A 57,671-nucleotide genomic window follows, 5' to 3' on the forward strand; every position below is an offset into this window, starting at 1 on the left:
ATTAATTGCACCTGGCCCAATATTATTTACTCGAATACCTTTTGGCGCATATTCTAACGCTAGCGTTTCTGTCATCAGTTTAATGCCACCCTTACTTGCTGCATAGTGCACAAATAGTGGCCACGGAATTTTCTCATGAACACTAGACATATTAATGACAGACCCTTTAATATCATGTTCTACAAAATATTTAATCGCTTCACGACTTCCTAAAAAAGCACCTGTTAAATTTGTATTAATTACCCTATTCCAATCTTCAAGCGGCATTTCATGCGACGGTACCGCGTTTTCTATCCCTGCATTATTAATCATAACGTCAAGCGTACCAAACTCTTTCACAGCAGATTGAATGAGATTCACAACATCTGATTCGACGGTTACATCACCTTTTACAGCAATCGCTTCGCCGCCTACCTTTTTAATTTCTTCTAACACATCATTCGCTTCTGATTCTCGTGAGCGATAATTAATAACCACTTTCGCTTTTTCCTTAGCAAACCTCACTCCCATCGCTCTTCCGAGACCAGTTGCTGATCCTGTAATAACGACAACTTTCCCTGCTAAATCACTATACATTTCCATACCTCCTTTAACTTTTGGCTATACCTAACATAATTCCGGCTGCGATAATAAAAACGATACCGACAACGATACCCGTTAATTGACGTTTCGTTTTCTTTTCACCTAATATAAGGATCCCACCAAGCGTGGAAATAATAATTCCCATTTGCGATAGCGAGAAACTTGTTGCGACTCCAACACGCGGCTGTGAAATGAATAAAAACATATTTCCAGCTGCCCAAATTAATCCTGGAATAATATTGCGAATTGCATATTTATTAAATGGATGATGTTTAAAGGTAAGCAAAATCCCACCTAACACCATACCAACTGCTTGTGGCAACAAAGCCGACCAGCCATCTACGTTAAATAACCTAATTACTACTACGTAAACTAAATAACCGACTGTTGAAATTAATAAAATTACGATACCTCTTTTAAAGTTTGCTGCTTGCTCTGCATTCTTTTCTTCTTCACTTTGAAGCGATGTTAAAATAACACCGATAATAATACAAACGAGCGCTAAAATCCCAAGGACGACCGATATTGTCGTGGACCATTCATGAAATACGATAACGCCAAATAAAGTCGTCGCGACTAATTGAAGTCCTGTTGAAATTGGCATCGTCCTCGAAACACCCATTAAATCAATACTTTTCAATTGATTTGCCTGACCAAGCGCCCAAAATAAACCTGACACAACTCCAACTCCGATAACGGTAGGTGTTAATACTGGCTTCATAAAAATATAAACAACAATTGAGAAAATAAGTGCTCCAAACGTTGTTCCGAGCGTTTGACTATACGGGCCCCCGCCCAGTTTTACGTTAAATAGCACAATACTTCCCCAAAATATAGCTGGTAAAATCGCTAAAAATATATCCATCACTCATTACCTTTCTTTACTAAATGCCATAGATTATCACTCTAAGTCGTTAGAGTGAGCTTTTATTTTTTCTTTTTCCCGTTCACAAACTTTTTCTGCAATAACGTCAGAAACATTCTTTTCTCGCTCCACTTTCTTTATCTTTACGTGATCTAAATGATCTTCCAAAGTAAGCGTAACTTTATCGTTCGGCGGATTATGCGCTCCTTGAAATGTAAGAAATTGTAGCTTCACTTCGTATCTAGGAACAAATTCATCTTTCTTGCCGAGACGCTTTATATCTATAACTGAAGCACATTCATATTGATCTTCTGTCACTTGTCTAATAACTGAATAGTACCTATTTGATAATGCACTCTCTAAAAGCTGTTCTCTTGATTCTTTCGCGAAAGAATCGCTTGGAGAAGAGAAAAAGGCCACACATAGCATTGTGATAACTACACATATTTTTTTCATAGTTCCCTCCTTGTTCTATAGATTAGTGTTCTCAAAACTGCCATAAAAAAACGACTTTCCCTATGTAGGAAAGTCGTTTTAATAAATCCAATATTAACCACCACTCACTGGTGGAATTAGTGCAACAACATCACCAGATTGGACCCTGTCATCTTCATTTGCGTATTCTTCATTAATCGCAACCATAATTGGCTCTGAAACTGGTACATTATATTCGTTCGCAACAACATCTTTTAACTGTGCAACCGTAATATTTTCTTTCTCTATTTGTAATTCACTTGTCCCGGCTTCTTCTTGCAAGTGCGCAAATAACAATACTCTAATCATACTTATAGCTCCTTCCCAGGCTCTCCCGCCGGATATGGTGTTTTTTCTAATTGATCACCAATCCATGAGTCACCATCTTCCCAAAACTCCTTTTTCCAAATCGGAACAATTTGTTTTATGCGTTCCATAATATATTCGTTCGCTTCATAAGCCGCTTTACGGTGTGGTGTTGAAACAGCAACAACAACCGCTATATCAGAAATTTGCAACGTACCGATGCGATGTGTAATCGCAACATATGTACCTGGCCATTTCTCTTTCACTTCCAAGCCAATTTTCTCTAGCATCTTTTCTGCCATCGTCTTATAAGCAACATACTCTAAGTATAATGTACGACGCCCTTTCGTAAACTCTCTAACCGTTCCAATAAATGTTGTAACAGCACCGCATTCACGTCGAATTACTTTCTTCGTTACTTCTTCAATTGAGATTTCTGTATCAATTACTTCATAATATGTATTTATCATTTCGCACTCCTAACCGTTTGTAAAAACCAGTCTATGTACAACTCTTCTTCTGTTATATGAAATACTTTATATTCTTCTCGTATATTTGCCGGAACATCATACCACGTAATAACCGCCACTATATTTTCTACTTTATGTAAAAGCTCAATGTCTTCCGCAGAACGAAGTAACACTACTTTCGAGTAATTCTCTTTTTTATAGCCTTCTATTAAAATTGTATCCACTTCAAAAAACTCATATAAGCGAATAATTTCTTGCAAGGACCATTTCTTTCTTAGTGAAGAAAGTGAAAGCAATCCAGCACCTTCTACACTACTTACGACAGCACCAGCTTTACGGTGTCTTTCGCTATCTTTTTGCGCTACTTCTGGAAAGCCTCCGTGCCCGTGATGTTTAATTGTAGCAACTTTCATTTTTCGTTCAGCTAATGCATGCACCACTTTCTCAACAAGTGTTGTTTTCCCGCTATTTTGATATCCTACTATTTGTAAGATTGAAGGGGCTTTGCCCATGGCCAATCACATCCCTCAGAGTGCTCTAACAATAATACGGATACTTTCATTCCGGTCTCAAATCCTCTCGTTCCTCCAGGTAACACGATAAAAGCATTCGCATCTGCAAGTGAAGATACCGCACTCGATTTATCTAAACCAACTGGCATCGCTTGTAACGCCCCGTCCACAATTGTTACGTTCGCTCTTACGAAACGAGTAAATGGATTTGGCTTTGGAAAATCTTTTTGTAAAATAGCATCCGCTCTATATACGTGAGGTTCCTTCGCATACAAATACGTTTTTATAATTGGATGCACAAATAATTCAAAGCCTACATAACAAGCAGACGGATTTCCTGATAAACCAAAGAGTAACTTTCCATCAACTTCAGCTACTGTCGTTACACTTCCGGGCCTCATGGCTATCTTATTAAAGAGTACATTTGCCTGTAACCTTTCATAAATAGCTGGTAAGTAGTCATAATCTCCTACTGATACACCGCCTGTTGTAATTAAAATGTCGACCTCATCCACCGCTGATTGAACAGCTGTAAAACATGCATCTAACTCATCCGCGAGTTGACCATAATAACGAACTTTCCCGCCAGCTTTCATAATTTGAGCTGCGATCATATACGAGTTACTATTTCTAATTTTCCCCGGTTCTAACGGTTCATGTACTTCTAATAATTCACTTCCTGTCGTTACAATACCGACAACAGGCTGTTTTACAACTTTCACAGTGCTATATCCAAACGTTGCTAATAAGGCGGCAACACCTGGATTAATGGCAACGCCTTTCTGAACGAGAACTTGATTTTGTTTTATATCTTCTCCTTTAAACGACACATTGTCACCGTTATTAAAAGGGCGTTTTAACTTCATATATGTTTTCCCGTTCTTCTCAAACCCTTCTGTCAGCTCTAGCATTACGACTGCATTGCAATCTTTTGGAATAGCTGCTCCTGTCATAATACGAACCACCTGAAAAGATCCTACTTCTTCTGTAAAAACAGAACCCGCCCCGATTTCTCCTATTACTTCAAATTCAACTGGATTCTCTTGAGTTGCTTCTTTCGTATCTTCTGCTCGAATGGCGAAACCATCGTAAGGGGAACGATCAAAATGAGGAACGTCATGATCTGAGACAACATCTTCCCCGAGAATTCTCCCGTAACTTTCCGTAATAGAAATTTCTTCTACTTCACCATGCTTTGCATATTTCATTACCCGTTCTACTGCCTCAGCAACTTGAATTGGAATTCGTTTTTCTACCATCGTTTCTCACCTCATATTTGCAATTTTTTTTATCTCGATTAAACTTTATATATTCAATAGAAATTACTTCAAGGAGGAATTCCATGTCTTCATTTACACACTTTAATGACCAAGGACGCGCGAAGATGGTTGATATAAGTGACAAAAAAGCAACCGTTCGAACAGCAATTGCGTGCTCTAGCATTGTCGTTACGAAAGAAATTTACGATAAAATCTCTCACAATGAAATTGGGAAAGGTGACGTATTAGCAGTTGCGCAAATCGCAGGCATTATGGCTGCGAAACGAACTTCTGATATTATCCCAATGTGCCATCCTTTACTATTAAAAGGTGTTGACGTTTCTTTCGATTGGAAACAATCAGAAGAACAATATCGTTTACTCATTGAAGTAAAAGTTAAAACAGAAGGTAGCACCGGTGTTGAAATGGAAGCTTTAACAGCTGCTTCGGCTACCGCTCTTACTGTGTATGATATGTGTAAAGCTGTCGATAAAGGTATGATTATCGGCGAAACGTACTTACTTGAAAAAACAGGCGGAAAAAGTGGAGATTATACGAGAAATTCATAATCCTTTCTCCGTTGAACCTAAAGGATTCCCTTTAGGTTCAACCTATATATCTTGCATATAAACTTTTCGCTACATTTATATCATTCGTCCCATGAATGAAAGCTCTGCCATCTGTAAATAAAACAAAACGATATTCTTCTACCGGAAACGACAATAAATAAGGTGTCGCCTTTATCTCTACGCTTCTTTGTAAGCGCTTTTTAATTTCTTCCAAATTAAAATTCTTCCGCACACCTGGACGAATTTGCACTGTATTTCGCCCACATAACACTTCTGTTTTCGTTTGTGCTTCAAATGTTAAACTCGGATATGTACGTAACCTTCCGCAAGATAAACAAGTATCTTTTTTCTGCCTATTCACTTTAAATGCCATCTGTTGATTATTCCAAAGATCAAATGATAACATCGTTTCACGAAGCGCTCCGTAGTCTTCTACTAATATTTTCAGCGCTTCCGTAGTTTGATGCGCAACTACTAATTGTACTGCCGGTTGTATAATACCAGCTGTGTCACATGTTGCTCCGCTCGCCGGATGCTCCATTAAACAGCGAAAACACGGTGTTTTCCCTGGTAAAATTGTATACGTTACTCCGTAGCTTCCAACGCATCCACCATATATCCACGGAATATTATACTTTTGTGAAATATCATTAATGAGAAGACGCGTTTCAAAATTATCTGTCGCATCTAATATTAAATCTACATCATTCACTAATTCTTCCATTTCTTGCACCGTTACATCCGTCACAACAGGAGTTATTTCCACCTCAGAATTAATCGCTCTTAAATGCTCTGCTGCCGCTACCGCCTTCGGTTTATACTGCTTTGCATCTTCTTCTGTATATAGTTGTTGTCTTTGTAAATTACTCCATTCTACATAATCACGATCAGCAATCGTTACTTTTCCAACACCCGCTCTAACAATCGCTTCTGCATTTGCCGCACCGAGAGCACCAGCACCAATAATAAGCACATGCTTCTCTCTTATTTTTCTCTGTCCTTCTTCTCCAATACCAGAAAATAATATTTGTCTTGAATATCGCTCCTGCATGCGATACCCCCCTTTCTTATCCTCCTATATAAGACATTTCGATTTTCGGACGATTTTTTGCACTTTCTTCTGTTCGTTCATCCGAATACCTATCTTTTCTATTCATCCATACATCTTGTATAACACTTAATAACTCCTCATCCGAAAGATTTCCTCTAAGAAGTTCTCTTACATCCAAACCATCTGTCGCAAATAAGCACGTATAAAACTTTCCATCTGCCGAAATTCTCGCCCTCGTACAAGAGACACAAAATGACTCAGAAACAGATGTAATAAAACCAACTTCAACATTTGTTCCAACGTACCGATATCGCTTCGCAACTTCACCAAAGTAATGCGCTTCAGCTGGCTCAAGCGGATACACCTTATGAATCATCTCAATCAATTCTCGTTTTGTAACGACTTGATCAAAATTCCACCCATTTGTACTACCAACATCCATAAACTCAATAAACCGAAGCGTGATTCCTTGCTCTTTAAAATACGCAGCCATCGGTAGTACTTGATGATCGTTCATCCCTTTTTTCACAACCATATTTACCTTTACTTCCAAGCCCGCCTCTTTAGCTGCTATAATCCCCTTAATTACCGGTTTCGTATTAATATTTCGACCATTAATATTCTTAAATATGTCATCATCTATCGCATCTAAACTAACATTCACTCTATGTAATCCAGCTTCTTTTAATGCCCTCGCTTGTTTCGTTAAATGAATAGCATTTGTCGTTAACCCTATATCTATTAGCCCATCAATTTTCACAAGACGTGCAATAAGTTTTGTTAAATCTTTACGAAGCAGTGGCTCACCGCCAGTAAGTCTAATTTTCCGTACACCGATGCTAACAAATAATTTTGCCAAACGCTCAATTTCATCAAAAGTTAGTAAAAACTCGTCTTTCAAAAAAGCATATTCTGGCCCAAATATTTCCGCTGGCATACAATATGTACATCTAAAATTGCAACGATCAATGACAGATATACGTAAATCTTGAAGTGGGCGTCCAAAAAAATCTTTAACCATCTCCTGCATCGCCACCCTCCCTTTCTGCCAAATTTCTTTCTTTTCATTCTATTATAATATATTTTCGAACTGCGATGTTTTTGCTCAAGTGAATAAAGTGAAACTTTAAATAATTAGAGGGGATTCACTCCCCCTGGTTAACGAGGTTTACTTACAAATACAAAGATAAAAAAACCTTGAAACATAAAAGCTTCAAGGTTCTCTGCTTATTAACTTAATCTAATAATAGTCAGGGTAGCCCCTGGCGTTGCTGTAGATAATGTAGCTATTGCAACTACTCCAAATAACTGTAAGCTAACAGCAGCTCCAGCAGGCAAGTTAGCAATTATTGTTGCACTAAATGAACCAGTAGCAACTGTCGGAGCATTTATCGTTCCCGCAAGCGGACTGCCATTTACAGTTATACGAGAACTTACAAGTAATCCTGCCGTTAGATTAATTGTATAAGCTATATAATAATTCCCTGCATTCGCAACTGTAAATACAGTATTTCCTCCACTAACAGTAATTCCTGGACCAATATTTTGATTGTTCGGTAATGGTACATTCGTACCACCTAATAAAACGGAAATAGCGGTTCCTGATGTATTATTCGCAAATGCATACGTTGCAGTTGTACTAACTCCAGTCGCCCCGGTCGCTCCAGTGGCTCCAGCTCCGGTTGGACCTGTATCTCCAGTTGGGCCTTGTGAACCGGTTGCTCCTGTAGCCCCCGTTGGACCTTGGATTCCTTGCGGGCCTTGAATTCCTTGTGGGCCTTGAATTCCTTGGAGACCTGTCGCTCCGGTTGCTCCTGTAGCTCCCGTTGGACCTTGAATTCCTTGTGGGCCTTGGATTCCTTGTGGACCTTGAATTCCTTGTGGCCCTGTCGCTCCGGTTGCTCCTGTAGCTCCCGTTGGACCTTGAATTCCTTGCGGGCCTTGGATTCCTTGTGGACCTTGAATTCCTTGTGGACCTGTCGCTCCGGTTGCTCCTGTAGCTCCCGTTGGACCTTGAATTCCTTGCGGGCCTTGGATTCCTTGTGGGCCTTGGGGGCCGGTCGGTCCTATATCACCTTGCGGACCTTGGATTCCTTGGGGGCCTTGTGCCCCGGTTGCCCCTGTCGCTCCTTGGATTCCTTGAGGACCTTGTGGACCTTGAATTCCTTGGGGGCCGGTTGGACCTATGTCGCCTTGTGGGCCTTGAATTCCTTGGGGACCTTGTGCTCCGGTTGCCCCCGTTACTCCTTGGATTCCTTGTGGACCTTGAATACCCTGTGGACCGGTTGGACCTATCTCTCCTTGAACACCTTGGATTCCTTGCGGGCCCTGTAAACCCGTCACTCCGGTTGCTCCCGTTGCTCCTGTCGCTCCTGTCACTCCAGTTGAGCCTGTCGCCCCGGTATCTCCTGTTACTCCTGTCGCACCTGTTGCTCCTGTCGGGCCAGGTGGTCCACCTGATGGACCTGTCACTCCTGCCGGACCTGATGGCCCCGTTGGGCCGGTCGGTCCTGCTGGTCCTCCTGACGGGCCAGTCACCCCTGTTGGACCGGTTACTCCTGTTGGACCGGTAGTTCCTTCTCCCGTCGCTCCGGTTGCCCCCGTATCTCCTGTTGCTCCCGTCGGACCTTGTATCCCTTGAATCCCTTGTGGGCCTTGCACTCCTTGTGCACCTGTTGCTCCTTGAATCCCTTGTATTCCTTGCACTCCTTGTGCGCCCATCGGACCGGTTGGACCAATCGCCCCTTGTATACCTTGCACTCCTTGGGGGCCCTCTGGACCCGTTGCTCCTATTTCCCCTTGTATCCCTTGAATTCCAGTTGCTCCTTGTGCTCCAGTTGCTCCCGTTATCCCTTGCACACCTTGTATTCCCTGTATTCCTTGTGGACCTTGTGGGCCTGTTGCTCCTACCGGTCCTTGAATGCCTTGTATCCCCTGAGGACCCTCTGGACCCGTTGCTCCAACTGGCCCTTGAACACCTTGTATTCCTTGCGGGCCCTGAAGTCCCTCTGGGCCTTCTGGACCTGTTGGACCTATCTCTCCTTGTATCCCTTGGATTCCAGTTGGACCTTGTGGCCCAGTCGGACCTATGTCACCTTGCGGACCTTGGATTCCCTGTGGACCTTGTGCTCCTGTTCCCCCTGTCGCTCCTTGGATTCCTTGAGAACCTTGTGGGCCTTGAATTCCTTGTGGGCCGGTTGGACCTATGTCGCCTTGTGGGCCTTGAATCCCTTGCGGACCTTGATCTCCAGTAGCCCCCGTTACTCCTTGAATTCCTTGGGGACCTTGAACACCTTGGGGACCGGTCGGACCTATCTCTCCCTGCACACCTTGGATTCCTTGCGGACCTTGCAAACCCGTCACTCCGGTTGCTCCCGTTTCTCCTGTCGCTCCTGTCACTCCAGTTGAGCCTGTCGCCCCAGTATCTCCTGTTACTCCTGTCGCCCCGGTTGCTCCTGTCGGGCCAGGTGGTCCACCAGATGGACCTGTTACTCCCGCCGGACCTGATGGCCCCGTTGGGCCGGTCGGTCCTGCTGGTCCTCCAGATGGGCCTGTTACCCCTGTTGGACCGGTTACTCCTGTTGGACCTGTAGTACCTTCCCCTGTCGCCCCAGTTGCTCCCGTATCTCCTGTTGCCCCCGTCGGACCTTGGATTCCTTGAATTCCCTGTGGACCTTGCACTCCTTGTGCGCCCGTCGCTCCTTGAATTCCTTGTACTCCTTGCACACCTTGGGGACCCATCGGACCTGTTGGACCAATCTCCCCTTGAGCACCTTGCACTCCTTGGGGACCCTCTGGACCCGTTGCTCCTATTTCCCCTTGTATCCCTTGAATTCCAGTTGCTCCTTGTACTCCAGTTGCTCCCGTTATCCCTTGCACACCTTGTATTCCCTGAATTCCTTGTGGACCTTGTGGGCCTGTTGCTCCTACCGATCCTTGAATACCTTGTATCCCCTGAGGACCCTCTGGACCCGTTGCTCCCACTGGCCCTGGCACACCTTGTATTCCTTGCGGGCCCTGAAGTCCCTCTGGGCCTTCTGGACCTGTTGGTCCTATATCACCCATCGGACCTTGTATTCCTTGAACTCCCTGTGGGCCTGTTGCTCCTGATGGCCCTGGTACTCCTTGTATTCCTTGTGGACCTTGATCTCCTGTTGCTCCTGTGGCCCCTTGAGGCCCTATAGCCCCCTGTATACCTTGTGGACCTTGATCCCCTGTTGCTCCCGTTGCCCCTTGAATACCTTGAACTCCTTGTATTCCTTGTTCACCAGTTACTCCCGTCGGACCAGGAATACCTTGAATACCCTGCGGACCTTCTGGACCTGTTGGACCAATTGGCCCTTGAATCCCTTGGATTCCTTGCAAGCCCTGTGCTCCCGTGCTTCCAGTCGGACCTGTACTTCCCGTTGCTCCTGTTATCCCTGTACTTCCTGTAGCTCCAGTATTCCCAGTTGCTCCAGTCGCACCTGTACTTCCACTCGGTCCACCGCCCGGACCTGTTGCACCAGTCGGCCCCGTCGGACCAGGAGGTCCTCCAGATGGTCCAGTTATCCCAGTTGGACCTGTTATTCCAGTCGGGCCTGTTATCCCCTGACCAGTTGCTCCGGTTGCACCTGTATTTCCACTCGGTCCTTGTGTTCCTTGTATCCCTTGTGCTCCTTGTATTCCTTGTGGACCAGTTACACCCGGTAACCCTTGGACGCCTTGAATTCCTTGAGGTCCCTCAGGTCCCGTCGCTCCAATTGGCCCCTGTAATCCCTGTATCCCTTGTATACCTTGTGCCCCAGTCGCTCCCGTTGGACCAATCGGACCTTGTAACCCTTGCACCCCTTGAGGTCCTGTCGCTCCAGTTTCTCCTTGTGGTCCTCTCAATCCTTGTGGGCCCTGCTGTCCTTCTGGTCCAGTTGCACCTATTGGCCCAACTGATCCTTGTATCCCTTGCACACCTTGAGGTCCTGTCGGGCCCATCTCCCCCATCGGACCTTGTAATCCTCTTGGTCCTTGAGGTCCTGTTGGGCCTTGTGGACCGGTTGGACCAGTAATCCCTATACCTGTAAACCCAGTTGGAACAGGGGGGAAAGTAGGCCCAATAAGTTCGGGTGGAATTCTAAAATTAGAGCTTAACGAATTTTGCTTCCGATTATTATCACGATTCTTCACACTTTCACCGCCTACAAACCGTCTTTTTCATAATAAATAAGCCTCTTCTTAATCTATTTACAAAAATAATTTCCAAGACTATTTTTATTTTAAATAATAAAAACTCCCTTAATTTCTTAAGGGAGTCCTGCAATTGAATCCATATTATCTGTATTAGGGACAGCTTGCGCTATACTCGATGTATTTACATTTTGCCCCATATTTGCTCCTGTTACAGTACCAGCAGGAGTGCCCCTTGTATACGTCGTCGTCACCGAATCTCCCGGCTGTAAACAAAGCTTCGTCTCCGTCCCTATTACTGTAACAACATCAATCCAAGTACACCCCATTGAACCACTATATGATTTCGAAGCAGTAAATGAAGTGTCGCTCAAATTATCACCGGTAAATATATTTCCAGTGTTATTCACAATAACAAACTCTTTTATATGAGCAGGCATAATTACACTCTACCTTTCCTCTATGAACCTAACGTACGTGTACTCGTTGCCAAAGGCGGAAGAAATACTGATGTTCTAATGACCGCTTCTGGCTGCCTTTTTCCATTTAAAAAAATAGCCGCACTCGATCCTCCAGCACCTGCATATACTTTTGCTACAGCTAAAGGTGAGAGATCATAACAGTCACCGACATTAACAGCTCCTGTATTATTAATAATTTTTACTTTACGCAAATTAATCCCCATTTACCCCTCCTCCTTTTCTATACTGTATGCAAAAGAAAAAAACTTGAAACAGACTCGTTTCAAGTTTTTTACAATTAACTATTTCGTTTCACCTTCATATTGAAGCATACCGCCAACCATGTTCACTGTTTTAAACCCTTGTTCATTTAAATAATGACATACATTTTCACTGCGCATTCCTGAACGACAAATAAAGATATATTCATTCTCTTTATTAAAGAAATCTACTTTATGTGGGATATCGCCCATTTTAATATGTACAGCTTCTGGAATCTTTCCTGCCGCTACTTCTTCATCTTCTCTTACATCTACTAAAAATAACGTTTCTCCATTTTCTAAACGCTCTTGTACCTCTTCTGTAGTGATTGTTTTAACTTCTGTCATATGTAGTTCCTCCTTATATACAATAAAACCTTTAGTTTCTTTTTCACAAACATTCTCTACCAATTTTAGCATGCAAAAGAAAGAACGCAAAGAATCGAAAAGCTATTTCTCAATTTTCTCGTAAAACTTATTCTTTACAAACATAACTAGCACATTGTATCCTCAATATACTTGTTTTATGAAAGGAGTCGATTAAAATGACACTTTTTCTTTTCATTATGGGGATTGTGTTCTTACTCGCTGCAATTATTGCTCTTAGTATGAAAAATAATAGAAAAATAAAATCCCCACAAGAAATGTCATTCTTATTTCTATTGCTTAGCATAGCGTTTTTCGGTATAGCAATAGCTACATATATTTTCCGTCTACAAATCATGTAAAAAAAGGTGCCTACTACAAACATCGCACCTTTTCCCCATCATTTGTCTTCTAAACAAAACTAGATACTTTCCGATTTAAAAATTCATAAACTTTCTTTTCAAATAAATGAATATCAAATGCTCCCGCCATATGCCCATTTATACTTTCTATCTCATACACTTCCGCATACTTCCCTTGTTTTTGCAAAATATCTACCATTTTATAATTATAACGAGACGGCTGAAGCAGATCTTGTTTACACGGAATCATAAGTACATTCGCTTCTATGTTAGAAAGAGATTCTTCTAGTGAAGAAAACCCATGTGCAATATCATGCAATAAAACTGCCTTCGCAGTATACATCCATGAATTTGCATCTACTAACTCTATACTTGTATATGTCGCTTTATTTATCTCTTTTTCAAATGATGTTAGTGTAGAAAACTTTTCATAAGGTTCTACCTCTATACTATTACGAGGAAATGCCATTTCATAAAAATGCTCATCAAACGCGTTCATAAACATCATTCTATTTGCTAAATGAAGCCCTTTTATCGGCTGCTGTTCTCCATATTTTCCATCTTTCCAACTTGGATCCAGTTGAATTGCTTCAATCGCATTTTGTGCTACGTTTACTGACGTAATAATTGGATTTTGTGGGTTCGTAATAACACCAATCATCCGCTCTACCATATGTGGATAGTGAACCGCCCATTGTTGTGCAATCATTCCCCCCGCCGACGGTCCAATTACAGCGTGTAACCTTGAAATTCCCATACCTTTTATTAACTCATATTGCATACGAGCTACATCAAGAAATGTAAAAACCGGAAACTCCATAGCATATTCTTCTCCAGTTTCTGGATTAATCGATTTCGGTCCTGTTGTAATCACATATGGATTCCTCGCCTGCACATTACAAAGATTATCCGTACATATAACAAAATACTTATTTGTATCAATTGCTTTTCCAGGTCCAATTAGCCCATCCCACCAACCAGACTCCTCATCATGCACTGTATATTTTCCTGCCGCATGACTTGTTGCACTAAAATAATGACAAACCAAAATCACATTTGACCTTTCTCTATTTAAAGTGCCATATGTCTCGTATCCCATTTGAACAGGAATTTCTCTGCCATTTTCAAACGTAAACCCTTTTAAAACAAACTTCTCCTTTTTTACAATTTGCACAGACTCTCCCTCTCCCCGTTATAGTATGAACTGCTTACTAAAGTTTTTTTTCTATGCAAACTAATCTCCTTCTTCTTTTCATAAATAAATGAATAATATACAAAATTAGCCACAAAATAGCACTATATTACAAGATTAAAGAGGGCGTACATATGATTTGGAATTGGTTACGTAAGAAAAAAAAATCAAATAAACCAGAAGCAAACGAAACAGATAATCAGGAGCAGCATTCTAACAATCAAGAGGATGATAACAAAGAACAGACTAGAAGTATGAAACATAATAAAGGTAAAAATAACGAGCAAAAAGATTCGTCTCAGGATAAGCAACAGAGCGCTAAACAAGATGATTCCTCTCAGGATAAGCAACAAAGTTCTAAACAAGGTGATTCTTCTCAGGATAAGCAACAAAACACTAAACAAGGTCATTCTTCTCAGGATAAGCAACAAAACGCTAAACAAGGTGATTCTTCTCAGGATAAGCAACAAAACGCTAAACAAGAGGATTCTTCTCAGGATAAGCAGCAAAGTTCTAAACAAGATGACCCTTCTCAGGATAAGCAACAAAACGCTAAACAGGATGATCCCTCTCAAGATAAGCAGCAAAGTTCTAAACAAGATGACCCTTCTCAGGATAAGCAACAAAACGCTAAACAGGATGATTCCTCTCAAGATAGGCAACAAAGTGCTAAACAAGGTGATTCGTTTCAGGATAAGCAACAAAGCGCTAAACAGGATGATTCCTCTCAAGATAGGCAACAAAGTGCTAAACAAGATGATTCGTCTCAAGATAAGCAACAAAGCGCTAAACAGGATGATTTCTCTCAAGATAGGCAACAAAGTGCTAAACAAGATGATTCGTCTCAAGATAAACAACAAAGTGCTAAACAAGGTGATTCGTTTCAAGATAAACAGCAAAACGCTAAGCAAGATGAACCTTCTCAAAATAAGCAACAAAGCTCTGGAGGTAATAGTATTTATGACTTTACAAAACCAGAAAAAGATCGTATTCATTCTTTACAAAATTTAATAGAGAAGCTGAAAAAGTCTAGTGATTTTGTAAATTATCATACATCCGACGATGAAACGATGCCTTATTGGATTTCTTACTATCGCCCTTCACTTGATGGAGAAAAATTACAAAAGTATTTAATGCCCACTCTTTTAGAACGACCTAACGCATCACTAGAAGAGCTTAAGGAACATATCCCGATGAGCGGCATTACAATTACGAACGACTTACAAAAAATTGAGGATATGGTTTTAAAGGGGCATGCGATTATTCAATTGAATCAGCAAGATCAAAAATGTATGCTTGCAAACATTGCAATTGATAATTATCGTGCACCAACCCCTCCTTTAAACGAATCAACTGTTATTGGTCCGCAAGAAGGTTTCGTAGAGGATATTGATACAAACATTAATTTAGTTCGAAAACGTCTTCCTGTTTTAGATTTACAAACAAAAGAAATGATTATCGGCGAGTTTTCCAAAACAAAAGTTGTCATGATGTACTTAGACAACCTTGCTGAAAAAGATAATGTAGATTTTCTAGAAGAGTCATTACGCGCTCTTGAATATGATCAAATTAATGATAGTGCTTATTTACAAGAATTAATGGGTGAAAAATCGATTTTCCCTCTCTATATCAATACAGAACGTACTGATAGAGTTACAAAAGCACTAATTGATGGGAAAATTGCTATTTTTGTTGATGGTTCTCCGAGTGTTTTACTAACACCTGTATCCTATTTCGATTTTTTCATTTCACCAGAAGACTATAACGTCTCCTGGATGTACGCTACATTTTCAAGGATTTTAAGATTAATTGCCGTTCTATTTTCAATTTGCGCTACACCGTTATACGTTGCAGTTTTAAATTATCATTATGAACTTATTCCGAGTGATTTACTTGAAACTTTAATTTTATCAAGAGCACAAGTACCGTTCCCGCCTTTAATTGAAGCTCTCTTTTTAGAACTTGCAATTGATTTATTAAGAGAAGCCGGCGCAAGGTTACCGATGAAAGTTGGTCAAACGCTCGGTATCGTAGGGGGTATCGTAATCGGGCAAGCATCTGTACAAGCAGGTTTAACGAGTAATATTTTATTAATTATCGTTGCCTTATCAGCACTCGCTTCCTTTATTACACCTATTTATAAAATGGGTAATGCGGTTCGATTACTACGTTTCCCGTTTCTCATATTTGCAGAAATAGGAGGACTTTTCGGGATTTCACTTGGATTTATCTTTTTATTTACCCATCTATTTAGACTTACTTCTTTACGCAAGCCGTACGCTTTATTTTATCCAACAAGACAACAATCTGTTAAAGATTCTTGGATTCGTTTTCCTTTAACAATGATTGATACAAGAGATGTACAAGCAAGGCCACAACATGTAAAAAAAGCAGCGAAAGGAATTTCAACAAAGCATAGATCAGACTTTGATGATTAAGAAATGAGGTGCATTCGATGAGTAAAGTTCAAGAAAAATATCAAATATCTCCTATCTTTGTTTTCTTCTTAATTCACGGTGCACAGTTCGGTGCTGGCGTTCTCGGCTTCGCTCGAATCATCGCAAAGGCCGCTGGATACGACGGATGGATGGGAGTTATAATCACAGGAATTTTAATCCACATTCTTATATGGATGATGTATGTCTTATTAAAAGAAACAAATGGGAATTTAGTTGATTTACATCGGCAAACATTTGGAAAATGGCTAGGAAATGGCATTAGCATCATCTTTATGGCTTATTTTTTAATCGTTAGTATTTCAGTCATCCGAACATATGTTGAAATTATTCAAGTATGGATGTTTCCTACCGCTTCTACCTTTATGTTAACACTCTTTTTATGCTTAGTTAGCTATTACATTATCTCTTCTGGATTTCGTGTAATTACCGGTATTTGCGTCATCTCTGTTGGTGGTACATTAGGATATTTATTTCTAAGCTTATTCGTTTTGAAATATTCACATTGGGATAATTTACTACCTATATTCACACATTCTTTTTCAGACATTTTAAAATCCGCTCAACTGTCAATCTACAGTATGACCGGTTTTGAGATTTACCTCATGGTGTATCCATTTGTGAAAAAGCCTATGCAATCTCATAAATACGCTCAGTTTGGAGCACTATTTTCAAATCTTCTATATTTATTTAGCACCCTTTTAGCCTTTGCATTTTTTAGTGAAAAACAATTGTTAAAAACGATATGGGCCCAACTTTCTATGACCCAAGTTATTCAATTACCATTTATAGAAAGACTCGAATATATTGCAATTTCAGGCTATGCACTCGTTATTATTTCAAGTTTTATCCTCCCTTTATGGGCGTCAATGAGAGCAACTCATGAAATATTCCGTGTAAAACAAAGGGGTGTTTTAATTGCTTTTATCTTTATCACTCTCATTGTTTCGCAACTTTTAACAAACAGACACGATATTAATAACTTTATTAGTAATGTATCAAAGGTTAGTTTTTGGCTCATTTATGTATACATCCCAATCCTATTTATTATTGTGTGGGTGAAAAGAAAATGGAAAAAATCAAAAGCACAAGCAAATTAATACTTATTTCTTGTATAACATTCTTCAGTCTAATTGGATGTTTACAAAAAAATATTATCGACGATGTACAACTTATTCAAGGATCCGTATTTGACGTTGCAAAAGATAATAAAGTAAAAGTGACATTCGTTTGTCCCATTCAAAAAAAAGGAAATAAAGTTCAAGTTTTTGAAGGCAGTGCAAATGCGGTAAAACAAGTAAAAGCAGACACATCTTTAGAGTCTTCTCAACCTTTTGCTAGTGGACAAATGCGTGTCGCTCTATATACGATAAGACTTGCCAAAACAGGAATGTCTACTTCATTCGATACATTACTCCGAGATGTGAATATAGGGAACGCTTTATATGCTGCTTTATTAGATGGGAATGGTACTGAACTTTTAAAAGGCAAATATTCGACTTCATACAACGTTGCAATTTATATAAAAAAATTGCTAGAACATAACATGGAGACCGGACCTTTACCAGCGGATAATCTACATATAGGAGCATTTCGCTATTATCAAGAAGGAAAAGACTACTATATTCCCATTCTAAAGAAGCATGGTGATAAAATAAAAATTACCGGAATTGGCCTTTTTAAAAAGGATAAATATATCGGTAAAATTGCGGAAAAAGATATGTTCATATTTAAAGGACTATTAGAGAAACATAAATTAGATTCACATGAATTTAAAACAGATTCTGCGTACGTAATGATTAATAATATTCGTTCTGTTCCAACTTACGATATAAAAATTAAAAACGGAAAGCCTTCTTTTTTCATTCACGTTCGTCTTGATGCACGTATTCAAGAACTATCAAAACAAATTAACTTAGAAAATAACAAGAACACAAAAAACATTGAAAAAGATGTACAAAAACAATTAGATAAACAAGCTGCTAAGTTAATTAAGCAATTTAAATCTTTGGGCGTCGATCCTCTCGGGCTAGGTGCAAAGTATAAACAACATTATCGCCCATTCAAATTAGAAGAATGGAGACAAATGTATAAAGATGTTCCGGTTCATATAAAATACACCGTAAATATTACAAATTCTGGTGTTATTGAATGAGAAATGATTGAACTCCTCTCTCCAGCATGATACAACGGAGAGAGGAGTTTTTTATTATCAAATAGAGAGAGAAGATATTTATGGGGGAGCTTATGTCTAAAAAATTAGTAAAGCCTATTTTAAATGGTATTTTATTTCTCGGCGTCTTTTTATTTGCTCATACATACTTAAAAAATGTTTCCTTCACACGTTACTTACTTGTCGTTATACCAATGTTACTCGTCGGTATTTTTGGCATCGATCTTATTTCATCGCTTTTAATAAAAAAAGAAGAATAACGAGCGAACATCTTATTTCGATAAGATGTTCTTTTCATTTCATAATCACCTTATGTTACAATAAACTTCGGCATAACGTAAGAAAGGATGAAACAACATGACAAACGAAAAAGGTTTAGATAAAGGATACGAACTTGTTGCGAAAATGCATGAAGTATTCGGACATCCTGTGACAAATACTCCAACAAAATTAACAGAAGAGCGTGCAAAAATCCGTGCAAGTTTTATGCAGGAAGAACTAGAAGAATTTCTAGAGGCAACGACTGTTGAAGATCAATACGATGCACTGATTGACCTTATTTACTTTGCATTCGGAACGTTTGCAGAAATGGGCGTACGTCCAGATAAAGGATTCGAAATTGTAAACAACGCCAACATGGCAAAACTATTCCCTGATGGGAAGCCTCGATTCCGTGAAGGCGACGGTAAGATTCTAAAGCCAGAAGGCTGGCAAGCACCGGAACCACAACTTCGTGCTGAAATTGAACGTCAGCGTCAAGAAGCTGAAAAAAACTGCTAGGATTTCCTAGCAGTTTTTTATTATGGCTTTTTTTCTGCCAATCATTAATGACCCACGTGCCCTGCGTGTCCTGCTGCTCCACTAATACTAGCTGCTCCTGCTGCTGCCCCTGCTCCTCCTGCTCCAATTCCACCTGTCCAAGGAGAAGATTGTTGTTGTTGTTGTTGATATTGCTGATATTGTTGGTGCTGTTGGTGCTGTTGACCTTGGTGTCCATGATGTTGACCTTGGTGTCCATGATATTGGCCTTGGTGCCCATGATGACCGTGTTGGCCTTGATGACCTTGGTGATGGTGGTGACCTTGGTGTCCATGATGTTGGCCTTGGTGGTGATGTCCATGGTGACCATGTTGGCCTTGGTGAGTTTGATAAAGAACAGCTTGCGGATGAATGTGGTGGTGACCGTGGTGATGTACTTGTTGCCCCTGATGACCATGTTGACCTTGATGATGGTGATGACCATGATGGCCGTGTTGACCTTGATGGTGGTGATGACCATGATGGCCGTGTTGACCTTGATGGTGGTGATGTCCATGATGGCCGTGTTGACCTTGATGGTGGTGATGTCCATGATGGCCATGTTGACCTTGATGGTGGTGATGTCCATGATGGCCATGTTGACCTTGATGGTGGTGATGATGACCATGGTAGCCGTGAACTACTTGCGGATATCCACCTACTCCTCCTGCTACAACACCTACTCCCGGTACAGGAAATCCTGTCTGTACTCCTCCAACGAAAGATGGAAATGCAGTTGGTACGCCTACTGGTACTCCTCCCGCTGCTCCGCCAACAAATGTTGGGATTCCAGTTTGCACTCCGGCTACCGATGATGGAAATCCTCCTGTTAATGTTGGAATTCCAGTTTGTACACCCGCTACTGATGTAGAAAACCCTCCAGGTGTTCCGCCCATCCAGCTCGGAATTCCACCGTATCCTTGTTGTCCTCCTCCCATTAACATCATTTGTTCATAACTATCCGATCCACTCCCGAAGAAACCATGTGGTGCATTATTGTCCATCCCTTTCATTCCTTTCACCTCTTCTACTCAATTTAGCCTACCTTTTTTATCATATTTCCTATAGAAGAATAGGTGTTTGTCTGCACTAGAATTCCGCTTCTTTTTCTTCATTCATGATAAAATTAATTAACTGAATATTTTTTCTAGGAGGTATTTATATTGAAGAATGTAACAAAGGCTTCTATCAATGATTTAGATTCAATCGTCCATATAGATATTGACGTAATTGGAAACGATAGTAGACGAAATTATATTAAGCACACTATCCGTGAAGGCAGATGCATCATTGTAACAGAAGAAAATTCTATCTCTGGCTTTCTAACATACGATACAAATTTCTTTGGTTGTACTTTCCTCTCATTAATCATTGTTTCACCAACTAAAAGAAGGCAAGGCTATGCAAGCTCGTTAATCTCATATATGTTAAGTCATTCTCCTACTCAAAAAATATTTTCTTCAACGAACGAATCGAATGAAAGTATGCAGAAAGTATTTAACTCGAATGGTTTTATACGTAGCGGAATAGTTGAAAACTTAGATGAAGGTGACCCTGAGATTATTTTCTATACAAAAAAGCTCAGAACATAAACGCTCTGAGCTTTTTCAAATGATTTAGTTTGCAACAACGTTAACAAGTTTTCCAGGAACAACAATTACTTTACGAACTGTTTTCCCTTCAATTTGGTCTTGAATTGCTTCAAGTGCAAGTTGTTCCATTTCTTCTTTTGATGCGTCTTTACTCATTGTTAGTTTTGCGCGAACTTTACCCATAACTTGAACAACGATTTCAACTTCATCTTCTACAAGTTTAGACTCATCAAATGTTGGCCAGCTTGCATATGTGATTGTTTCATTGTATCCAAGTTTGCTCCATAGCTCTTCCCCGATATGAGGTGCAACTGGTGCAATCATTTTTACGAAACCTTCTACATATTCTCTTGGAAGTGTTTCAGCTTTGTATGCATCGTTGATGAATACCATCATTTGAGAAATCGCTGTGTTGAAGCGAAGCTCTGCATAGTCTTCTGTTACTTTCTTCACTGTTTGATGGTAAGCTTTTTCAAGCTCTTTATTTGGTGCGTCAGTAATTTTCTCACTTAATTCACCGTTATCTTGAACGAATAGACGCCATACACGGTCTAGGAAACGACGAGCTCCGTCAAGACCATTTTCAGACCAAGCGATTGAAGCATCTAATGGTCCCATGAACATTTCGTATAGACGAAGTGTATCTGCACCGTGGCTTGCTACGATATCATCAGGGTTTACAACGTTACCTTTTGATTTACTCATTTTCTCGTTGTTTTCACCTAGAATCATACCTTGGTTGAATAATTGTTGGAACGGTTCTTTCGTTGGAACTACACCGATATCGTATAATACTTTATGCCAGAAACGAGCATATAGTAAGTGAAGTACAGCGTGCTCTGCACCACCGATATAAATATCAACTGGAAGCCATTGTTTTACTTTTTCAGGATCTACAAGTGCTTCGCTATTGTTTGGATCGATGTAACGTAGGTAATACCAACAGCTACCAGCCCATTGCGGCATTGTATTTGTTTCACGACGACCTTTTTTACCAGTCTCAGGATCAACAACATTTACCCACTCGTCAATGTTAGCAAGTGGTGATTCACCTGTACCTGAAGGACGGATGTTTTCTGTTTTCGGAAGAACTAATGGTAATTCCTCTTCTTTCACAGCTGTCATTGTACCATCTTCCCAGTGAATTACTGGAATTGGCTCACCCCAGTAACGTTGACGGCTGAATAACCAGTCACGTAGACGGTACGTTACTTTTTGATTTCCTGCGCTCGTTACTTCAAGCCATTCAATCATTTTTGCGATTGCTTCTTCTTTATTTAATCCATCAAGGAATGCTGAGTTTACGTGTGCACCATCACCTGTGTACACTTCTTTCGTAATATCTCCGCCTTTTACAACTTCCTTCATTGGAAGATTAAATACTGATGCGAATTCATAGTCACGCTCATCGTGAGCTGGAACTGCCATTACAGCACCTGTTCCGTAAGTTGCAAGAACATAGTCAGCGATCCAGATTGGTAATTTCTCACCGTTTACTGGGTTCACTGCGTAAGCACCAGTGAATACACCAGTTTTTTCTTTCGCAAGTTCTGTACGCTCTAGGTCACTCTTCATTTTTACAGCGTTAATGTAAGCTTCTACCGCTTCTTTTTGTTCTGCTGTTGTAATTTCTGCAACAAGTGCATGTTCTGGAGCTAGTACACAGTATGTTGCACCAAATAATGTATCAGGGCGTGTTGTGAAAACTGTGAATTTCTCGTCTGTACCATCGATGTTGAAGTGTACTTCTGCACCTTCAGAACGGCCGATCCAGTTACGTTGCATATCTTTTAAGCTTTCTGGCCAATCAAGCTCATCTAGATCTTCTAATAGACGATCTCCGTAAGCTGTAATTTTTAACATCCACTGTCTCATCGGACGACGCTCAACTGGATGTCCACCACGCTCACTCTTACCGTCAATTATTTCTTCGTTTGCAAGTACTGTACCAAGTGCTGGGCACCAGTTTACAGGTACTTCATCAACGTAAGCTAAGCCTTTTTCAAATAGTTTTAGGAAGATCCATTGCGTCCACTTATAGTAGTTTGGATCTGTTGTATTTACTTCACGGTCCCAATCGTAAGAGAAACCTAATGATTTAATTTGGTTACGGAACGTATTAATATTATGCTCTGTAAATTCAGCTGGGCTGTTTCCAGTATCAAGTGCATATTGCTCTGCTGGAAGACCAAATGCATCCCATCCCATTGGATGAAGAACGTTATATCCTTGCATACGCTTCATACGAGATAAAATATCTGTCGCTGTATAACCTTCTGGATGTCCTACGTGTAAGCCTGCACCTGATGGATATGGGAACATATCTAGTGCATAAAATTTTGGTTTTTCTGTCTCATCTGGCGTACGGAATGTTTTATTCTCTTCCCAGTACCCTTGCCACTTCTTCTCAATTTCTTGATGATTAAAGCTCATGAGATACCCTCCTTGAAATTCTATTTATTTTCACCGCCCAAAATACAAAAAACCTCTCATCCCTAGAAAGGGACGAGAGGTTATAGATTCCCGCGGTACCACCCTAAATTAATGTACAAATATACATTCGCTTAGATCCGTAACGTGGATTAACGGCAATTGCTACTATTAGTTTCACAACTGCAACTCAAAGGCGAGTTCATAACGAAACGTGGATTGACTTGCACCGACCGTCAACTCTCTAAACCCGCTTCTATTACTACTACTCCTTCTCACTGTTATTACACATATAAGTTAAGTGAACTATCCTTCACTTAGTATCTCTTAAGAGCTTACTTAAAGCGAGGACTTCTCGGTTAATCGTTACTCTTAATAACTAACGAATTTATCTTAAGACAGCCGAGCTATCTCCCTTGTTCTAAAGGTTGTTTTATTTAAATATATTCTAAAACATGTTACATGTTCCGTCAAACTAAACTGCAATTTTTTCTTCAACTGTTTCTTCTACTTTTACTCGTTTATCATAAATGCTCGTTGCTATAAGCGCTACTACAAGCATTACCATGATTGCTATAAACAATACTTCCATATTGTATAAATCCACAATTGCTCCGCCAACGACCGGCCCGAACATTTTCCCTACAGTCGCCGCACTATTTACAACCCCTTGATAAAACCCTAATTTATCTTTTGGTGCAAGTATATTTGCAATCGTTGGAACCGCAGGCCATACAAATAACTCACCTATTGTTAATGTTACCATCGCAACGAGGAACATCGTAAATTGCTGCGCTTGGCTTAACACAATGAATGACGCCGCAAAAATGAAAATCCCAATCATAATTTGCTGTTTTAAAGAACGCTTCATCCAACGAATTAGCATACTAACAAGTGGCTGTGCACAAACAATCATTGCTCCGTTTATCGTCCATAATAAACTATAGTGACGAAGGCTAATATTCAATTCTTGCATATGTGTTGCAATCGCTCCTTGCCACTGTACGTATGTAACCCAGCATAAAGCATATGCTACACACACGATAAGAAGTGCTTTAAATCCAGGTGTAAGTGACCACCCTTTTTTCGTTTCGACTTCTTTTTGCACTCCTGGCTCTTTCTTGTCTTCCATACCGCGGAATCCAATAAAAGCAATTAAGAAGAAAACAAAGTATAAAATAAAGTTCGCTAAGAAAATATAATCAAAACGATACGATGCAACTAATCCACCACATGCTGTTCCGATCGCAATACCAACATTTTGTCCAACGTACATCGCATTAAATGCCCGTCTTCCGCCTTCTGGCCAAACCGTACCAACCATCGCATACATCGATGGGAAGACCATTCCAGAACCGAAGCCGATTAACGCTAGCCATACAACATATAACGGCCAACCGTGGAAGAACACAAGACCTAAAATTGATACAAGTGTAATCACAATCCCTACTAAAGTTGATTTATAACCGCCCCATTTATCAAATAAAACACCGCCGAGCAAGTTTCCGATTACACCAGTAAGCGAGTTGATCATTAATACCATTCCGGCCACAGATAAAGATTTTCCCAAGTGATCATGTAAATAAATTGTATTAAAAGGCCATAAAAAAGAAGCACCCGTGACATTAATAATCATCCCAGCTACTAATAGCCATACTTTCCTTGGCATAGCTTCCCCTCCTATTCTATTTTTTTCGTTCATATATATAACAGTAAAATTGTAGTCGTTTTTAAATAGGAAGGCAACTGATTAATAGTTGATGAAATTCAGATAATAGTTCGTCGGTAAATGAATTTATATTGGTTGCTTCTTGGATTATATCAGCGATTATCAGAATATATCGGCGCAACTACAAATATATCAGCGATTATTAAAATATATCGACTTACCGACAAAAAACGACAACAGTAACAATATATAAAAGGGTAGACTGCATGAAATTTTCATGAAGTCTACCCTTATTTGTACTATCCAACTTCCTTTTCTCGCTTCACACGTTCTTTAGCACTCCATTTAAACACCTTATCTAGTAGCGAGTATATTCTCCCAGATTCTTTCGTTAACAAAGGTCCTAACGATGCTAATATTAAAACATACAAAGCTGAGAACGGTTTAATCGCTGCCATTAAGCCACCCGCAATTCCAATATTCGCGACGATAATAGAAAATTCTCCGCGTGATACAAGTGTTAAACCGATATTCGTAGAAGCCTTATGCGATAACCCAGCTTTACGCCCCGCAACCATTCCAGCAGTAAAATTACCGATAAGAGTAATGAAAACTGCTCCTAATGCCAACCACACTGCTCCGCCAAGTGAAAATGGGTCTATACTTAAACCGAAGCTGAAAAAGAATATAGCTCCAAAGAAATCACGAAACGGAACGACAAGCTGTTCAATTCGATCACTATGCTCTGTTTCAGAAAAAACGAGTCCTAGTAATAATGCTCCAATTGCCTCTGCAACATGAATCGTTTCTGAAAATCCTGCTACAAAGAACAAAATAGCGAATATTACAATAATAAAAATTTCATTGGACGAAATATCTAACATTTTATTTAAAAACCGTGTAGCTTTTCTAGCAACTACAAAGAATAGTAGCATATAACCTACTGCGATTAAAATAGATGTAAGAGCACCTACAAATGATGTTGCCCCTCCAAGTACTAATCCTGAAACGACTGATAAATATACCGCTAAAAAGATATCATCAAACATAATGATTCCTAAAATTAGCTCCGTCTCTTTATTACCAGATCTTCTTAAATCAACAATTACTTTCGCAACAATTGCACTCGATGAAATTGTTATGATCCCAGCAATAATTAATGTTTCTAATAAGGGGAAACCCATTATATATCCGTAAAGTAAACCTAATATAAAATTAAGCGATATATGAACAGTTCCCCCAAAAGCAATTGATTTTCCTGATTTAATTAATTTTTTAATTGAGAATTCTAAACCTAAGTAAAATAGGAGGAATATGACGCCAACACGGCCGAGGAAGGAAATAACTTCTCCACTTTCAATAAATCTTAAATCGATAAGCCCTAAATCTGGGGCATGAGGCCCCACTAGCATACCGAGTATAATAAGAAACGGAATAATCGAGAACTTTAACTTTGCAGCGAGAATAGCTGCAAAAGCGACTAATACTAACGCAGTTCCAACTTCAAAGATTAAAGTATCCATCGATTATGAATCCCCTCCTACTGAAAGCAACTCATTAATAATTCTTTTCACTTCATGTCTCGCGCCTGATAATACGAGCATATCGCCAGCTTCAATGATAGAATCTGGGCCTGGATTAAAGAACTTCTTCATATTCTTTTTCAAAATGGCAATAATCGTTACGTTATATGTGTTTCGAACATGTAAACTACCAATTGTTTTTTGTACAACTGGTGCATTATTTTCCACCTTAAACCACTCAATTGATAATCCCTCAAAAGCCATTTCAATCGTATCTAAAGCTTGTGGCCTATATACCATTCCGCCCAATATAGCTGCAATTTGTCTCGCTTCAGAATCACGAAGAGAGACGCTTGAAATACTCTCTTCATGATCAGCATCAAAATGGTACATTTCTCTTCGGCCATCATCATGAATAACGATAACCATCTTTTCATTACCTTTTGTAATCACTTCAAACTTACATCCAATACCCGGCAGTTCACTCTCTCTAATATTCATATTTTCCGCCTCCTAATTTTTTAGTTACGGCTTTTATAAATCGACATCAATCTCCGTTTTAAAGCTCTCATCCTTTGAGATACCTAAATACTTTAGTGTCTCTGATGGAGTCGCGTGATGAAAATGTTTTTGCAATAGTGCAATCGCTATCCCTCTTTTGTACGCATGAAATCCGAACGTTTTTCGCATTGAATTCGTTCCGATTTTACCAACAACTCCAACTGCTTCTGCAGCATTATGAATTACACGATACGCTTGTTGGCGCGTAATTGAATTTGGCGTTTTATTAGATTGGAATACGTAATTTTCTCTTTTAACGCCAATAGATTGTACGTAATCTAAAAGCGCTTCTTTTACTTTTGTATTTAAATAAATATCTTGTTTAAATTTTTCATCTTTCACAGGAAGAGCATAAAACTCTTTAACAGTCCCGTCTTCATTTAATACATCTTCAAATTTCATGCTAAGTAGTTCTGTAATTTTTAATCCTGTGTTAATTCCAATAACAAATAAAAGATAATCTCGCTGGGAGTGCTCTTTTAAATATTTTTTCATAGCCTCAATTTGGCTTATATCTTTTAATGCCTCTACAACTTCCATACATGTATTCTCCTCATCTTATGAACGGTAATTTTCTCATTATGTTGTCCATTTTACCTTATCATGCTATGAGATTTCCATGTGTTATCCATTATTTTCACAATATACTCAGGTGGTTCTGAAAACTTTCAATGTGGAAACTTACGATTGTATAAATACGTTGCGGTAAAAAAATGTGGGGATAAAAGTTCAGCTTCTTTCTACAGATTGGATTCCTCCTTTCCTTATACAGCTACTTCTACTTTTATATTACGTTACTTACTTACATTATATTATACATTTCAGTAACATTAAAGTGTTTTTTCTGAAAATAATAAAAACCGAGCGTTTTTGCTCGGTTTTTATTATTAATCTTCTTTCGGAAGAACAATTCCTTTATACAATTGAACTGTAATGAAGTAATAAATCGCATAAATAACTACGAAAATTACGATTGGTATCCAAATACGGAAGTACGGATCGATTAAAATAAATCCGAAAATATTCATACCAACTAATACGTGAGCGATACCCACAATTGCTGGGAATAAGAATACTAAGAATAGCTCTTTATAAATCGATTTCGTTAATAACTCACGGCGCACACCGATTTTACGAAGCATTTGATAACGCGTAATATCTTTTGATGCACCAGAAAGAATTTTAAACATAAGACAGCTTGCCATCATTGCTAAGAACGCAATTCCAAGGAAGAATCCCATAAATACTGTTCCACTCGCAATGCCATAGAACCCACTATAAGCTTGATATTTACTATCCATTTGTTCAGCTTTTACATTTTTATATTTATCTAGCTGCAACTCGTCAAGTTTTTTCCATTCTTTTTTATATGTTAAAAAATCATCTGTTTTTCCGATAAATGCTATACCTTCTTTACCATTTATCCCATCATACATTTTTTGATCTACAATTTTAATTGCATGATCATTGTATAAATAATATGGATGGATTGTACTAAAAGCATCTGTCCATTCCGCTGAAAGTTCTTTAGTATTCGCATCTTTTTGATTCATCTCTCTAGAAACTGCACCTACCGGTAGTTCCTCTGAAACTTTTTTCGTATTTACTAAATCCTTCATAGACTTCATCTTTGCCATATCTTTTACGAAAGGACGATTTTTCTCTAAATCTTCTTTTACATAGTAAACGTATTTATCATCAACTTTGTAACGATATTCGCTTTTCTCTTTAAATGTAATACCATCTAAAATTTTCTTTTCTTCAGCTGTTGGATTATGAACTACTGAATCATATATTACTAAACCATCTACCATTTTTATAACGTTATTTTTAAATGCCATACCACCTGAAATTGCACCAGCTCCAAGTGCAACTAACATTGCCACTGTTGCAAGTACTTTTGTTAAACTATTAATTCGGAAGTTTAATTGTGCAAATGTAAAAGCATTAAGTCCTTTTTCACTACGCTTTTTATTACTTTTTAACTTTTTAATAATGACTGGAAGAAGTGAGCCAAATAGCATGTAAGTACCAGCTGTCGTTGTAATTAATGCAATAAGGATTCCCATCTCTTTTAGTTTTTCCATATAGATCATAGATGCATAACCTATACCTAATAAAATAACAGCAAGGAATGCCACTACAACTGTCTTTTTACCTTTTACTGCAACACGCTCTGTTTGTGCATCTGCATGTACTAGTTGCAATACAGAAATACGTGACAATTTAATACTGTTCATAATTGCTGATAATACAAATAGTGCAAAGAAGAAGATGCAAGTAACAGTCATAGATGGTAGATAAAATGCTTTATACCCTTCACCAGCAAATTCAAGCTGCTTCATTAATAACTGTCCAATACCTTCTGCAAGTCCTACTCCAACTGCAATCCCGATTGCAAGAGACGCAGCACCTAATACGATTGTTTCAATAAACATAAGTAATGTAACTTTATGTTTTTTCGCACCTAACATCATATACATACCGAACTCTTTTTGACGAAGAGATAATAAGAAAGAGTTTGCATATAAAATGTAGAAGAACGTTATAATTGCTAATAAAAATGATCCTGCTTGGAATACGAATCCAATAGATTTAATCACTGAATTAGATTCTAAAAATGCTTTATTCAGTGCTAACGTTTGGAACATGTAAAAAATTGAAATCGACATGACAAGACCGACAAGTAAGACGATATAATCTTTCAGCTTACTTTTCAGCCCCGACATGGAAAGTTTAAATAACATACTGGAACCTCCTTTCTTACGCCTTTTGTGTACCTAAATCTGCAAGTACATCTAAAATTTCTTTGTAGAACTCTTCACGCGTACCACCGCGATGAATTTCTTTATATAGCTCACCATCTTGAATGAATAAAATACGCTGACAGTAACTTGCACTATATGGATCATGCGTAACCATCATAATCGATACGCCTTGATCTTTATTTAAGTTTGTCATCGCATCAAGTAAACTCGTTGCATTTTTAGAATCAAGCGCTCCTGTTGGCTCGTCCCCTAAAATAATTGCCGGCTCATGCACTAAAGCACGCGCTGCTGCTGAACGTTGTTTCTGTCCACCAGATACTTCAGATGGATACTTTTGAAGTATTTCTGTAATCCCTAACATATCCGCTACTTTTTCTACTTTCGGTCCAATATTACGTGATGCGACACCTTGAAGAGAAAGTGGAAGTGCAATGTTTTCATAAATAGATAAGTTCTCTAATAAGTTAAAATCTTGGAAGATAAATCCTAATTTTTGCGAACGGAAATCTGAAAGCTCACCTTGCTTCATTTTTGTAATATCCGTTCCCGCAATTTCAACAACGCCACCTGTTGCCTTATCTAACGTTGAAATTACATTTAATAATGTCGTTTTACCGGAACCAGATGGTCCCATAATTCCAACAAACTCACCCTCTTGAATTGAGAATGAAACACCCTTTAACGCGTGTGATTGGTTCTCACCTTTTTTACCGTACACTTTTTGAACGTTTTTCACGTCTACAACTGGTTTCGTCATATATATCCTCCTACGCTTGTTTTTCCATTACCTATTTTGCGCTTTTTAGAAGTGAACTGCTATTTGTTAACATTACAATTACCTTACACTTTTGTAAGATAGAAAATGGATGCGTGTAAGGTTGGCTTTTCATACTAGTTCACATTTCGACATAGTAAATCGGTAAATGAAATTATATCGGCGATTGTTAAAATATATCAGCGGTTCTTACACTTTTATCAGCGATTTTTCAAATATATCGGCGATTCTTACACTTTTATCAGCGATTTTTCAAATATATCGACTTATCGACAAAAGATGACAATAAAAATAGGCTGTTCCGCGAAAGGAACAGCCCACTGATTAAAGTTTCACTTTATTTCTTTAAAGGTGTTACCGTCCAGTACGTAATAACACGCCAAACCCATTCTAATGGACCCATTTTAAAGATTTTCATCCAAATTACACTAAACACAATTTGAATTGCATAAATTGCGATACATACATATAGCGTCTGCATGTATGTTAAGTTACCTGCAAAGTTAAATACACTACCAGCAATTAAAATCATTGCCGTTTGTCCGATATAATTTGTTAAAGCCATACGACCGTAGTATTTCAATGGTGCTAATAATGTTTGAACTGGTTTTAACTGAAGTAATAAAATTAATGCTCCTACATAGAAAGCTGAAATAATTGGTCCAACAGTAATACCAATTTTTAGAAACTGGCTTGCAGCATCCATTGTTCCATCTTCATTCATCAATATCATATTTACAAATGGGCCAGCAGGCACGTGTCCATATTGATACCATACAGCTGCCACACTTAAAACAAACATAATGCCTGTAAAAATAGCGACTTGCTTTATGTTTTTTGAAAGATTTTCAAATACACGATATTGTCCTGCAGCAAGACCTAATAAAATTAAACCAAGTGGTAATAGTTCTTTAACACCCATTACACTAAAGGCTATTGTCAAAATAAGACCAATTACTAAGTTCGCTTGTTTTTTCGCTTTATAAAACGGTAAAACGATTAATCCGCAAATTGCATATAACGTTAACGCTTCTCCAGGCTGAAACATGTAATGAATCAAACCAAAAATAAATAATGCAACTACGCGGCGGAAAAATAGAACATATCCATTTTTCCCTTTCGCAATCGCTCTTGTAATGAAGATATAGAATCCCACTCCAAATAAGAATGAGAAAATCGAGAAGAAACGACCTTCTACAAATAAGTATAGAAACCTTTGATAGCTAGCATCTACTGTATTAGGATCTGGAGTTTTAATATTAAGTAGTGCTAAAATATTTACTAAAATAATCCCCAGTAATGCGAAGCCACGAATGTAATCTAACTCATCAATTCGTTTGTTTGTAATATTGTTCCCCATAAAGCAGCTCCTTGTCCAAAATTTAATCCTCCCTTACTCTACTGGAAAAGGACAATTACAACTATCGGCAAACCTTACAGAAATCTTACACTATTGTCATATAGCAAAATAAAACCAGGTCATATTTCGACCTGGTTTACTCTGATTGTTTTGATTTTTGAGGTTGTCCTTTTTTACTATTACGCTGTTTTACTTGAACAATGGGATCAAGTTCATTCGAAAACTCAGCGTTATGTCCATTTTGTGTTTTTTGCTCTGGGTTATTTTGATCTGAACGTTTCGCCATTACATTCACTCCTTATTAGTGCGGTGTAATAATCATTTGATGTTGCAATTGGCGAATTGCCATACGTGCTCTATTTAATTGCTCACGTTGCTCATCATTCGCATGTTGTTGCATCGTTTGTAAATCGTTATACGCTTGTTCTAATTGTAACTGTGCATCTGAATACTCCATCGTATTGTAATGCTCTTGTCTCATGCCTTGTTCTAATTGTTCTTTTGCATATTCCACCGCTTGTTCCGCTTGTGTAATATACGATTCAAGTGATTGACGCTCTGCCATAATTGTCCCTCCTTGCTTCAATTCCCCTTTAGTGTGTCCCTTCCATCTCTACCTTATGAGTATGTTATAATGGATTTTGTTTCATTTTGACTCGGCTTAGGAGGGAAAATAATGAAGGTTCAAAACCCTTTTCCATATACAAACGACAATAAACGTTATCATACATGGAATTACCATTTACGAAATGAATTTGGTGAAAAAATCTTTAAAGTTTCATTAGATGCTGGCTTCGATTGTCCGAACCGTGATGGTACAGTTGCTTACGGTGGTTGTACATTTTGCAGCGCTGCCGGATCTGGCGACTTCGCTGGTGATCGCCGCGATGATGTTATAACACAATATCATGAAATGAAAGAAAAAATGCGCTCAAAGTGGAAAGATGGAAAATGTATCGCTTATTTCCAAGCGTACACAAATACACACGCACCACTTGAAGTGTTAAAAGAAAAATTCGAACCGCTTCTAGCAGAAAAAGATGTTGTCGGTCTTTCTATCGCAACTCGTCCAGATTGTTTACCAGATGATGTTGTTGAATATTTAGCGGACTTAAATAAACGTACGTATCTTTGGGTTGAACTTGGACTACAAACCGTTCATGAACGCACTGCAAACCTTATTAATCGCGCTCACGATTATCCGTCTTACGTGGAAGGCGTAAATAAATTACGTAAGCACGGCATTAAAGTTTGCTCTCATATTATTAACGGTCTTCCACTTGAAGATTACGACATGATGATGGAAACAGCTCGTGAAGTAGCAAAACTTGATGTACAAGGAATTAAAATCCACTTACTTCACTTATTAAAAGGAACGCCAATGGTGAAGCAATATGAAAAAGGACAACTCGAATTCCTTTCTCTTGAGGATTACGTAAGTCTTGTTGTTGACCAACTTGAAATTATTCCAGAAGACGTAATTGTGCACCGTATCACAGGTGACGGCCCACCTGATTTAATGATTGGTCCAATGTGGAGCTTAAATAAATGGGAAGTATTAAATTCCATCGATGCAGAATTTGTACGCCGCGGAAGCTGGCAAGGAAAATATGCAAATGAGGAGAAACAACAATGAAATTAGAACGTGTATTACCGTTTGCTCGCACACTGCTGCAAACGGCTGTTAAAGAAGGCGACTACGCTGTAGATGCAACACTTGGAAATGGTCATGACACTTGCTTCCTAGCTGAAATTGTTGGGGATAGCGGAAAAGTATTTGGATTTGATATTCAAAAAGAAGCGATTGAAAGCTCAACAACTCGTCTAAAAGAAAAAGAACTTTTTGAACGTACTGTTTTAGTTCACGATAGTCACGATACACTTCTATCCGTACTACCAGAAGACGCAAAAGGAAAAGTAACAGGCGCTATCTTCAACTTAGGTTACCTTCCTGGCGGTGACAAGCATATCGTTACAAAACCGAACTCAACAATTTCGGCAATTGAACAATTACTAGAAGTAATGGCACCTGAAGGTATCATCGTCCTCGTCATTTACCACGGACACCCAGAAGGACAAGTAGAACGCGACGCTGTTCTCAAATTTGCAGAAGAGCTAGACCAAAAACAAGCTCACGTACTGCGATATGGCTTCATTAACCAACAAAACAACCCGCCATTTATTGTGGCGATTGAGAAACGATAAAGTGAAACTTTAATCAGTGGGGGGAATCCCCACTGATTATTAGTTGAACCAATCGGGCATTTATGGGCAGTTTATTTCCCAACTAACTTCTTTGCTCCAGCCGAATTTTAAGGTGGAAGTTTTACTGCCCGTTAATGCGGGGTAATATATCAACGATTTTTCAATTATATCTATCGTAACTCGGGATATATCAACGATTTTTTCGATATATCTATCATAACTTACAATATATCAACGATTTCTCGGATATATCGATTGTTCGACAAAACATAACAAAAAAAGACGTGCATTCACTGCACGTCTTTTTGTTATTCTCCTATATAATGGATATAAACATTCTTAAAGGAGACAAAACAATGATCGGAATACTAGCAGGAATGGGGCCAAAATCAACTGGTCCATTCGTCGATACAGTTGTAGCAAGGTGCCAAACAATATACGGAGCAAAACATGATATGGACTTTCCTCATATGATGATTTATTCGTGCCCAACACCGTTTTACATGGATCGTCCTATTGATCACGAGACGATGAAAAAAGCGATTATTGAAGGGGCACAAAAACTTGAAAGTACTGGCGCAAGCTTTATCGCTATGCCGTGCAATACAGCGCATCTTTATTTTGAAGAATTACAGCGATCTCTTTCTATTCCTATTTTGAATATAGTTGATGAGACGTTAAAAACAATTCCTGAAAATACAAAAAGAGTTGCTCTTCTCGCAACAGAAGCAACTGTTCAAGCTGGGATTTATCAAGATGGGATTACAAAACGTAATATAGAATACATTCATCATAAAAAATGGCAGGAAATGATTAATCAAATTATTACTTGGATTAAATCTGGAGAGAGTGAAGAAGCTCGCGAATTGTGGAATGTGCTCGTTTTACAATTGAAAGATGAAGTTGATACCGCTATTATCGCATGTACCGATTTGAATGTAGTGGCAAATGAGGATTTTGTTGATTCCTCTCAATGTCTTGCTGAAACGGTTGTTAGGATGTATGTAGAAAATATAAGGGGGTCCAAATGAATATATCTTGCTGGCTATTGTTTTCAGAAAGATTATGTTGCTGCAGTAAGTTCATTAATTCACCTTTAGTTGTAAATCTCTCTTTATAACATCCTTTGTATACACCGTTTTCAAAAGTAAATTGCGCTTCCAATTCAAAGAAAGGCGTTGGTTTAAAGTTTTTAATTTCCTGCTGTCGCTTGTTTATCAAACATAACGCAGGTGTTTATACTCGTATAAACACCTTGAATGCCTTTCTTACGTCAGTGTATATAACTTACTAGCATTCATTCCAATAATCCAATCGCTAATTTGATGTACTTGCACTTCAGCGAACATGCGCTCATAATCTGAACCAGGCTTTAAATTCTGAAAACCTTTTTTAATATCCTCTACTTCTAAACTATTGATCCACAAGCGGTTCTGTTTTTATTTGTACATCCTGCTTGTTGAATGAGTAACCTCGCAATTGCTTCACCCTCTCAAATTTAGTAAACTCCAACATAGCACCATGTTGGAGTTTTACTGCTACCTATTCATGGAACGCAACTTCCTAAGAACAACATACTATAGCATCATCAAATGCATCTTCTGGAACATACACCTTATTGCCCTCTACTTTATATGGAATATTGTTTCTTTCAAATCTTTCTGTGTCAACAGTTTCTACAGTGTCGCCCCATTTCACATATTTTCCTTTGTATTCTTTTTGACAAGCAGACAATATGAATAAAATAGCTAGACAAAAAATCAGTATTAAATTCTTTTTCAAAATCTTTGTCTCCTTTTTTATGCAAATATGTATTTTCAAGGTGTTAATTTAAAGAATATCACTAAGTAAAATATAAAGACAATACTATAGGATACTTACTTCTTCTCACATTCATTCTGTGCATTACTTACCAGTAACACCATTTGTCGCCACTAATTGATTATTAACTATTCGTGCTAAAGAACCTTTACTCACTCTTTCTCTCATGTAACTGCTATATTTTGACGTAGTCCAATAATAATTATTCATTGCTACAGATCTTCCAAACCAATTGTTATGAAGATCCATTTCTTTATCAATACCAACAGAATATTGTTCATGAGCATCAGTCCAAGCTTTTGCTCTTTCTTCGCCATATACAGCACCACTAGAACCACCCATGTTCGGAACTAAAATCGCATTCCAATAAGCATGTCTAAACGCATCACCATTTCCCTTAGTAAGTTGATCACCACCATAATATTTCTTCGCTTCATTAAGAGCATCCATTGAACATCCTCCATAAGTTACGAATTCAATAGGATGCCTCTTTGCTAACGAAATTTCCGCTTCTGTTAAATCAGGCATTCCTGGTATATCGTAACCATATAAACTAGGGGATTTTGCTGTGCTATTTTTTATCTTGTCACTAGCAATTTGATTCAATTCAGCATGAGTATATTTCCCATTCTTTATCTCATCTTTTAATTCTTTAAATATCAAATTTAATTGATATGGATCGATTGACCTTACCTCTTCTTCACTTAAATATTCTTCCCCCGTTTCTTTTAATTCATTTAAGTCAATGTTTTTTGCCTTTTCTGGCATGTTAGATAAAGAGAATGTTTGAAGTTTTGCTATGTTACTTTCTTCAGCATGAGAAATAGTTGGCAAAAGTCCGCCAAATAACATAGCTGATGTTAATGTAATAATTCCTGCCTTTTTAAAATTCAATTGAGTTTTCCCCATAAAATTACCTCGTCTTTAATTGTTAGTATATTTCAAATTTTGAAACACTTGTATATATTTGTAACATATTACCAAATGTGATTATAGTTAAATATATTTTTCTTGATAATAGACAGAATATTCTTTTTTATTTTATTTTGATTATAAATATTTCCTTTTTAGTAGATGAAGTAGAGAAAAGGTTAACTGCAAAATGCGTTGGCATCATAGAGGAACACACTGCTGCGGAACATGAGCTGCTTCTTTTAGAGGAAAGAAATGAAGCTTACACAAAAAGTAAGTCAATTGCTAAATTAGAGCAAGAACTGAATATCTTGTTACATATAAGAAAGGAGTGAATAACAGCTGAACAATTAAATATTTTAGATTCAGTATTTGAGTAATTAAATAAATTTAAAAATTGATTTAATACTATAGCATCATTAATTACGGAAAAAGTAAATTAGATGCAGGTGACTTCCATACTGCCTTATCTTATTTTCAAAAGGCACTTCAAATCAGGCTACAAAAAGGAAATGAAGAGCTAATTCATTCAACTAAGTTTTGCATTGCGTATTGTATGTCTTGCTGATAAAAATCCCACAAACTTTTAACTTTCTTCACAATTCTTTCAAAGTAATCACACTTAATCTCGCTATATTAAATAAGTAGTTATTCATATAGGGAAGGTTAGGGGAACTAAGAGTATGAAAGTAAATCGTTCGCTTCATTACATTTTTTGGCGTTGGCATTTTTATGCTGGGCTTTTTATTACGCCGCTTCTTATTACGTTGTCACTGAGCGGAATTGGGTATTTATTTCGGGAGGAAGTTGAAGATTTCATCTATAAAGATTTATATTTTGGGAAGAGCGCCCAAACAGAGTCTATTTCGATGTCTGATTCTATTTCCTTAACCGACAAAAAATATCCACATTATAGTGTGGCGAAAATTAGTGAGTTTAATGGGAATTATAATACAAGACTTACGATTACAAATGAATATACAGGGCAACAAAAGTATGTATATTTAGATAGCAATAATCAAATTGTCGGAGATCAAAACGCAAGTGAAACGTTTGCCAATATAATGCGGGAATTACATAGTTCTCTTTTAGTTGGTGGCACTGTCATCAACTATACTGTAGAACTTGCGGCGTGCTGGACAATCTTTTTAATTGTAACTGGTTTGTATATGAGTATACGACAGTTCAAAAACACACCAGTATCCAATAAGCGAGAAAAAGCAAAACGACGTCATTCTATTATCGGTATTATATTTACAATTCCACTCGTTCTGCTAGTCGCATCTGGATTGCCATGGTCAGGATTTATGGGTAACCAAATTTATAAAATTGCGTCGTCGAATGAATCGCTCGGATATCCGAAATTGTATATGGCGCCGCCTGAATCAAAGGTAAAAGAATTGCCATGGGCAACAAGAAAAGAAGCTCCTCCTGAATCGGATTCAAATGAACCGAAAGCTATTTCTGTCGATGAATTACAAAAAGGAATTGAAATAAAGAAGCCATACGTTATCTCACTACCAGCTGATCCGAAAGGTGTATTCACTGTTTCGAAATCGAGCGGTTCTGGTATTACAGGTATGCATGTTGCACCAAATGAAGAGATAACAGCTTACTTTGATCAATATAGCGGAAAGCTTATTTCCAAAACGGACTATCGTGATTATGGATTACTTGCACAATGGTTCACTTACGGCATCCCGCTTCATGAAGGACATTTATTTGGATGGCCAAATAAAATATTATGCTTACTAACAACGTTATCTCTACTACTTCTTATTTATTACGGAGTAAAAATGTGGTTAGCAAGAAAGCCGAAAGGAAAATTAGCAGCACCTCCAAAACAAAGAGATAAGAACAGTATATTCGTTTTCTTTATCATGATGGTTATACTGGGCGCTGTCATGCCTTTATTTGGATTATCTGTATTAGTGATTTTTGCGATTGAACTTCTTATATATGTATTTTCAAAAATACAATCATAATGAAAAGAAAACCACTCTACATGAGTGGTTTTCTTCATCACTGCGCTGTTTTCTTTCGGTACATCTTCCCGTTCCAATAGAAGAATCGTGAAGTGAGGCCTCCGTACTTTACAATGCGCCGTGCCATTTTATGCATATTCTTTTGTGCTGATACTTTTTGATCTGATAAATAAATACCAAGTAACCCTCGGCTTATAAGGCGATGAAACTTCGCATGAGGCAAATCACCAATGCTCTTCTCCGCTTCTTCTACAAAATGTTTCATCCGATCTAATATCGCTTGCTCGTTTTCGTAATAACTACAGAAATTCAAATCTCCGCCTATACGGTCTTCTTCTTGATCAATGAAATAATCCAGCAAAATGTGAAGTCCTTGTACGTAAGGGAAGTATCCTTGTCTAATTTTCGCAATATCTTCATCATGTAATTCATCATGAAATGCATATGCGACAAGACAGAAAATCCCAAGTGTAGAACCGGCACATGCTGAAAATTCAAACCAACTCATCTCAGGTAAGTTTTCTTTATGTGCTTCAAACCACGTTTGTAATCGTGGTTCTCTTTCTTCTAATTTTACATGTTTATGAATTTGTAAATCACAATAATAACAAGCAAGTTCATGAAGAACAGGAGCAATTTTGTCATAGTGCTTCGTTTTCTTTAAAACATCTTGGCATGTTTCAACAAGTTCATCTAAATAACCACCATCATCTTGATCATCACGATAACGATAATAATTACCGCCGCCTTCTACTTCAGGTGATAATGCCATTAACATCGATTCATGCAGTGCGGCAAAATCATTTGGATCAAGTGATGTACTGCGATCACATAAATTATCTAAATAGTCGCTGATCGTTTGATACGCTACGATAAAACGAATACATTCTTCTCGGTGTTCATTTGCTAGCAGAGCTAAAATGCCACCGCCCTCACAATGAAACGTTTTATGCTCAATACTTGCGATTGCCTGACTATGAAGCTCATCATTCGGAATATGGTAGGCACGCTCTTTCCACATCGCTAGCTCATGGTGTACAACCGGAAACACATCACGGTATACTTTCGCCATGAGCGTTATGGGATTACTCGGTACGTTCACTTCTTCCTTCATCTCCTCTATTAAATGTACAAATAATGATTTATTTGTTTGTTTTTACTATATTATTGACATGCATTTCAGTAAATGACTGAATATAACTCAAAATTTCATCACGCTCATACTCATTTAATAGCTCGTGATAACAATTCGGCCATTCTTTAAAAGCCTTATCACTTATTTTAACATTATCAAACCAAGTGCGGACACGTGTTTTATCTACAAGTTTATCCTCACAAGCTTGCATTAGCAAGAGCGGAACATCTGGAAAATCATCTATTTTTTTATGAGCAATTTCGATAGACTTAATCAATTCACTATACCAACGTACTGATACTTTGCGCAAGAACAAAGAATCATTCTCCATTGCATCTCTCACTTCATGGTTACGTGTTGACATTTCCACCGTAAGATTCGTTGCAAATTGCAATTTTGGAGCCACAACATTTAATATTCTTGAAGCAAATTGAAGCGGAGCAGAGGGTCCAGTCACTACCCCTAAACAAGGCGAACTCAAAATAATCCCCTCTACATCTTCTCTCTTCGTTTCTTGCATCATACGAATGACAATAAGACCACCCATACTATGACCGAATAGAAAAATAGGTAACCTATACTTTCTTGCTTCTTTCACCCATAATTTAACTTCCTCTATGTATTCATCAAATGAATCAATATGTCCTCTATTTCTTGAAGTCGTTCCATGTGACGGAAGATCCCCCATCACGACGTGGTAGCCGATATGATTCCACATTTCCGCAACGGCTTCGTAACGTCCGTGATATTCCATTGCGCCGTGCACAATAACAATGACCGCCTTTGCTTCCTCCGCTTCATAATTCCACATACGGCTCTCCTCCATTTCACTCTTTCTCATAATTTGATACACTAAAACTAGTCTCTAGGAAAGGAAGACTTTACATGATATATCCTTACAAAGAAAAAAAACCGAAAATTGCGAGTAGTGCTTTTATCGCTGACTATGTTACGATTACAGGCGATGTTTCCGTTGGCGAGGAATCAAGTATTTGGTTTAATACAGTCATCCGTGGTGATGTGTCACCGACAATCATTGGAGACCGAGTAAATGTACAAGACCAATGTACACTTCACCAAAGCCCGCAGTATCCTCTTATTTTAGAAAACGACGTAACAATTGGGCATCAAGTCATTTTACATAGTTGCCATATTAAGAAAGATGCTTTAATTGGAATGGGATCTATTATATTAGATGGTGCTGAAATTGGCGAAGGAGCTTTTATCGGCGCTGGAAGCCTCGTTTCACAAGGAAAGAAAATTCCACCAAACACGTTAGCTTTCGGTCGTCCCGCGAAAGTCATTCGTGAATTAACAGAAGAAGACCGTAAAGATATGGAGCGTATTCGCACGCAATACGTTGAAAAAGGTCAATATTATAAATCATTACAGAAGTAAATTTCCGCTGCCATAAGATTGGCAGCTTTTTTTATATAAAATCTAACTTTTTCTTTACAAAACATTATTACTCCCTCAACAAAATCTTATTAAAATAAAAGCTAATATCTCCATATATATGTAGATGAGGGAGGAGAATTTTCATGAAGGTCAGTGGGTTATATAAAATAGAATGTTACATTTTCAGAGGAATTAACCGCTACTTTGATCAAAAAACATTAAATATCTTTTTCAGCAATATTACTCATATCGGTGGCGCGACTTTCTCCATCGCACTCACACTTTTCTTTTTAATTTTCGCAAAGGGAACTTTGCATCAAGCTGCAATTGCAACTGCTATTTCGTTAGCAATTAGCCATATTCCTGTGCAAATATTAAAAAGGTGGTATCCGCGAAAGCGTCCTTATTTAACAATTCAGGATGCAAAATATCCAGTCCATCCATTAAAAGACCACTCTTTCCCGTCTGGTCATACAACAGCCGTTTTCTCTGTCTTCATTCCATTTATTTGCTATAATCCAAGCTTACTTGCTTTCCTATTACCGTTAGCATTATGCGTCGGTATTTCACGTATTTATTTAGGACTTCACTATCCGTCAGATGTATTCGTCGGTATGTGCCTTGGCACTTGCTCTGGCATCATCTCTTTTTATCAATTCATCCCACTTTTCACATAAAGGAGTGATATGATGAGAGTCGCCATTTTTACCGATACTTTTACGCCACAAGTTAACGGGGTTGCGAAAACGTTAGAGCGATTAACACAATATTTTCAGAAAGAACAGATCTCCTATTCTGTTTTCGCTCCTCAGCATACAGCTGAAGATAATTTTGTAGCGAATGTGAATAAGATGAGAAGTATCTCGTTAACAATATTATATCCAGAATGTCGTTTTTCTTTTCCTACTCCGCGCATTAAACGAGAACTACTTTCCTTTAAACCTGACATTATTCACATTGCCACACCTTTCAACATGGGACTTTGTGGATTGTATTATGCAAAAAAGTTAAACATCCCAGTTGTCGGTTCTTATCATACTGATTTCGATGCCTATTTACGTTATTACAAAATCGAATTCCTCTCCAATATGCTGTGGAACTATTTAAAATGGTTTCATAGTCATATGCAAAAAAATTTTGTACCTTCCTTTGAAACATTACATCAATTAAAAAACAAAGGCTTTCAGACCCTCTCTATATGGGGACGTGGTGTAGATTGCACACTCTTTCATCCTGCTTACAATACAGACCTATTCCGAAAAAAATATAATATTACAGCGAAGTATGTCCTTTCCTATGTTGGACGAATTGCTCCTGAAAAAGATATTGATACACTGCAATACCTTATCGTTAAAACAGCACATACTCGAAACGATATTCATTGGCTCATCGCAGGAGACGGTCCTCTAGCAACAAGTTTACGTGAAGCTGTTCCGAAAACAAATATCACTTTTACTGGCTATTTACAAAGTACAGATTTAGCTGAAGCATATGCTTGTTCTAACATAATGGTGTTTCCATCAGCTACTGAAACATTCGGAAATGTCGTACTTGAATCACTCGCATGCGGTACACCTGTCATTGGTGCAAGTAGTGGCGGGGTTAAAAATATTATTACAGATGGAAAAACGGGAGTTCTTTGTCCGCCTAAAAATGAAGATGCATTTCTATCATCCATTTATTTTTTATTACAAAATGAAGAAAAACTTGAGCAGATGGGAATAGCAGCTTCATCTTTTGCGAAATCAAAGAGCTGGGATGAGATCTTTCGCGGTTTGCTTAACCAATATGAAGAAGTCCTGCAGCATAACGCATCAGAGTTGCTTGCTTAAATAGAAAAACTCCCTTCAAAAAAACGAAGGGAGTTTATTACATGGTCATAAATTTTAGTTTAATAAATGATACATAAGGTTAAACATTGTTTTATTTCTATATTAATTATATCAAAAATAAACATAACTAAACAGACTTGTAATAAAAACCCATAAAAATTAATATATGGTTATACAGTATTTTAAACTGTATAATGATTTTAAGAATTCCCCTTAAAATCAACTTACTCACATACCTTTATACAGCAATTGTTCCCCAATTCTGTATATCAAAAAACCTTTCATTCATTTGAAAGGTCTTTTTGAGCCTGCACATATTCTTCTTTCGTATTTACATTTATAAACCAATCCGCATTCGCTTGTACATCTTCTCCAGAAACATACTTCACATTACATTGTGATAAAAGCTGGCCCATACTTCTTTTTTCTTCCTGAAGTAAAGCATAAATCTTTTCTTTCACGCGGTTATGATACGCCGCAAGTAGCGGTTGTTTTCTTCCATTAATAATAGGTACAACCGCATCATATTCATTGCTCGTTTGCTCTAGTAAAATGGCAAACCATTGATGCGAAACGTTTGGTGCATCACAAGGCATAATAGCGTACCAATCTGCTTCTATGTATTCCATACCTGATACAATGCCGGCAAGCGGTCCATTTCCTTTATAGTGCGGAATGTCTTCTATAACAGGAACTTGTACGAATTGCTCTACTCGCTCTTTTATATCAGTATGGCTAATTACTACAATGTCTTGCAAAGTAGTTCCCATCACTTTCACAATATGCTCAACAAAAGTAGTTCCCTTCCAAATTGCTAACGCCTTCGGCTCACCAAATCTACTCGACATACCGCCCGCTAATACAATTCCAGCATACTTACTCATTGGCGATACAGCTCAAATGTAATATGGCCTAATTCCGGTAAAATTAATTTATTCATCGCAAGTCGAACCGCTCCGCTAGACCCTGGCATCGAGAAGACTACTTTGCGCCCAATTGTACCACCAATCGCTCTACTTAACATTGCGCTGCTTCCGATATCTTCTAAATAACTAATCATACGGAACAGCTCACCAAATCCAACAATTTCTTTATCTAATAACGCTGATACTGCTTCAATTGTGACATCGCGTTTCGTAATACCAGTACCGCCATTTGTTAATACAACATCTACATCTTCCTTATGATAACCAGCTAACACCGCTTGCTGAATACTTTCTTTATCATCTTTTACAATTTCATAAGAAGTTACTTTATGTCCCGCTTCTTTTAACAATTCATGTAATAGTTGTCCGCTCTTATCTGTTTCTTCCGTACGTGTATCGGAAATCGTAACAATCTTGCAACGCACTTCTTTTGGAGCTTGTTTTTTATGTTCAGTTACACTCATTTTTTATCTTTCCTTTCTTAAAGACTTTTCTTCATTTTATCATACATACCTTTACACAATTATGTATGAAGCCAATCATGCGCCATGATACAATATAAGTATACTAACCCACAAAAAGGAAAGTGTACTTTCTTATACTCCTAGACTACACATCTTTAGCTACTCTTTATATTTTCTACATAATAGAATTCAATTTTAAAACTTGTACTAAAAAATAAATTGGAGGTCTACATAGTATGGAACTTTATAAAAAATTAACAACAACATTTATCCTCTTATTCATCGCTTCAATCACTGTCGGCTTTTCCTTAAAAGGCGCAATTCCATACGCTACATTAGTAAGCATTATATTCGCGACACTATTTTTACTAAGTAGTGCCTTTTGCGCAAGTAAAGCACGTCAAATGAAAGGTTGATTACATATGTTCAAAAAGAAATCAATCTTTTGTAAATCATGTAAAACAGAAATACAAACGTATGAAAAAGCGTGGATTCATATGCCCTTTCCGGCGAATGGCATGACGAATATGAAAAAGTATATTGAATTAGAAGGACAAATTTATTGTAGTTCGTGTGTTGAGATAATGAACAAAAACCAGTAAATACAAAAGGGGTGTTTACATTGTTTGAATCCAACCGTATCCAGTTACGAAAGTTTTCCGAAGATGATATTCTAACATATTATAAATGGCATAATGATATAGACGTTATGAGTTCAACTACACTCACTCTTGATAAATATTCCTTTCAAGACACAGAAAAACTTTGCCGGCAATTTATTCATTCTTCGAACTCTAAGAGCTATATCATTGAAGAAAAAGCTACGCATCTTCCAATTGGTATTACTTCTTTAATTCATATTGATTCGTATAATCGAAATGCTGAATGCATTATTGATATTGGTAAAAAGGATTACTGGGGGCAAGGTTATGGGCAGGAAGCTTTAACCCTATTATTGGATTATGCATTTTTAGAATTAAATTTACATCGCCTTTCTTTACGAGTATTTTCTTTTAACGATAGAGCAGTTAAATTATATAAATCACTTGGTTTTCAACATGAAGGAACTTGTAAAGAAGCTATATTCCGCAACGGCACTTGGCATGACATTGAACTCTTCGCTTTATTCCAACGTAATTATAAATAAAAAAAGCTTTGCGCTCACCGCGCAAAGCTTTTTTTCATATATTATAGACCAGCTTGCTCTTTTAAAGCTGCAGCTTTGTCTGTACGTTCCCATGATAGATCTACATCAGTACGTCCGAAGTGGCCGTAAGCTGCTGTTTGTTTGTAAATTGGGCGACGTAAGTCTAACATTTTAATAATACCAGCCGGGCGAAGATCGAAGTTGTTACGAACTAGTTCTACTAGTACGTCTTCAGATACTTTACCAGTGCCGAATGTATCAACTGAAATTGATACTGGTTGTGCTACACCGATTGCGTATGCAAGTTGTACTTCTGCTTTTTCAGCAAGACCAGCTGCTACGATGTTTTTCGCAACATAACGAGCTGCATATGCTGCAGAACGGTCAACTTTTGTTGCATCTTTACCAGAGAATGCACCGCCACCGTGGCGAGCGTATCCACCGTAAGTATCAACGATGATTTTACGTCCTGTTAAACCAGCATCACCTTGTGGTCCACCAATTACGAAGCGGCCAGTTGGATTAATGAAGAATTTCGTTTCTCCATCCATTAATTCTGCTGGTACTACAGCTTTAATTACGTGCTCTTTTAAGTCGCGATCGATTTCTTCCCATGTAACATCTGGGTGATGTTGTGTAGAAATTACGATAGTATCAACACGTACTGGTTTACCATTTTCATCATACTCAACTGTAACTTGCGTTTTTCCATCTGGACGTAAGTATGATAATGTATCATCTTTACGTACTTCAGTTAAACGGCGAGCTAATTTGTGAGCAAGCGAGATTGGAAGTGGCATTAATTCTTGTGTTTCATTACATGCAAAACCAAACATTAAACCTTGGTCTCCTGCACCAATTGCCTCAATCTCAGCGTCAGTCATTTGACCTTCGCGTGCTTCTAGCGCTTGGTCAACACCCATAGCGATGTCAGCAGACTGCTCATCGATAGATGTTAAAACAGCACAAGTTTCTGCATCGAATCCGTATTTTGCGCGTGTGTAACCAATGCCTTGAATTGTTTCACGAACGATTTTCGGAATATCTACGTAAGTAGAAGTCGTAATTTCCCCCGCTACCAATACTAAACCAGTTGTTACAGTTGTTTCACAAGCTACACGTGCATTTGCGTCTTTTGATAAGATCGCATCTAAAATTGAATCAGAAATTTGGTCACAAATTTTATCTGGATGTCCTTCAGTTACAGACTCAGATGTGAACAGATGACGTTTTTTTGTCATGTGGTAAACCTCCCTACAGTAATTGTATATATTGTACGGAACTCATCCTTAATTTGCCACAAACTGCGACATACATTTATTCTCCCACACAAGCATACAGAAAAACCTTTCCTACTTTACATAGAGGAAAGGTTTAATTTGCTACTTGCATACTGCTTTTTGCCCTTCGCTCTTATCGTTCGAGACCTGTAGCCTCGCACAGGTTTTAGCACCTATTCACCTGCATTTATCAATACAAGTGAGGTTGCTGGGCTTCATCGGGCCTGTCCCTCCGCCAGCTCGGGATAAGAGAGTATCCGTCCCAACCTATACTAAAGAAATGATATTCATTTGTCAATTAATATTCACATTTTCCTGAAAGTTTTTCTCAATACGCCTGAAATGAAATATTAATAGGGAAATAATGCATTCACACAAACAAAAAGAAATAAATAGTATACATTATTTATATAATTGTGTTATACTCTTGTTGGGGATTACGAGAAATATTTCATTAAATGAAAAGGATGGTATATAAATATGAGTACTGTGAATGTCCAAATTGGTTTACACGAATTATTGAACGGAAGCAATGCACAGATTCAACTAAGTGTTCCGCAATTAGTGGAAAAAGTATTAATGCGAAATGAAGGGAAATTAACTTCTACTGGTGCCGTTTCTGCTTCAACAGGAAAATATACAGGACGTTCTCCTAAAGATAAATTTATTGTGAAAGAAGCATCGGTTGCTGACAAAATTGCTTGGGGAGCTGTGAACCAACCGATTTCTGAAGAACATTTTAATAAATTATATACTAAAGTTTTAGAATACTTAAAAGAAAAAGAAGAGTTATTCGTCTTCAAAGGATTTGCAGGCGCTGACCGCAATTACCGCCTACCAATTCAAGTTATTAACGAATATGCATGGCACAATTTATTTGTACATCAATTATTCATTCGTCCAACTGAAGAAGAATTAACGACTCATGAATCAGAGTTCACAATTGTTTCTGCACCGAATTTCAAAGCTGATCCAGCTGTTGACGGTACAAACTCTGAAGCATTCATTATGGTTTCATTCGAAAAACGCATCGTATTAATTGGTGGTACAGAATACGCTGGAGAAATGAAAAAATCAATCTTCTCTATTATGAACTTCTTATTACCTGAACAAGATATTCTTTCTATGCACTGTTCTGCAAACGTAGGTGAAGAAGGCGATGTAGCATTATTCTTCGGTTTATCTGGAACAGGTAAAACAACATTATCTGCTGATCCAAACCGTAAATTAATTGGTGATGATGAGCACGGTTGGTCTGATAACGGTGTATTCAATATTGAAGGCGGTTGCTACGCGAAATGTGTAAACCTTTCTCACGAGAAAGAACCACAAATTTTCGATGCAATCACATTTGGATCTGTTTTAGAAAACGTTATCATTAATGACCAAACGCGTATCGCAGACTATAACGATACTACTTTAACAGAAAATACTCGTGCTGCATACCCTATGCATGCGATCGACAATATCGTACTGCCAAGTGTTGCTGGACACCCAAATACAATCATTTTCTTAACTGCTGATGCATCTGGCGTATTGCCTCCAATCAGTAAGTTATCAAAAGAACAAGCTATGTATCATTTCTTAAGTGGTTACACTAGTAAACTAGCAGGAACAGAGCGCGGTGTTACATCTCCGCAAGCAACATTCTCAACTTGCTTCGGTTCACCATTCTTACCACTTGATGCATCTCGCTATGCTGAAATGCTTGGTGAAAAAATTGAGAAACACGATGCGAAAGTATTCTTAGTAAACACTGGCTGGACTGGTGGCGAATACGGCGTTGGTAAACGTATGAACTTAGGTTACACTCGTGCAATGATTCAAGCTGCATTAAACGGTGAACTTGCGAAAACTGAAACAGCTAAACATGACATCTTCGGTCTTGAAGTTCCACTTCACGTACCAGGTGTACCTGACGAAGTGTTAATGCCTGAACAAACTTGGGCTGATAAAGCTGCTTACAAAGCAAAAGCAATCGAACTTGCAAATGAATTCAAAGCTAACTTCAAAAAGTTCGACAGCGTATCTGAAGACATTATTAACTTAGGCGGTCCAATCGCTTAAATTAAAACTTTCTGTTGGAATAACCCTTTACTCATATGAATAAGTGTCGTGTAACCGTAAAGTTTCGCGTACTCACCGACAAAACCCAATGCGGCTTAACGGTTACACACACTTACATAAAAAAGAAGCTTACGTGAAAACGTAAGCTTCTTTCTATATCTTATATAAAGTGAAACGCTAATCTCTTCATCTGTGACCTAGATTATAAAATTACAGCTTCGAATATATACATTATATCCCTACTGGGTTTCACATCGTATGGGGCTAAAAAAGGCCCTGACCGCTTCTATCCGTGGCTGGATCATCTATTCCATCTAAAAAGAAGTCTTTTACCTTTTTTAGCTCTTTGTTAGTTCTTTCTCATCTTTCATGCTATAGTATCCTAAATTAACAACAATTAAGAAATACCCACCCAAAATCCCTACTGCAAATGCCCACATAACCATGTGGTGCTCAATTTCGTACATAATAATAGCACCCAAAATTGCAGCTGCAAAACGGTTAAACATACCGAGTGTCGGTGCTTTCGTCTTCTTTACAATACTATCTCCAAGCTTCTCAATTCGTCTCCCTAAAAGCCAAACGCAATACATACTTACAATAAGCCCAATTCCAGCACCTAGAAAATGAGCTGAAAACGGTGTTAACATCCAACCTAGTAACAAAATACCTAGTATATAATACGATTGGATTTTAAATGATCTTAGTGACATACTAATCATGCTGTACCTCTCTTCATTCGTTCTTATCTATCCAACAAAAAATTTCTTTCAAATTCATATTCCTTACATCCATTTCATTCAAATTAAAAACAACATAAACAGTATGTTTATGTTGTTTAAATGTTTTTAGAAAATAATATTATACAAGATTTCAAACATCATATTCTCATATTTTGTGACGGTTTTTCAAACTTTTTTCGTCCATTTATGAAAAAAATGATATCAATCTATGAACATACGGATATGATGTAATAAGCACACAAATAAAGGGGGCGTCTAATGATTTATTTTTTAATGGCTCTCATTCACCTCATTATCCCTGCACTTATTGGACTTTCATTGTATTGGTACACGAAAAACCATAGCATTTTTTACGCTGTCCTCGGTGTTCTTCTTCCAGGTATTATTCTTATTACACTCTTCCGTATTCCATTTTTAAACTTAATTCCACTTATTACTGCTATCTTATTTCTCATCTTCTTACCAAAAATAAAAAAATAGGAAAGCAGATCATAGGTGATCTGTTTTCCTATTTTGATATAGGTTCCCCTGCAATAGAATGAACTTTTACTTTCTCCGATTTCACAAACCATAGACCGACAAAAATGATAATTCCACCGATGATTTGTTGAAACGATACATATTCATTTGCCCAGACAGCTGCAAATAAAACAGCTACAAGCGGCGTTATATACATATATACCATCGTATGTGACGCCCCAATTTTTTGAACACCAACATACCACATTACTAGACCAAATACTGTTACAAAGAAAATAGAATATAGTAAAGCAAATAGTGTCATTCCGTGAGTAATGTGAAATGGCATGACAAACACATGTGGACCACTTAACAATAATAGCGGAATCGCACCCACTAATGCAGACCATGCTGTAACACGTAATGCTGAATATTTTTTAATTAATGGTCCTGCTAAAACAGGATAAAGCCCCCAGCATATTGATGTAATAAGTCCAATTCCATTGCCATAAAAAGAACTAGTAAGCGAATGTCCCGCTACTAAAACTAATGCTGCACCAACAAAGGCAGTCATAGAACCGATTAACTTTCGAGAAGAAAACTTTTCTTGTTTCAAGAAAATCGCAAATGCAGTTGTAAAAATAGGTGAAATAGAAATGAGTAAAGAGGCATTTGTAGCAGATGTATATTTGACAGTTTCCATAAATAACGTTTGATACAGTACAATACCTACAATGCTAACGATAATTAATCTAGGTATATCCTTTCGCTCCATATAAACCGACTTTTCAATAAAAAAGGTAAGGAGTAACAGAAGCGGTGCCGCCGCCATCATGCGAAGTGCAGTAAACTCAATTGCTGTAAATTCTAAAAGTCCATACTTCGCAATTGTATAGTTAATCCCCCAAATAATAACAACACTTAAAATTAACAACTCAATTCCCCATCTTCTCATGCGTATCCCCTCCGCAAAGAAGATTATACAGAAAATTCAATCACATGTACATTTCATTATGTGAAAAAATCTTTTTACTTTTGAAACGTTTTGGTAAATGAAATTATATCGGCGATTTTCTGAATATATCGGCGCAACTCCATTTATATCGGCGATTTCCCAAATATATCAGCGCAACTCCATTTATATCGGCGATTTTTTCAATATATCGACTTATCAACAAAAATCGACAATAATAGCGACTTATAAAATAAAAAAGGTGATTCCAAAATACATTTTGGAATCACCTTTCCTTTACTATATTCGAACGTGTAACTTCATATTTGGATTATAAAACTGGCTCGGGCTCTTTAACTGAAAAGTTCCTCCACCTTCATGCCAATCAACAGTTAACTTATCATCCATAAATACAAGCTTTGTACGATCAGCGATAAAGTTCATTGTGCTTGATTCAATATCCACATCGCGCTCATCTTTCTCTGCTACAGCTACTAAATCGATAATTCCGCTCATAACACAACCGCAACCTTCATTATCGTAAAATAACTTTATATATTTCGCTTCACCTGGAATCGTATCCATAATCTTTTTATATGCTGCTTCTGTTACAGTAACGTACATATGTTAATCTTCATCCTCTCTTCTCTTATCATTCATATATTGTATCACCATTTTTCTTAAAAGTTATATACAGAAAATTAAGACTAATATACAATGTATGTGATAAAGTTTCAGTAATCGAGCTTTTATGAGTAGTTCATGCAGGAGAAAGGATGTTTACTATCCGTGTTCAAACTACAACGATATCCTATGTTATTAGGTCTATTTAGTAGTTTCTTCATTTCTAGCGGAATGCTATTACAGCATGTACTTCCCTATTCTCCTTCTATTAGCTGGATCCTAGGTTTTATTTGTTTCCTATCCGCTTCTTATTTTGCTACGAAGAATACAAACAACTCATAAAGCAAGAATCATCTTAAGGAGGATTATCAAACATGCCAGCCTTAAAAAAAATAGAGCAATCACTCGATCACTTATTCCAAATTGAAAAATACGGAAAAGATAGTGCCTTTAGTCGATTTATCCCAGCCGTATATGATCCTATCAAATTTCCTTGGCAACAATTTTTCGAAGCAAATTTTGTAGATTTATTTAACGGCCTTATGATGCACGGATCTGAAAATGTAAACAAAGTATTTTTAGCTGTATTCCCTACAGATGACGTTCTTGAAACATTCATTTCACAATCCACACCTGGTGATTTACTCTTTATGCACCATCCCCTTGTAATGGAGTGTGGTGATCCGCTTGGAAGATCTGGTCGCGGTTTCATACCAATTCCTGAAAAATATTTGCAAGGAATAAAAGAAAAACAACTTTCTATATATACATGTCACGTACCAATGGATTTTCATCAAACGCATGGAACGAGTATTTCAATTGCAAAAGCATTAAACGCTACTGTAGTGGACGACTTTGCATATGGAGGTCCAGAACAAGAACCAATTGGCCTTATTTGTGAAATAGATGAAACATCAACAGAAGCACTCCAAAAACATCTAAAACAACTCTTCCAGATTCCTTACACAGACTTCGAAGGTAAACGACATGATTCCATCAAAAAAATCGCAATTATCGCTGGATGTGGCGATGTTGTATCTTTAATGAAGGAAGCAGAAGAAAAAGGTGCTGAAGCATATATTACAGGAGAAATCCATTGCCATATCGACAATGATTACGGCCGACATAAATACTCGCTCATTATGGATTATGTAAAAGAAACGAATATGTCTCTAATTGGTGTGTCACACTCTGCCTCTGAATATTTAGTGAAAGAGACATTGATGTATGATTGGTTTAAAGAAAATTTTGATGTGGATGTTATTTTGCTTCCGCAGGAGAAATGGTGGCTCTAACGCTATCATTTTTTAAATTTATATACACAATACAATCGATCACAGAAAAATAGAGAAATGTGAAAGCACCACCTGTACCAACGTAAATGCTTTCGTTGTGCCGGAAAACAAACCTACTGGTAGCACCGAGTTTACTGGCGCTACCAGTATTACAGCATGAATATATATTCTATTTTTCTAATCACTGACATATAGCAATTCATTTCATAAAAAAAAGACCCGAGATTCGGGTCAACAAATAGAAATATAAATGAACTACAACAAATAACAGACAAAGCCATTATATATTTTTCATAGTAAAACATCCATTATTTTCTTTTTACACTATCAATATATTATTTTTCGTTATCGTCCTCTTTTTTAGAACGTCTACCTAAGAAGAACACAAAAACATTACTTCCAAATAAGTGATGTTTTTTCTATTTAATGCAATGGTAACATAACCTCAACCGTTGTTCCAACCCCAACTTCACTTTCAAAACTCATTTTACCATTGTGGTCTTTAATAATTTTTTCTGTAACTACTAAACCTAGACCAGTTCCTGTTTCTTTCGTTGTATAAAAGGCTTCATTTAACTTTGGAATTTTATCTTTCGGAATACCACATCCCTCATCTTTCACTTGAACGATGATTCCATCTTTTACAGTAACTTTAATCGTAATTGTTCCCCCAACTGACATTGCTTCAATTGCATTTTTGATTAAATTAAAAAAGACCTGTTTTAATCGTTTTTCATCACATGTAATGGACGGTAAGTCTTTACTGTAAATACCTTGTATGTGGACTCCTTGTTTTAAAGCAGGCTTTTCCATAACTCGAATAACATAAGAGATAATTTCTTGTATGTTATGAGTTTCTGATTCTAGTGATTTAGATTTCTCAAATCCACTAAGTTCTGTAGCAATTATATGAATCCGATCTACTTCTTGTTTCATAATATCACTATAAATTTTATCCTCTGGATGCTTGTCGGCTTGTTTATTCACAAGTTTTTTTAAGTTTGCTAAAGGTCTTCTAATCTTATAACCAATAACCGTTGCCATTTTTCCAACAGCTGCTAGTTTTTCTGTCTGTTTTATTTCTTTGTCCATCATCTCAAGCGTACGAACGTAAGACTGAACCCTCAAAAATATAATCCAACATATAATAGTAAATACACTATATAATGCCATTGGGATTAAAACGAGAGAAGATTGAATAATGATTCCTGTAAGAGCGTACTTCCCGACAAGTATCGCTGGAACTAACCAGAAATATCTTTTGTTCACAAAGATTGGTGCGAACAAAATAAAAAATACTTCTACTATATTTCCACCGTCAAATTCCGCATCGCTACCATAATAAATCATAATGTTATGGATACAATCTAATACATTATAGCCAATTAGAATAATATACTTTACCACAAAAACATTCTTCCATTTCATAAAGTATATTCCAATGCAAAACAATACTACCGTCAAAAGGTAAAGCCATAAACCTAAACCATCTTCAAACTTTCCTACGCCTTCTTGCTCTCCCGCGATTAAAGGTACGATAAATTCATAGGCAAGATCATACACAAAAAATATAATAAAAAATAAACTTAAAAATACTTTCAATGCCTTTATTTCTTCATTTTTAAATATATAGCCTTTATTCATATGGTAACTCCTAGCTTTTCTTCCACTTGGATTTCAGTATTTCCACACTTCCTTGGGAGAATGATGTCTATTCTCGTTCCAGTATCTCTTTCACTTGAAATATGCAGCTCACCAAAGTGCTCGGCGACAATTCGATTCGCTACCGTAAGTCCCAGACCAATTTTATCTTGTTTCGTTGTATAAAAGGCTTCTGTAACACGGGTTAAGTTTTCTTGCTTAATACCATGACCATTATCGATTACGCTGATTATTACATATTCTTTCCCTTTATTCTCTAATTGTAAATGTAATATGCCACCTTGTTCCATTGCCTCTAAAGCATTTTTTATCGTATATAAAAAGACTCCTCTTATTTTTCGTTCATCACATTCAACTTCTATTGTTTTTTCTTCCACATTAGAAATAAACTGCACGTTTAATTCATTCATTTTTCCGCGAAGACTTGTTATTACTTGTAATACAATTTTTCCTACATCATGTTTCTTATAAATAGAAGGTTTGCATGTAGCAACTTCCATCAACTCACTTATCATATTATTCATATTTTCTATTTCAAAAATCATACGTTTATAAATAGGATCCTCTTCATGCTTCTCTCGTTGTAATTGCGTAAATCCTTTTAATGAAGCCAGTGGATTTTTAATTTCATGTCCAACAGTCGCTGCCATTTTTCCGATTACTGCTAATTTTTGTGATTCACTAGCAATCGCAATACTTTCCTTTACGGCTGAAAGATATTGTAAAAATCGATTTAAAATGATATATGCAGCTATTAACATAAGTGTACACATAATAAGGAACATAAATGCTTTTATTTCCTCTAATACAAATAAATAAATTAAATATTTTCCTACAATAGAGGAAAGCAAAAACACATAAAATTTTTTATTTAAAAATATGGGTACAAAGAAAATGAGAATAATTTCTATTATATTTGTCGCATCAAACGCCGCCTTATTATAAAAAATATACGAAATTATATTAGCGATTTCTATCCCTATGTATGCAAATATCCATGCATATTTAACAAGGTTTGCCTTTTCTTTTTTCAGTAAATATATATTCACGCATAGTATTGCTACTCCGCAAATAACTTGCCATATTATGTTGTATCCCTTATCCATTATTGATTTATCTTCTAATACGATTGCATAGAAAATTTGATATACAATAACAATGACATATAACACCCATAAAAGGATTTTTGCATTCCTTTCTTCTTCTTTATATGATAGAAAACTTTCTTTCACTTCAACACCCCTTCAAAATAATATCTCGAAGAATACCATTTATTATAATAAATGATTTTCATAGACAAACAAAGATAAATCGAACATTTGAGGAAAATCGTACCAAAAACGCAATATATTTAGACTATATACAGAGCATAAAATCTATGATCATTAATACGTATATTATGGAGGATGTTTTATATAGACGGCCTAAAAAGTAAAACAAAGCTTTTAGAATGGAGCCTATTGATAGAACAGGGGGAGTTTTATGTTTGTTACTGTCGAGAAAGATGTGCATATTTTTGTGCAAGACGTTAATCCTGGTCCAGGTAGTAAGACTGTTTTCTTCGTTCACGGATGGCCTTTAAATCATCAAATGTATCAATATCAACTCAATGTTTTACCAGAGCATGGCTTTCGCTGTATTGCCATGGATATACGAGGGAATGGGCAATCTGATAAGCCATGGACTGGTTACACGTATGATCGATTAGCCGATGATATCGCAATTGTTCTGGAAGCACTTCAAGTAGAGAACGCTACATTAGTCGGTTTCTCAGTTGGTGGTGCTCTTTCTATTCGCTATATGTCTCGCTATAATGGCCGCCGCATTTCTAAGCTCGCATTAATTGACGCTGTCTCCCCCTCTTTCGTTAAAAATCAAGAGTCCCCTTACGGTGTACCGAAAGAACAAGCAAATGCTCTCATTAATCAAATGTATGCTAATTTACCAAAATTTTTAAATGACGTATCTTTATCTTTTTTCAATAGAAACTTAGGGGCTGCAACCCTTGAATGGTTTTCTTATCTCGGTATGCAATCCGCTTCTTATGCCCTTATCAAAATTTTACAAGCAGCTGCAAATGAAGATGTAACGAAAGATTTAAATAAAATTAACGTCCCAACAAAAATCTTCCACGGCGTTCACGACCAACTAATTCCTTACAAAAGTGCTGAGCTTACGCAACAACGAATTAAAAATTCTCAGTTACATGCTCTTACAAATAGTGGTCATGGTTCACCAATCGATCAAGCGGATGAATTAAATAAAGAACTGATAAAATTTTTACAAACATAACAACTGCAATATAAGAATGAAAGTTAACATAATCGTTTTTTATAAAACATAAAATTCACACATTTCTCACAAATACACAAATAAAACGATTACATTTTCATATATACTAAATGTACAAGTAATACTCCCTAAACCCAGCTTGTCTGGTTACCCCGTTAAATACTATGAAAAAAGAACTTGTATCGTTATACAAGTTCTTTTTGTTTCTTTTATTTAAAGAGGATATCTGTACTATATTGATTTCCAACGAGTAAATCATATTGGAGCATTTTATATTGCTCTAACATTTCTTTTTGTTTCTTTGTTAAATCATTGATTACTTCTCCATTTTTATCAACTTTTAATTCATCTCTAAGCACTGGTATTTCCTTATAAAGTTCCGATAAAAATTGATAAAATAAGGATTTATTTAATCCTGCATAATCAAAAATAAGATTAGAAAAATGAATTGGGCTTACTAAACCTAAATTATCATTTG

60 protein-coding genes, 1 pseudogene, 1 riboswitch and 1 other annotated feature (2 of these 63 only partly in view) are annotated in these 57,671 nt (G+C 37.4%); of the genes and pseudogenes, 22 read left to right on the forward strand and 39 right to left on the reverse strand.

The window, feature by feature from the left end:
* The 7 genes from BHV55_RS23550 to moeA all read right to left on the reverse strand — a co-directional run.
* Nucleotides 1-576 carry the 5' portion of a glucose 1-dehydrogenase gene (locus BHV55_RS23550; protein ID WP_000286673.1) on the reverse strand. It extends 210 nt beyond the left edge of the window, so only the first 576 of its 786 coding nucleotides appear in the window; its start codon is at nt 574-576; the stop codon falls past the left edge of the window.
* A 13-nt stretch (nt 577-589) separates the two neighbouring features.
* The gene (glcU, locus tag BHV55_RS23555; protein ID WP_000350861.1) at nt 590-1,447 is read right to left on the reverse strand and encodes a glucose uptake protein GlcU; all 858 of its coding nucleotides are present in this window, start codon (nt 1,445-1,447) and stop codon (nt 590-592) included.
* A gap of 36 nt (nt 1,448-1,483) precedes the next feature.
* On the reverse strand, nt 1,484-1,903 hold the full coding sequence (locus BHV55_RS23560) for a DUF3888 domain-containing protein (RefSeq protein WP_000717679.1): 420 nt from the start codon (nt 1,901-1,903) through the stop codon (nt 1,484-1,486).
* A gap of 93 nt (nt 1,904-1,996) precedes the next feature.
* Nucleotides 1,997-2,230 (reverse strand): molybdopterin converting factor subunit 1, encoded by a 234-nt coding sequence (moaD, locus tag BHV55_RS23565; protein WP_000621778.1) that lies wholly within the window; start codon nt 2,228-2,230, stop codon nt 1,997-1,999.
* Between the two features lie 2 nt (nt 2,231-2,232).
* The gene (gene moaE, locus BHV55_RS23570) at nt 2,233-2,697 is read right to left on the reverse strand and encodes a molybdopterin synthase catalytic subunit MoaE (RefSeq protein ID WP_000611226.1); all 465 of its coding nucleotides are present in this window, start codon (nt 2,695-2,697) and stop codon (nt 2,233-2,235) included.
* The gene (gene mobB, locus BHV55_RS23575; protein ID WP_000513645.1) at nt 2,694-3,209 is read right to left on the reverse strand and encodes a molybdopterin-guanine dinucleotide biosynthesis protein B; all 516 of its coding nucleotides are present in this window, start codon (nt 3,207-3,209) and stop codon (nt 2,694-2,696) included. The genes moaE and mobB overlap by 4 nt, the downstream gene beginning before the upstream one ends.
* The gene (gene moeA / locus BHV55_RS23580) at nt 3,179-4,468 is read right to left on the reverse strand and encodes a molybdopterin molybdotransferase MoeA (protein WP_000229696.1); all 1,290 of its coding nucleotides are present in this window, start codon (nt 4,466-4,468) and stop codon (nt 3,179-3,181) included. Before moeA ends, mobB begins: the two co-directional genes overlap by 31 nt.
* Before the next feature lie 83 nt (nt 4,469-4,551).
* Here moeA and moaC point away from each other — a divergent pair, with 83 nt between their 5' ends.
* A complete protein-coding gene (gene moaC, locus BHV55_RS23585) occupies nt 4,552-5,037 on the forward strand; it encodes a cyclic pyranopterin monophosphate synthase MoaC (protein WP_000094146.1) in 486 nt (161 codons plus the stop codon).
* A 37-nt stretch (nt 5,038-5,074) separates the two neighbouring features.
* Here the strand turns inward: moaC and BHV55_RS23590 are convergent, their stop codons facing one another.
* The 6 genes from BHV55_RS23590 to BHV55_RS23615 all read right to left on the reverse strand — a co-directional run bounded on the left by BHV55_RS23590 (nt 5,075) and on the right by BHV55_RS23615 (nt 12,317).
* Complete coding sequence (locus BHV55_RS23590) at nt 5,075-6,088, reverse strand: molybdopterin-synthase adenylyltransferase MoeB (RefSeq protein ID WP_070757009.1); 1,014 nt, start codon at nt 6,086-6,088, stop codon at nt 5,075-5,077.
* A gap of 16 nt (nt 6,089-6,104) precedes the next feature.
* Nucleotides 6,105-7,118 carry a GTP 3',8-cyclase MoaA gene (gene moaA, locus BHV55_RS23595; RefSeq protein WP_070757010.1) on the reverse strand — a complete coding sequence of 338 codons (1,014 nt, stop codon included), beginning with the start codon at nt 7,116-7,118 and terminating at the stop codon, nt 6,105-6,107.
* Nucleotides 7,119-7,318: 200 nt separating this feature from the next.
* The gene (locus tag BHV55_RS23600; RefSeq protein WP_070757011.1) at nt 7,319-11,248 is read right to left on the reverse strand and encodes a BclA-related collagen-like exosporium protein; all 3,930 of its coding nucleotides are present in this window, start codon (nt 11,246-11,248) and stop codon (nt 7,319-7,321) included.
* Between the two features lie 116 nt (nt 11,249-11,364).
* Nucleotides 11,365-11,688, reverse strand: a complete 324-nt coding sequence (locus BHV55_RS23605) for a hypothetical protein (RefSeq protein ID WP_001110848.1) — start codon at nt 11,686-11,688, stop codon at nt 11,365-11,367.
* Between the two features lie 20 nt (nt 11,689-11,708).
* Nucleotides 11,709-11,933, reverse strand: coding sequence for a spore germination protein (locus tag BHV55_RS23610; RefSeq protein ID WP_000512465.1), 225 nt, complete (start codon nt 11,931-11,933; stop codon nt 11,709-11,711).
* Nucleotides 11,934-12,011: 78 nt separating this feature from the next.
* Nucleotides 12,012-12,317, reverse strand: a complete 306-nt coding sequence (locus BHV55_RS23615) for a rhodanese-like domain-containing protein (RefSeq protein ID WP_000141207.1) — start codon at nt 12,315-12,317, stop codon at nt 12,012-12,014.
* Nucleotides 12,318-12,514: 197 nt separating this feature from the next.
* Here BHV55_RS23615 and BHV55_RS23620 point away from each other — a divergent pair, with 197 nt between their 5' ends.
* A complete protein-coding gene (locus BHV55_RS23620; RefSeq protein ID WP_000171888.1) occupies nt 12,515-12,697 on the forward strand; it encodes a hypothetical protein in 183 nt (60 codons plus the stop codon).
* A gap of 49 nt (nt 12,698-12,746) precedes the next feature.
* Here the strand turns inward: BHV55_RS23620 and BHV55_RS23625 are convergent, their stop codons facing one another.
* Nucleotides 12,747-13,871, reverse strand: coding sequence for a homoserine O-acetyltransferase family protein (locus tag BHV55_RS23625; RefSeq protein ID WP_048568011.1), 1,125 nt, complete (start codon nt 13,869-13,871; stop codon nt 12,747-12,749).
* Between the two features lie 152 nt (nt 13,872-14,023).
* Between BHV55_RS23625 and BHV55_RS23630 the strand changes: the two genes are divergently transcribed.
* The 5 genes from BHV55_RS23630 to BHV55_RS23650 all read left to right on the forward strand — a co-directional run bounded on the left by BHV55_RS23630 (nt 14,024) and on the right by BHV55_RS23650 (nt 19,298).
* A complete protein-coding gene (locus BHV55_RS23630) occupies nt 14,024-16,327 on the forward strand; it encodes a spore germination protein (protein ID WP_083320110.1) in 2,304 nt (767 codons plus the stop codon).
* 17 nt (nt 16,328-16,344) lie between these two features.
* A complete protein-coding gene (locus BHV55_RS23635) occupies nt 16,345-17,445 on the forward strand; it encodes a spore germination protein (protein ID WP_000049056.1) in 1,101 nt (366 codons plus the stop codon).
* On the forward strand, nt 17,415-18,500 hold the full coding sequence (gene gerHC / locus BHV55_RS23640; protein WP_000411387.1) for a spore germination protein GerHC: 1,086 nt from the start codon (nt 17,415-17,417) through the stop codon (nt 18,498-18,500). Before BHV55_RS23635 ends, gerHC begins: the two co-directional genes overlap by 31 nt.
* Nucleotides 18,501-18,592: 92 nt before the next feature.
* On the forward strand, nt 18,593-18,778 hold the full coding sequence (locus BHV55_RS23645; RefSeq protein WP_000038781.1) for a hypothetical protein: 186 nt from the start codon (nt 18,593-18,595) through the stop codon (nt 18,776-18,778).
* Between the two features lie 97 nt (nt 18,779-18,875).
* The gene (locus BHV55_RS23650) at nt 18,876-19,298 is read left to right on the forward strand and encodes a pyrophosphohydrolase domain-containing protein (RefSeq protein ID WP_000180554.1); all 423 of its coding nucleotides are present in this window, start codon (nt 18,876-18,878) and stop codon (nt 19,296-19,298) included.
* 44 nt (nt 19,299-19,342) lie between these two features.
* Here BHV55_RS23650 and BHV55_RS23655 read toward each other — a convergent pair whose 3' ends face one another.
* Nucleotides 19,343-20,329 carry a hypothetical protein gene (locus tag BHV55_RS23655; protein ID WP_070757012.1) on the reverse strand — a complete coding sequence of 329 codons (987 nt, stop codon included), beginning with the start codon at nt 20,327-20,329 and terminating at the stop codon, nt 19,343-19,345.
* 150 nt (nt 20,330-20,479) lie between these two features.
* On the opposite strand from BHV55_RS23655, the gene BHV55_RS23660 reads away from it, so the two are divergent.
* On the forward strand, nt 20,480-20,908 hold the full coding sequence (locus BHV55_RS23660) for a GNAT family N-acetyltransferase (protein ID WP_000800325.1): 429 nt from the start codon (nt 20,480-20,482) through the stop codon (nt 20,906-20,908).
* Nucleotides 20,909-20,932: 24 nt separating this feature from the next.
* On the opposite strand, the gene leuS is transcribed toward BHV55_RS23660, so the two are convergent.
* The 10 genes from leuS to BHV55_RS23710 all read right to left on the reverse strand — a co-directional run bounded on the left by leuS (nt 20,933) and on the right by BHV55_RS23710 (nt 32,559).
* Nucleotides 20,933-23,341: a leucine--tRNA ligase gene (gene leuS, locus BHV55_RS23665; RefSeq protein ID WP_000009466.1), complete on the reverse strand. Its 2,409-nt coding sequence runs from the start codon at nt 23,339-23,341 to the stop codon at nt 20,933-20,935.
* 65 nt (nt 23,342-23,406) lie between these two features.
* Nucleotides 23,407-23,626, reverse strand: a binding site (T-box leader).
* A gap of 187 nt (nt 23,627-23,813) precedes the next feature.
* Nucleotides 23,814-25,007, reverse strand: coding sequence for an MDR family MFS transporter (locus BHV55_RS23670; RefSeq protein ID WP_001137561.1), 1,194 nt, complete (start codon nt 25,005-25,007; stop codon nt 23,814-23,816).
* A 299-nt stretch (nt 25,008-25,306) separates the two neighbouring features.
* Entirely contained in the window at nt 25,307-26,530 is a 1,224-nt protein-coding gene (locus BHV55_RS23675; RefSeq protein WP_000380174.1) for a cation:proton antiporter, read from the reverse strand.
* 3 nt (nt 26,531-26,533) lie between these two features.
* Nucleotides 26,534-27,031: a cation:proton antiporter regulatory subunit gene (locus tag BHV55_RS23680; RefSeq protein WP_016110821.1), complete on the reverse strand. Its 498-nt coding sequence runs from the start codon at nt 27,029-27,031 to the stop codon at nt 26,534-26,536.
* A gap of 33 nt (nt 27,032-27,064) precedes the next feature.
* Nucleotides 27,065-27,631 carry a tyrosine-type recombinase/integrase gene (locus BHV55_RS23685; protein ID WP_000454205.1) on the reverse strand — a complete coding sequence of 189 codons (567 nt, stop codon included), beginning with the start codon at nt 27,629-27,631 and terminating at the stop codon, nt 27,065-27,067.
* Nucleotides 27,632-27,978: 347 nt separating this feature from the next.
* On the reverse strand, nt 27,979-29,838 hold the full coding sequence (locus tag BHV55_RS23690; RefSeq protein WP_000897799.1) for an FtsX-like permease family protein: 1,860 nt from the start codon (nt 29,836-29,838) through the stop codon (nt 27,979-27,981).
* A 16-nt stretch (nt 29,839-29,854) separates the two neighbouring features.
* A complete protein-coding gene (locus BHV55_RS23695; RefSeq protein WP_000165837.1) occupies nt 29,855-30,616 on the reverse strand; it encodes an ABC transporter ATP-binding protein in 762 nt (253 codons plus the stop codon).
* Nucleotides 30,617-30,971: 355 nt separating this feature from the next.
* Nucleotides 30,972-31,994 (reverse strand): DUF418 domain-containing protein, encoded by a 1,023-nt coding sequence (locus BHV55_RS23700; RefSeq protein WP_000527734.1) that lies wholly within the window; start codon nt 31,992-31,994, stop codon nt 30,972-30,974.
* A 136-nt stretch (nt 31,995-32,130) separates the two neighbouring features.
* Complete coding sequence (locus BHV55_RS23705) at nt 32,131-32,280, reverse strand: hypothetical protein (RefSeq protein ID WP_001129340.1); 150 nt, start codon at nt 32,278-32,280, stop codon at nt 32,131-32,133.
* A 15-nt stretch (nt 32,281-32,295) separates the two neighbouring features.
* Complete coding sequence (locus tag BHV55_RS23710) at nt 32,296-32,559, reverse strand: YtzC family protein (protein WP_000840871.1); 264 nt, start codon at nt 32,557-32,559, stop codon at nt 32,296-32,298.
* 111 nt (nt 32,560-32,670) lie between these two features.
* On the opposite strand from BHV55_RS23710, the gene mnmL reads away from it, so the two are divergent.
* From mnmL to BHV55_RS23725, 3 genes are all read left to right on the forward strand, one after another.
* A complete protein-coding gene (mnmL, locus tag BHV55_RS23715) occupies nt 32,671-33,630 on the forward strand; it encodes a tRNA modification radical SAM protein MnmL/YtqA (RefSeq protein ID WP_000868030.1) in 960 nt (319 codons plus the stop codon).
* Complete coding sequence (gene mnmM, locus BHV55_RS23720; RefSeq protein WP_000764497.1) at nt 33,627-34,199, forward strand: tRNA 5-(aminomethyl)-2-thiouridylate-methyltransferase MnmM; 573 nt, start codon at nt 33,627-33,629, stop codon at nt 34,197-34,199. Before mnmL ends, mnmM begins: the two co-directional genes overlap by 4 nt.
* Before the next feature lie 356 nt (nt 34,200-34,555).
* Nucleotides 34,556-35,230, forward strand: coding sequence for an aspartate/glutamate racemase family protein (locus BHV55_RS23725; protein WP_048568015.1), 675 nt, complete (start codon nt 34,556-34,558; stop codon nt 35,228-35,230).
* A 7-nt stretch (nt 35,231-35,237) separates the two neighbouring features.
* Here the strand turns inward: BHV55_RS23725 and BHV55_RS23730 are convergent.
* From BHV55_RS23730 to BHV55_RS27595, 3 genes and pseudogenes are all read right to left on the reverse strand, one after another.
* Nucleotides 35,238-35,679: pseudogene (locus BHV55_RS23730) on the reverse strand (DNA topoisomerase); the annotation flags it as partial.
* 83 nt (nt 35,680-35,762) lie between these two features.
* Nucleotides 35,763-35,981 carry a hypothetical protein gene (locus tag BHV55_RS23735; protein ID WP_000739867.1) on the reverse strand — a complete coding sequence of 73 codons (219 nt, stop codon included), beginning with the start codon at nt 35,979-35,981 and terminating at the stop codon, nt 35,763-35,765.
* A 123-nt stretch (nt 35,982-36,104) separates the two neighbouring features.
* A complete protein-coding gene (locus BHV55_RS27595; protein ID WP_246874070.1) occupies nt 36,105-36,929 on the reverse strand; it encodes a DUF6973 domain-containing protein in 825 nt (274 codons plus the stop codon).
* A gap of 686 nt (nt 36,930-37,615) precedes the next feature.
* Here BHV55_RS27595 and BHV55_RS23745 point away from each other — a divergent pair.
* Nucleotides 37,616-38,917 (forward strand): PepSY-associated TM helix domain-containing protein, encoded by a 1,302-nt coding sequence (locus BHV55_RS23745; RefSeq protein ID WP_070757013.1) that lies wholly within the window; start codon nt 37,616-37,618, stop codon nt 38,915-38,917.
* A 37-nt stretch (nt 38,918-38,954) separates the two neighbouring features.
* Here the strand turns inward: BHV55_RS23745 and BHV55_RS23750 are convergent, their stop codons facing one another.
* Both BHV55_RS23750 and BHV55_RS23755 read right to left on the reverse strand, forming a co-directional pair.
* Nucleotides 38,955-40,019, reverse strand: a complete 1,065-nt coding sequence (locus BHV55_RS23750) for a tetraprenyl-beta-curcumene synthase family protein (protein ID WP_070757014.1) — start codon at nt 40,017-40,019, stop codon at nt 38,955-38,957.
* 40 nt (nt 40,020-40,059) lie between these two features.
* The gene (locus tag BHV55_RS23755) at nt 40,060-40,863 is read right to left on the reverse strand and encodes an alpha/beta hydrolase (RefSeq protein WP_000267424.1); all 804 of its coding nucleotides are present in this window, start codon (nt 40,861-40,863) and stop codon (nt 40,060-40,062) included.
* A gap of 74 nt (nt 40,864-40,937) precedes the next feature.
* Here BHV55_RS23755 and BHV55_RS23760 point away from each other — a divergent pair, with 74 nt between their 5' ends.
* From BHV55_RS23760 to BHV55_RS23770, 3 genes are all read left to right on the forward strand, one after another.
* Nucleotides 40,938-41,450 (forward strand): gamma carbonic anhydrase, encoded by a 513-nt coding sequence (locus tag BHV55_RS23760; protein ID WP_000640186.1) that lies wholly within the window; start codon nt 40,938-40,940, stop codon nt 41,448-41,450.
* A 143-nt stretch (nt 41,451-41,593) separates the two neighbouring features.
* Nucleotides 41,594-42,127, forward strand: a complete 534-nt coding sequence (locus tag BHV55_RS23765) for a phosphatase PAP2 family protein (RefSeq protein ID WP_000868592.1) — start codon at nt 41,594-41,596, stop codon at nt 42,125-42,127.
* A gap of 12 nt (nt 42,128-42,139) precedes the next feature.
* Entirely contained in the window at nt 42,140-43,282 is a 1,143-nt protein-coding gene (locus tag BHV55_RS23770; RefSeq protein WP_070757015.1) for a glycosyltransferase family 4 protein, read from the forward strand.
* Between the two features lie 281 nt (nt 43,283-43,563).
* Here BHV55_RS23770 and BHV55_RS23775 read toward each other — a convergent pair whose 3' ends face one another.
* Nucleotides 43,564-44,166, reverse strand: coding sequence for a molybdenum cofactor guanylyltransferase (locus tag BHV55_RS23775; protein ID WP_000049598.1), 603 nt, complete (start codon nt 44,164-44,166; stop codon nt 43,564-43,566).
* Nucleotides 44,163-44,672, reverse strand: a complete 510-nt coding sequence (locus BHV55_RS23780) for a MogA/MoaB family molybdenum cofactor biosynthesis protein (protein WP_000117125.1) — start codon at nt 44,670-44,672, stop codon at nt 44,163-44,165. The genes BHV55_RS23775 and BHV55_RS23780 overlap by 4 nt, the downstream gene beginning before the upstream one ends.
* 236 nt (nt 44,673-44,908) lie before the next feature.
* Here BHV55_RS23780 and BHV55_RS23785 point away from each other — a divergent pair, with 236 nt between their 5' ends.
* Genes BHV55_RS23785 through BHV55_RS23795 form a run of 3 tightly spaced genes read left to right on the forward strand, consistent with a single transcriptional unit; the run spans nt 44,909 to nt 45,819 of the window.
* A complete protein-coding gene (locus BHV55_RS23785; protein WP_000424800.1) occupies nt 44,909-45,088 on the forward strand; it encodes a hypothetical protein in 180 nt (59 codons plus the stop codon).
* A 6-nt stretch (nt 45,089-45,094) separates the two neighbouring features.
* A complete protein-coding gene (locus BHV55_RS27600) occupies nt 45,095-45,274 on the forward strand; it encodes a hypothetical protein (RefSeq protein WP_000473617.1) in 180 nt (59 codons plus the stop codon).
* Nucleotides 45,275-45,294: 20 nt separating this feature from the next.
* Nucleotides 45,295-45,819 (forward strand): GNAT family N-acetyltransferase, encoded by a 525-nt coding sequence (locus tag BHV55_RS23795; protein ID WP_000464120.1) that lies wholly within the window; start codon nt 45,295-45,297, stop codon nt 45,817-45,819.
* A 41-nt stretch (nt 45,820-45,860) separates the two neighbouring features.
* Here the strand turns inward: BHV55_RS23795 and metK are convergent, their stop codons facing one another.
* A complete protein-coding gene (gene metK, locus BHV55_RS23800; protein WP_000163123.1) occupies nt 45,861-47,060 on the reverse strand; it encodes a methionine adenosyltransferase in 1,200 nt (399 codons plus the stop codon).
* A 169-nt stretch (nt 47,061-47,229) separates the two neighbouring features.
* A riboswitch (SAM riboswitch) is annotated at nt 47,230-47,351 on the reverse strand.
* Between the two features lie 228 nt (nt 47,352-47,579).
* On the opposite strand from metK, the gene pckA reads away from it, so the two are divergent.
* Nucleotides 47,580-49,166, forward strand: coding sequence for a phosphoenolpyruvate carboxykinase (ATP) (gene pckA, locus BHV55_RS23805; protein ID WP_000108802.1), 1,587 nt, complete (start codon nt 47,580-47,582; stop codon nt 49,164-49,166).
* Nucleotides 49,167-49,504: 338 nt separating this feature from the next.
* On the opposite strand, the gene BHV55_RS23810 is transcribed toward pckA, so the two are convergent.
* A complete protein-coding gene (locus BHV55_RS23810; RefSeq protein WP_000624924.1) occupies nt 49,505-49,888 on the reverse strand; it encodes an ATP synthase subunit I in 384 nt (127 codons plus the stop codon).
* 279 nt (nt 49,889-50,167) lie between these two features.
* On the opposite strand from BHV55_RS23810, the gene BHV55_RS23815 reads away from it, so the two are divergent.
* Complete coding sequence (locus tag BHV55_RS23815; protein WP_000639042.1) at nt 50,168-50,389, forward strand: hypothetical protein; 222 nt, start codon at nt 50,168-50,170, stop codon at nt 50,387-50,389.
* A gap of 28 nt (nt 50,390-50,417) precedes the next feature.
* On the opposite strand, the gene BHV55_RS23820 is transcribed toward BHV55_RS23815, so the two are convergent.
* Together BHV55_RS23820 and BHV55_RS23825 are read right to left on the reverse strand one after the other, a co-directional pair.
* Nucleotides 50,418-51,323, reverse strand: a complete 906-nt coding sequence (locus tag BHV55_RS23820) for a DMT family transporter (protein WP_001255414.1) — start codon at nt 51,321-51,323, stop codon at nt 50,418-50,420.
* 297 nt (nt 51,324-51,620) lie between these two features.
* Nucleotides 51,621-51,944 (reverse strand): iron-sulfur cluster biosynthesis family protein, encoded by a 324-nt coding sequence (locus tag BHV55_RS23825; protein WP_070757016.1) that lies wholly within the window; start codon nt 51,942-51,944, stop codon nt 51,621-51,623.
* 374 nt (nt 51,945-52,318) lie between these two features.
* On the opposite strand from BHV55_RS23825, the gene BHV55_RS23830 reads away from it, so the two are divergent.
* On the forward strand, nt 52,319-53,239 hold the full coding sequence (locus tag BHV55_RS23830) for a Nif3-like dinuclear metal center hexameric protein (protein ID WP_001111121.1): 921 nt from the start codon (nt 52,319-52,321) through the stop codon (nt 53,237-53,239).
* A 423-nt stretch (nt 53,240-53,662) separates the two neighbouring features.
* Here the strand turns inward: BHV55_RS23830 and BHV55_RS23835 are convergent, their stop codons facing one another.
* Nucleotides 53,663-54,883: an ATP-binding protein gene (locus BHV55_RS23835; RefSeq protein ID WP_001032638.1), complete on the reverse strand. Its 1,221-nt coding sequence runs from the start codon at nt 54,881-54,883 to the stop codon at nt 53,663-53,665.
* Nucleotides 54,880-56,133 (reverse strand): ATP-binding protein, encoded by a 1,254-nt coding sequence (locus BHV55_RS23840; RefSeq protein ID WP_061138903.1) that lies wholly within the window; start codon nt 56,131-56,133, stop codon nt 54,880-54,882. Before BHV55_RS23840 ends, BHV55_RS23835 begins: the two co-directional genes overlap by 4 nt.
* Nucleotides 56,134-56,383: 250 nt before the next feature.
* On the opposite strand from BHV55_RS23840, the gene BHV55_RS23845 reads away from it, so the two are divergent.
* Nucleotides 56,384-57,193: an alpha/beta fold hydrolase gene (locus BHV55_RS23845; RefSeq protein WP_070757017.1), complete on the forward strand. Its 810-nt coding sequence runs from the start codon at nt 56,384-56,386 to the stop codon at nt 57,191-57,193.
* Nucleotides 57,194-57,402: 209 nt separating this feature from the next.
* Here the strand turns inward: BHV55_RS23845 and BHV55_RS23850 are convergent, their stop codons facing one another.
* Nucleotides 57,403-57,671, reverse strand: the end of a protein-coding gene (locus BHV55_RS23850; RefSeq protein ID WP_061138901.1) for an LTA synthase family protein. It continues 1,801 nt past the right edge of the window; 269 of the gene's 2,070 nt are visible here — the last part of the coding sequence; its start codon lies off the right edge, out of view; its stop codon occupies nt 57,403-57,405.

Origin of the sequence: Bacillus sp. RZ2MS9 (assembly GCF_001816185.2) — a bacterium.
Lineage (GTDB): Bacteria > Bacillota > Bacilli > Bacillales > Bacillaceae_G > Bacillus_A > Bacillus_A cereus.

Bases quoted from the DNA above. Each gene is read 5' to 3' on its own strand.
- glcU (WP_000350861.1), bottom strand. From the start codon at position 1,447: ATGGATATATTTTTAGCGATTTTACCAGCTATATTTTGGGGAAGTATT.
- BHV55_RS23560 (WP_000717679.1), bottom strand. From the start codon at position 1,903: ATGAAAAAAATATGTGTAGTTATCACAATGCTATGTGTGGCCTTTTTC.
- moaD (WP_000621778.1), bottom strand. From the start codon at position 2,230: ATGATTAGAGTATTGTTATTTGCGCACTTGCAAGAAGAAGCCGGGACA.
- moaE (WP_000611226.1), bottom strand. From the start codon at position 2,697: ATGATAAATACATATTATGAAGTAATTGATACAGAAATCTCAATTGAA.
- mobB (WP_000513645.1), bottom strand. From the start codon at position 3,209: ATGGGCAAAGCCCCTTCAATCTTACAAATAGTAGGATATCAAAATAGC.
- moeA (WP_000229696.1), bottom strand. From the start codon at position 4,468: ATGGTAGAAAAACGAATTCCAATTCAAGTTGCTGAGGCAGTAGAACGG.
- moaC (WP_000094146.1), top strand. From the start codon at position 4,552: ATGTCTTCATTTACACACTTTAATGACCAAGGACGCGCGAAGATGGTT.
- BHV55_RS23590 (WP_070757009.1), bottom strand. From the start codon at position 6,088: ATGCAGGAGCGATATTCAAGACAAATATTATTTTCTGGTATTGGAGAA.
- moaA (WP_070757010.1), bottom strand. From the start codon at position 7,118: ATGCAGGAGATGGTTAAAGATTTTTTTGGACGCCCACTTCAAGATTTA.
- BHV55_RS23605 (WP_001110848.1), bottom strand. From the start codon at position 11,688: ATGCCTGCTCATATAAAAGAGTTTGTTATTGTGAATAACACTGGAAAT.
- BHV55_RS23610 (WP_000512465.1), bottom strand. From the start codon at position 11,933: ATGGGGATTAATTTGCGTAAAGTAAAAATTATTAATAATACAGGAGCT.
- BHV55_RS23615 (WP_000141207.1), bottom strand. From the start codon at position 12,317: ATGACAGAAGTTAAAACAATCACTACAGAAGAGGTACAAGAGCGTTTA.
- BHV55_RS23620 (WP_000171888.1), top strand. From the start codon at position 12,515: ATGACACTTTTTCTTTTCATTATGGGGATTGTGTTCTTACTCGCTGCA.
- BHV55_RS23630 (WP_083320110.1), top strand. From the start codon at position 14,024: ATGATTTGGAATTGGTTACGTAAGAAAAAAAAATCAAATAAACCAGAA.
- BHV55_RS23635 (WP_000049056.1), top strand. From the start codon at position 16,345: ATGAGTAAAGTTCAAGAAAAATATCAAATATCTCCTATCTTTGTTTTC.
- gerHC (WP_000411387.1), top strand. From the start codon at position 17,415: ATGGAAAAAATCAAAAGCACAAGCAAATTAATACTTATTTCTTGTATA.
- BHV55_RS23645 (WP_000038781.1), top strand. From the start codon at position 18,593: ATGTCTAAAAAATTAGTAAAGCCTATTTTAAATGGTATTTTATTTCTC.
- BHV55_RS23650 (WP_000180554.1), top strand. From the start codon at position 18,876: ATGACAAACGAAAAAGGTTTAGATAAAGGATACGAACTTGTTGCGAAA.
- BHV55_RS23655 (WP_070757012.1), bottom strand. From the start codon at position 20,329: ATGAAAGGGATGGACAATAATGCACCACATGGTTTCTTCGGGAGTGGA.
- leuS (WP_000009466.1), bottom strand. From the start codon at position 23,341: ATGAGCTTTAATCATCAAGAAATTGAGAAGAAGTGGCAAGGGTACTGG.
- BHV55_RS23670 (WP_001137561.1), bottom strand. From the start codon at position 25,007: ATGCCAAGGAAAGTATGGCTATTAGTAGCTGGGATGATTATTAATGTC.
- BHV55_RS23675 (WP_000380174.1), bottom strand. From the start codon at position 26,530: ATGGATACTTTAATCTTTGAAGTTGGAACTGCGTTAGTATTAGTCGCT.
- BHV55_RS23680 (WP_016110821.1), bottom strand. From the start codon at position 27,031: ATGAATATTAGAGAGAGTGAACTGCCGGGTATTGGATGTAAGTTTGAA.
- BHV55_RS23685 (WP_000454205.1), bottom strand. From the start codon at position 27,631: ATGGAAGTTGTAGAGGCATTAAAAGATATAAGCCAAATTGAGGCTATG.
- BHV55_RS23690 (WP_000897799.1), bottom strand. From the start codon at position 29,838: ATGTTATTTAAACTTTCCATGTCGGGGCTGAAAAGTAAGCTGAAAGAT.
- BHV55_RS23695 (WP_000165837.1), bottom strand. From the start codon at position 30,616: ATGACGAAACCAGTTGTAGACGTGAAAAACGTTCAAAAAGTGTACGGT.
- BHV55_RS23700 (WP_000527734.1), bottom strand. From the start codon at position 31,994: ATGGGGAACAATATTACAAACAAACGAATTGATGAGTTAGATTACATT.
- BHV55_RS23705 (WP_001129340.1), bottom strand. From the start codon at position 32,280: ATGGCGAAACGTTCAGATCAAAATAACCCAGAGCAAAAAACACAAAAT.
- BHV55_RS23710 (WP_000840871.1), bottom strand. From the start codon at position 32,559: ATGGCAGAGCGTCAATCACTTGAATCGTATATTACACAAGCGGAACAA.
- mnmL (WP_000868030.1), top strand. From the start codon at position 32,671: ATGAAGGTTCAAAACCCTTTTCCATATACAAACGACAATAAACGTTAT.
- mnmM (WP_000764497.1), top strand. From the start codon at position 33,627: ATGAAATTAGAACGTGTATTACCGTTTGCTCGCACACTGCTGCAAACG.
- BHV55_RS23725 (WP_048568015.1), top strand. From the start codon at position 34,556: ATGATCGGAATACTAGCAGGAATGGGGCCAAAATCAACTGGTCCATTC.
- BHV55_RS27595 (WP_246874070.1), bottom strand. From the start codon at position 36,929: ATGGGGAAAACTCAATTGAATTTTAAAAAGGCAGGAATTATTACATTA.
- BHV55_RS23745 (WP_070757013.1), top strand. From the start codon at position 37,616: ATGAAAGTAAATCGTTCGCTTCATTACATTTTTTGGCGTTGGCATTTT.
- BHV55_RS23755 (WP_000267424.1), bottom strand. From the start codon at position 40,863: ATGTGGAATTATGAAGCGGAGGAAGCAAAGGCGGTCATTGTTATTGTG.
- BHV55_RS23760 (WP_000640186.1), top strand. From the start codon at position 40,938: ATGATATATCCTTACAAAGAAAAAAAACCGAAAATTGCGAGTAGTGCT.
- BHV55_RS23765 (WP_000868592.1), top strand. From the start codon at position 41,594: ATGAAGGTCAGTGGGTTATATAAAATAGAATGTTACATTTTCAGAGGA.
- BHV55_RS23770 (WP_070757015.1), top strand. From the start codon at position 42,140: ATGAGAGTCGCCATTTTTACCGATACTTTTACGCCACAAGTTAACGGG.
- BHV55_RS23775 (WP_000049598.1), bottom strand. From the start codon at position 44,166: ATGAGTAAGTATGCTGGAATTGTATTAGCGGGCGGTATGTCGAGTAGA.
- BHV55_RS23780 (WP_000117125.1), bottom strand. From the start codon at position 44,672: ATGAGTGTAACTGAACATAAAAAACAAGCTCCAAAAGAAGTGCGTTGC.
- BHV55_RS23785 (WP_000424800.1), top strand. From the start codon at position 44,909: ATGGAACTTTATAAAAAATTAACAACAACATTTATCCTCTTATTCATC.
- BHV55_RS27600 (WP_000473617.1), top strand. From the start codon at position 45,095: ATGTTCAAAAAGAAATCAATCTTTTGTAAATCATGTAAAACAGAAATA.
- metK (WP_000163123.1), bottom strand. From the start codon at position 47,060: ATGACAAAAAAACGTCATCTGTTCACATCTGAGTCTGTAACTGAAGGA.
- pckA (WP_000108802.1), top strand. From the start codon at position 47,580: ATGAGTACTGTGAATGTCCAAATTGGTTTACACGAATTATTGAACGGA.
- BHV55_RS23810 (WP_000624924.1), bottom strand. From the start codon at position 49,888: ATGATTAGTATGTCACTAAGATCATTTAAAATCCAATCGTATTATATA.
- BHV55_RS23815 (WP_000639042.1), top strand. From the start codon at position 50,168: ATGATTTATTTTTTAATGGCTCTCATTCACCTCATTATCCCTGCACTT.
- BHV55_RS23820 (WP_001255414.1), bottom strand. From the start codon at position 51,323: ATGAGAAGATGGGGAATTGAGTTGTTAATTTTAAGTGTTGTTATTATT.
- BHV55_RS23825 (WP_070757016.1), bottom strand. From the start codon at position 51,944: ATGTACGTTACTGTAACAGAAGCAGCATATAAAAAGATTATGGATACG.
- BHV55_RS23830 (WP_001111121.1), top strand. From the start codon at position 52,319: ATGCCAGCCTTAAAAAAAATAGAGCAATCACTCGATCACTTATTCCAA.
- BHV55_RS23835 (WP_001032638.1), bottom strand. From the start codon at position 54,883: ATGAATAAAGGCTATATATTTAAAAATGAAGAAATAAAGGCATTGAAA.
- BHV55_RS23845 (WP_070757017.1), top strand. From the start codon at position 56,384: ATGTTTGTTACTGTCGAGAAAGATGTGCATATTTTTGTGCAAGACGTT.